The 50718-nt window shown below is 39.7% G+C and carries 47 protein-coding genes and 1 other annotated feature; of the genes, 12 read left to right on the top strand and 35 right to left on the bottom strand.

All coding sequences use genetic code 11. The features are described from left to right. Window position 1: 1 nt before the first annotated feature. The 6 genes from ESP02_RS05205 to infC form a co-directional block, all read right to left on the bottom strand. Window positions 2-691, bottom strand: coding sequence for a hypothetical protein (locus tag ESP02_RS05205; protein WP_002374305.1), 690 nt, complete (start codon window positions 689-691; stop codon window positions 2-4). Continuing rightward, the gene (locus tag ESP02_RS05210) at window positions 666-2795 is read right to left on the bottom strand and encodes a hydantoinase/oxoprolinase family protein (RefSeq protein ID WP_025478482.1); all 2130 of its coding nucleotides are present in this window, start codon (window positions 2793-2795) and stop codon (window positions 666-668) included. The genes ESP02_RS05205 and ESP02_RS05210 overlap by 26 nt, the downstream gene beginning before the upstream one ends. 47 nt (window positions 2796-2842) lie before the next feature. Continuing rightward, window positions 2843-4180, bottom strand: coding sequence for a hypothetical protein (locus tag ESP02_RS05215; RefSeq protein WP_002374292.1), 1338 nt, complete (start codon window positions 4178-4180; stop codon window positions 2843-2845). 251 nt (window positions 4181-4431) lie between these two features. Next, entirely contained in the window at window positions 4432-4791 is a 360-nt protein-coding gene (rplT, locus tag ESP02_RS05220; protein ID WP_002293355.1) for a 50S ribosomal protein L20, read from the bottom strand. 52 nt (window positions 4792-4843) lie between these two features. After that, the gene (rpmI, locus tag ESP02_RS05225; protein WP_002289309.1) at window positions 4844-5044 is read right to left on the bottom strand and encodes a 50S ribosomal protein L35; all 201 of its coding nucleotides are present in this window, start codon (window positions 5042-5044) and stop codon (window positions 4844-4846) included. Between the two features lie 71 nt (window positions 5045-5115). Next, on the bottom strand, window positions 5116-5640 hold the full coding sequence (gene infC / locus ESP02_RS05230; protein WP_002293357.1) for a translation initiation factor IF-3: 525 nt from the start codon (window positions 5638-5640) through the stop codon (window positions 5116-5118). Window positions 5641-5683: 43 nt separating this feature from the next. Beyond that, window positions 5684-5809: a sequence feature (ribosomal protein L20 leader region), on the bottom strand. Window positions 5810-5959: 150 nt separating this feature from the next. On the opposite strand from infC, the gene ESP02_RS05235 reads away from it, so the two are divergent. Then, window positions 5960-6592, top strand: a complete 633-nt coding sequence (locus ESP02_RS05235) for a pentapeptide repeat-containing protein (protein ID WP_002374289.1) — start codon at window positions 5960-5962, stop codon at window positions 6590-6592. 1 nt (window position 6593) lies between these two features. Here the strand turns inward: ESP02_RS05235 and ESP02_RS05240 are convergent, their stop codons facing one another. Continuing rightward, window positions 6594-7499 carry a magnesium transporter CorA family protein gene (locus tag ESP02_RS05240; protein ID WP_002313988.1) on the bottom strand — a complete coding sequence of 302 codons (906 nt, stop codon included), beginning with the start codon at window positions 7497-7499 and terminating at the stop codon, window positions 6594-6596. An 84-nt stretch (window positions 7500-7583) separates the two neighbouring features. After that, window positions 7584-8243, bottom strand: a complete 660-nt coding sequence (locus ESP02_RS05245; RefSeq protein ID WP_002293362.1) for a deoxynucleoside kinase — start codon at window positions 8241-8243, stop codon at window positions 7584-7586. Window positions 8244-8558: 315 nt separating this feature from the next. Here ESP02_RS05245 and mvk point away from each other — a divergent pair, with 315 nt between their 5' ends. Genes mvk through fni form a run of 4 tightly spaced genes read left to right on the top strand, consistent with a single transcriptional unit; the run spans window position 8559 to window position 12623 of the window. Next, on the top strand, window positions 8559-9503 hold the full coding sequence (gene mvk / locus ESP02_RS05250) for a mevalonate kinase (protein ID WP_002374286.1): 945 nt from the start codon (window positions 8559-8561) through the stop codon (window positions 9501-9503). Continuing rightward, window positions 9496-10473, top strand: a complete 978-nt coding sequence (gene mvaD, locus ESP02_RS05255) for a diphosphomevalonate decarboxylase (RefSeq protein WP_002374283.1) — start codon at window positions 9496-9498, stop codon at window positions 10471-10473. The genes mvk and mvaD overlap by 8 nt, the downstream gene beginning before the upstream one ends. 12 nt (window positions 10474-10485) lie before the next feature. After that, on the top strand, window positions 10486-11571 hold the full coding sequence (locus ESP02_RS05260) for a phosphomevalonate kinase (RefSeq protein WP_002374276.1): 1086 nt from the start codon (window positions 10486-10488) through the stop codon (window positions 11569-11571). Next, on the top strand, window positions 11568-12623 hold the full coding sequence (gene fni / locus ESP02_RS05265) for a type 2 isopentenyl-diphosphate Delta-isomerase (RefSeq protein WP_002374275.1): 1056 nt from the start codon (window positions 11568-11570) through the stop codon (window positions 12621-12623). The genes ESP02_RS05260 and fni overlap by 4 nt, the downstream gene beginning before the upstream one ends. Before the next feature lie 116 nt (window positions 12624-12739). On the opposite strand, the gene ESP02_RS05270 is transcribed toward fni, so the two are convergent. The 10 genes from ESP02_RS05270 to rhaB all read right to left on the bottom strand — a co-directional run bounded on the left by ESP02_RS05270 (window position 12740) and on the right by rhaB (window position 22182). Further along, window positions 12740-13543, bottom strand: a complete 804-nt coding sequence (locus ESP02_RS05270; protein ID WP_025478481.1) for a gluconate 5-dehydrogenase — start codon at window positions 13541-13543, stop codon at window positions 12740-12742. A gap of 19 nt (window positions 13544-13562) precedes the next feature. Beyond that, complete coding sequence (kduI, locus tag ESP02_RS05275) at window positions 13563-14405, bottom strand: 5-dehydro-4-deoxy-D-glucuronate isomerase (RefSeq protein ID WP_002288239.1); 843 nt, start codon at window positions 14403-14405, stop codon at window positions 13563-13565. Window positions 14406-14420: 15 nt separating this feature from the next. Beyond that, window positions 14421-15428: a sugar kinase gene (locus tag ESP02_RS05280; protein ID WP_002374266.1), complete on the bottom strand. Its 1008-nt coding sequence runs from the start codon at window positions 15426-15428 to the stop codon at window positions 14421-14423. Between the two features lie 6 nt (window positions 15429-15434). Continuing rightward, window positions 15435-16079 carry a bifunctional 4-hydroxy-2-oxoglutarate aldolase/2-dehydro-3-deoxy-phosphogluconate aldolase gene (locus tag ESP02_RS05285; protein ID WP_002288242.1) on the bottom strand — a complete coding sequence of 215 codons (645 nt, stop codon included), beginning with the start codon at window positions 16077-16079 and terminating at the stop codon, window positions 15435-15437. 99 nt (window positions 16080-16178) lie between these two features. Continuing rightward, complete coding sequence (locus tag ESP02_RS05290) at window positions 16179-16937, bottom strand: IclR family transcriptional regulator (protein WP_002374264.1); 759 nt, start codon at window positions 16935-16937, stop codon at window positions 16179-16181. A gap of 126 nt (window positions 16938-17063) precedes the next feature. After that, complete coding sequence (gene fucO, locus ESP02_RS05295; protein ID WP_002374262.1) at window positions 17064-18215, bottom strand: lactaldehyde reductase; 1152 nt, start codon at window positions 18213-18215, stop codon at window positions 17064-17066. 81 nt (window positions 18216-18296) lie between these two features. Next, the gene (rhaM, locus tag ESP02_RS05300; protein WP_002293379.1) at window positions 18297-18608 is read right to left on the bottom strand and encodes an L-rhamnose mutarotase; all 312 of its coding nucleotides are present in this window, start codon (window positions 18606-18608) and stop codon (window positions 18297-18299) included. 1 nt (window position 18609) lies between these two features. Further along, window positions 18610-19455 (bottom strand): rhamnulose-1-phosphate aldolase, encoded by an 846-nt coding sequence (rhaD, locus tag ESP02_RS05305; RefSeq protein ID WP_002293380.1) that lies wholly within the window; start codon window positions 19453-19455, stop codon window positions 18610-18612. A gap of 13 nt (window positions 19456-19468) precedes the next feature. Continuing rightward, complete coding sequence (gene rhaA, locus ESP02_RS05310) at window positions 19469-20725, bottom strand: L-rhamnose isomerase (RefSeq protein WP_002374257.1); 1257 nt, start codon at window positions 20723-20725, stop codon at window positions 19469-19471. Continuing rightward, complete coding sequence (rhaB, locus tag ESP02_RS05315) at window positions 20722-22182, bottom strand: rhamnulokinase (RefSeq protein ID WP_002374256.1); 1461 nt, start codon at window positions 22180-22182, stop codon at window positions 20722-20724. Before rhaB ends, rhaA begins: the two co-directional genes overlap by 4 nt. Window positions 22183-22334: 152 nt before the next feature. On the opposite strand from rhaB, the gene ESP02_RS05320 reads away from it, so the two are divergent. Next, window positions 22335-23204 carry an AraC family transcriptional regulator gene (locus ESP02_RS05320; protein ID WP_002293387.1) on the top strand — a complete coding sequence of 290 codons (870 nt, stop codon included), beginning with the start codon at window positions 22335-22337 and terminating at the stop codon, window positions 23202-23204. A gap of 118 nt (window positions 23205-23322) precedes the next feature. Here ESP02_RS05320 and ESP02_RS05325 read toward each other — a convergent pair whose 3' ends face one another. From ESP02_RS05325 to tgt, 9 genes are all read right to left on the bottom strand, one after another. After that, the gene (locus ESP02_RS05325; protein WP_002374255.1) at window positions 23323-24222 is read right to left on the bottom strand and encodes an AraC family transcriptional regulator; all 900 of its coding nucleotides are present in this window, start codon (window positions 24220-24222) and stop codon (window positions 23323-23325) included. 163 nt (window positions 24223-24385) lie between these two features. Continuing rightward, window positions 24386-25210, bottom strand: coding sequence for a sugar phosphate isomerase/epimerase (locus ESP02_RS05330; RefSeq protein ID WP_002374253.1), 825 nt, complete (start codon window positions 25208-25210; stop codon window positions 24386-24388). Window positions 25211-25220: 10 nt separating this feature from the next. Beyond that, a complete protein-coding gene (locus ESP02_RS05335) occupies window positions 25221-26516 on the bottom strand; it encodes a TRAP transporter large permease (RefSeq protein WP_002329715.1) in 1296 nt (431 codons plus the stop codon). 15 nt (window positions 26517-26531) lie between these two features. Beyond that, window positions 26532-27011 carry a TRAP transporter small permease gene (locus ESP02_RS05340; RefSeq protein ID WP_002328053.1) on the bottom strand — a complete coding sequence of 160 codons (480 nt, stop codon included), beginning with the start codon at window positions 27009-27011 and terminating at the stop codon, window positions 26532-26534. 5 nt (window positions 27012-27016) lie between these two features. Beyond that, a complete protein-coding gene (locus ESP02_RS05345) occupies window positions 27017-28045 on the bottom strand; it encodes a TRAP transporter substrate-binding protein (protein WP_002374251.1) in 1029 nt (342 codons plus the stop codon). A gap of 16 nt (window positions 28046-28061) precedes the next feature. Beyond that, entirely contained in the window at window positions 28062-29168 is a 1107-nt protein-coding gene (locus ESP02_RS05350) for a glycoside hydrolase family 105 protein (RefSeq protein WP_010731789.1), read from the bottom strand. A 228-nt stretch (window positions 29169-29396) separates the two neighbouring features. After that, window positions 29397-31994, bottom strand: a complete 2598-nt coding sequence (adhE, locus tag ESP02_RS05355) for a bifunctional acetaldehyde-CoA/alcohol dehydrogenase (RefSeq protein ID WP_025478480.1) — start codon at window positions 31992-31994, stop codon at window positions 29397-29399. A gap of 304 nt (window positions 31995-32298) precedes the next feature. Then, window positions 32299-32679, bottom strand: coding sequence for a preprotein translocase subunit YajC (gene yajC, locus ESP02_RS05365; protein ID WP_002374246.1), 381 nt, complete (start codon window positions 32677-32679; stop codon window positions 32299-32301). A gap of 96 nt (window positions 32680-32775) precedes the next feature. Then, a complete protein-coding gene (gene tgt / locus ESP02_RS05370; RefSeq protein ID WP_002374245.1) occupies window positions 32776-33921 on the bottom strand; it encodes a tRNA guanosine(34) transglycosylase Tgt in 1146 nt (381 codons plus the stop codon). A gap of 215 nt (window positions 33922-34136) precedes the next feature. Between tgt and ESP02_RS05375 the strand changes: the two genes are divergently transcribed. Further along, window positions 34137-34835 carry a DUF975 family protein gene (locus ESP02_RS05375; protein WP_010731786.1) on the top strand — a complete coding sequence of 233 codons (699 nt, stop codon included), beginning with the start codon at window positions 34137-34139 and terminating at the stop codon, window positions 34833-34835. Between the two features lie 227 nt (window positions 34836-35062). Here ESP02_RS05375 and ESP02_RS05380 read toward each other — a convergent pair whose 3' ends face one another. The 7 genes from ESP02_RS05380 to ESP02_RS05410 form a co-directional block, all read right to left on the bottom strand. Next, window positions 35063-37705, bottom strand: coding sequence for a cation-translocating P-type ATPase (locus ESP02_RS05380; RefSeq protein WP_002374241.1), 2643 nt, complete (start codon window positions 37703-37705; stop codon window positions 35063-35065). Window positions 37706-38341: 636 nt separating this feature from the next. After that, window positions 38342-39373: a tRNA preQ1(34) S-adenosylmethionine ribosyltransferase-isomerase QueA gene (gene queA / locus ESP02_RS05385; RefSeq protein ID WP_025478479.1), complete on the bottom strand. Its 1032-nt coding sequence runs from the start codon at window positions 39371-39373 to the stop codon at window positions 38342-38344. A 173-nt stretch (window positions 39374-39546) separates the two neighbouring features. Then, complete coding sequence (locus ESP02_RS05390) at window positions 39547-40362, bottom strand: PTS system mannose/fructose/sorbose family transporter subunit IID (protein WP_002374239.1); 816 nt, start codon at window positions 40360-40362, stop codon at window positions 39547-39549. A gap of 12 nt (window positions 40363-40374) precedes the next feature. Beyond that, complete coding sequence (locus ESP02_RS05395; protein WP_002325219.1) at window positions 40375-41226, bottom strand: PTS sugar transporter subunit IIC; 852 nt, start codon at window positions 41224-41226, stop codon at window positions 40375-40377. A 50-nt stretch (window positions 41227-41276) separates the two neighbouring features. Beyond that, window positions 41277-41762, bottom strand: coding sequence for a PTS sugar transporter subunit IIB (locus ESP02_RS05400; protein ID WP_002374238.1), 486 nt, complete (start codon window positions 41760-41762; stop codon window positions 41277-41279). Window positions 41763-41779: 17 nt separating this feature from the next. Then, a complete protein-coding gene (locus tag ESP02_RS05405) occupies window positions 41780-42226 on the bottom strand; it encodes a PTS sugar transporter subunit IIA (protein ID WP_038398368.1) in 447 nt (148 codons plus the stop codon). Window positions 42227-42242: 16 nt separating this feature from the next. Next, entirely contained in the window at window positions 42243-43979 is a 1737-nt protein-coding gene (locus tag ESP02_RS05410; RefSeq protein ID WP_025478477.1) for a class I mannose-6-phosphate isomerase, read from the bottom strand. A 202-nt stretch (window positions 43980-44181) separates the two neighbouring features. On the opposite strand from ESP02_RS05410, the gene ESP02_RS05415 reads away from it, so the two are divergent. The 5 genes from ESP02_RS05415 to ESP02_RS05435 all read left to right on the top strand — a co-directional run bounded on the left by ESP02_RS05415 (window position 44182) and on the right by ESP02_RS05435 (window position 48438). After that, on the top strand, window positions 44182-44910 hold the full coding sequence (locus ESP02_RS05415) for a GntR family transcriptional regulator (RefSeq protein WP_002325215.1): 729 nt from the start codon (window positions 44182-44184) through the stop codon (window positions 44908-44910). 119 nt (window positions 44911-45029) lie between these two features. Next, window positions 45030-46205, top strand: a complete 1176-nt coding sequence (locus ESP02_RS05420) for a betaine/proline/choline family ABC transporter ATP-binding protein (protein ID WP_002294192.1) — start codon at window positions 45030-45032, stop codon at window positions 46203-46205. Window positions 46206-46208: 3 nt separating this feature from the next. After that, window positions 46209-46850, top strand: coding sequence for an ABC transporter permease (locus ESP02_RS05425; RefSeq protein WP_002293405.1), 642 nt, complete (start codon window positions 46209-46211; stop codon window positions 46848-46850). Continuing rightward, window positions 46847-47764, top strand: a complete 918-nt coding sequence (locus ESP02_RS05430; protein WP_002374232.1) for an osmoprotectant ABC transporter substrate-binding protein — start codon at window positions 46847-46849, stop codon at window positions 47762-47764. The genes ESP02_RS05425 and ESP02_RS05430 overlap by 4 nt, the downstream gene beginning before the upstream one ends. Next, entirely contained in the window at window positions 47761-48438 is a 678-nt protein-coding gene (locus ESP02_RS05435) for an ABC transporter permease (protein ID WP_002329722.1), read from the top strand. Before ESP02_RS05430 ends, ESP02_RS05435 begins: the two co-directional genes overlap by 4 nt. A 96-nt stretch (window positions 48439-48534) precedes the next feature. Here the strand turns inward: ESP02_RS05435 and ESP02_RS05440 are convergent, their stop codons facing one another. Then, on the bottom strand, window positions 48535-50358 hold the full coding sequence (locus tag ESP02_RS05440; RefSeq protein WP_002294202.1) for an APC family permease: 1824 nt from the start codon (window positions 50356-50358) through the stop codon (window positions 48535-48537). Between the last annotated feature and the right edge of the window lie 360 nt (window positions 50359-50718).

Consider the following 50718-nt stretch of genomic DNA (forward strand, 5'->3'; position numbering starts at 1 on the left):
TTTATTTGTGAGCAAAATCATACTCCGCACATCTTTTTTCTATTTCTTTTATTTCTTCAAAAATCCCTTGGCTACGCGTTTCATTATATGGCCAAAGCAAGACTGCCTCTAATACATAAGGCGAAAAACGGCTTTGATTCATCTCTTTTGAAAAACTCATCGCTGCTATCTCGCTCAACGCACGAATGTTTGATTGGTGTGTATAAAAAGGCAGCCGCCATAGCACAATTTTTTCGTTTTGAGTATAAATCCCCTTAAAAGAAGCTTCAATGTGGTGAAATAGTTCATGTCCAATAATCAAAGCTTGCGCTGTTTCTTTAGAGATCAAAGTAAGTCCTGAACATTTTAATTTTTCTAACGGCTCTGTCATCAATCGGATCCCTTCATCTTCTGCATAAGTTGCAAAAGTGATTCGTTCGTTTATTTGCTCTGATTCACAGGAAACGATTGGAACAGCCATTTGTTCACAAATTTCTCCTACATCGGCAAAAGGGTACTTTTTTTTGATGCTACATGCCGTTTCGATACCACAATCGATTGATTGTTGTATGAGGATTTTCTGCTTGGACAAAGGGATCTTTTTCCAAAACAAATCTCTCCGAAACTGGTAGAATCCCCAAATTTCTTCGGGGATCTGTTGTAATTCGTTTAGTAACTCTTCTAACTTATGTTTGTTTGATGTTTCCGGCAACGACGATCACTTCTTCCTCTGGTTCCATAGTAGATACTTCCAGATCCATCAAAAGCTGTAGTTGTTCCAGATCCGTCGCTGTAAAATCAGAGACTCTTGCTCCTAAACAGAGATAAAATTCTGGTCGGGCGATCAACTCCGTTTGATAAACTGCCATATCTTCCCAAAGTTGTTCGACTGCTGCCATATAATTAGCTGCAGTTGTTTTCAGACAAGAAGCATGTCCACGTTGGACCTTGATAAATCCTTTTTGGTCGATGATCCGAAGACTTCCAGCATTTTTTGAACGATTCTGTTCGCCGCATACATAAAAGAAAGGTGTATTTTCCAATAAGCAAACTTCATTTTTATTTAATCGCATATCCTCTGCAGCAAGCTCTAGTGCTTCTTCTGTTGTGATCTCCTTGGTTAGATCGGTTGCTTTCACTTCCGTAGAACCAGTAGCGATAGCCGTTACTTTTGAAGTCTGTGGATCGATTTCTACGTGGACTTCGATCGATTCTGGCGTAGCACCTGATTCAATCGCCTTATTCATCGCTTCATTTTTCAATGATCGGATATCTTCTTTACTTGGTGAAGGAATGATACGTTCTACAACATCTCGGACCATTGCAAGTGCTACACCAATAGAAGAGATCACTTCAGCATTTTCAGGGATGGAATATTTCAGACCCATTTTATTGCTGAAGTAAGTAATCAAAGAGGCAGCGCCACCCCCTACACCTACAAGAGAAATCTGATCTTTCTCCAAATGATACTTGTCTGCCAATTCTAAAATCACTGGTTCAATCTTAGCATAGGATTTTTCCATGATCTGCTCTGCGATGTCTTCAACCGTCGTATGACAATAGTCTGCTAATGCCTGTATGGCTTTTCGTGCAGATGGGACATTTCCATAAGAAAAATGTTCTTCTTGCACTAATCCAAGGACATTGGCTGCACATGTATTTGTAATAGTCACTTCTTCTCCGTCTTCCATCACTACCTTGACGTAATCAGCAGGGTCTCCTTCTTTAGGAGAGAAAAATTCAACCTTAGGACCTTTGATTTTTTCTGTCTCCGTAAATACTGCATAATCTAAACCGGCAATATGTGCAGAACGTGGACCGACATCGATAATTCCTGACTGATTGGCCCGTACCATCGAACCGCCTGCCACACCTAGAACCCGAACATCTAATGAAGAGATATATGTTGGGTGACCACCTACAATTGAATAATCGATTGCTGGACGTCCATTTTTAATGACCCCGATATTGGTTGTTGTTCCGCCTACTTCAAAATAAACACCATTAGACGCTCTCAAGTACATCAAAGAGCCCATGACTGATGCTGCTGGACCGGAAAGCATGGTTAAAACAGGTCGTTTTTTCATTTCATTGATTTCCATTACTCCGCCGTCTCCGCGCATGATCATCAAAGAGACATTGACCCCTGCTTCTCGTACAGAGTCTTCTGTCGATGTTGCCGTATCTAACATTTTTGGTAAAATAGACGCATTGATTGCTGCTGTCCGAGTTCTTCTTGTCAATCCATATAATTTTGTGATGTCAGAAGCCATCGTTGTAGGGATCGATTTTACCGATGCTGCTTCATAAACGACCCGTTCTGGTTCCCCATTATCTACTCCAAATGCCATAGAAGAAACCAAGACTTCCGCTCTTTCTCTTTCTAGAGAAGAAATCGTTTCTGAAACACGGTCTACATTTAAGTGTTTGACAGGTAAGAATGCATTGACGATCTCTATTTTTTTCTTATTCCCTAAATCGATATCGTTCAATCTAGTTTGTCGTTTTGCTAAAAAACCTTCTAATCCACCTTTTGCCATTCCGATTACACCGACTTTTGCTACGTCCCCTTCAATCAGCGCATTCGTCGCTTGCGTAGTAGAATGTGCAACAAAAACAACGTCTTCTGGACTAATATTATTTTCCCGCAAACAATTTTGAAAAGATTGAACGACTCCTGCAGCTACCCCACGAACGTCATCGTGGGTCGTTTTCACTGAAGACTTTCCGATGATTTCATGTGTCGCATTATCAATTGCCACTGCTTTCGTATGCGTACCACCGACATCAATTCCCATTCGCACAAAACGTTTCATTTTCTTTTCCTCCATTCATCTAATCATTTCTATCGACGTTTTGTTTACTAGGCATTCCCGTACAAGAAGAATGTAATCAAACATAAGATCACACCGATGATCCAACCAGTTGGGATGGATTTCTTCATGTATTCTCGAGACGTTACTTTTGTATACCCTAATCCCCAAGCGACCCAAGATTGTGTAATATCTAAATGCTGAGGGGCAATCGTTGTGATTGCAAACAATGGGAACAAAAAGGCTGGCGACATTGTTGGGTTCACAGCTAATACAACAGCTAAAATAGCTGATCCTGAACCGACTAGATTCATTGGACCGCGGAAAAATCCTAGTGGTGTCAATATAGCAAATACGATTGCCAAGACTAATGGTGATTGCGGTATCAAATCTCCGAAAATAGCTGAAAAATAAGGAGAAGCGTACGCAGCTGAGTTATTGAACATCGCTAAGGTCATCAAGAAACCAACCATTGGTGCGACATCGACTGCGCCATCTGTAAATAGTTTTGCAAATTGACGACAGATTTCTTTATAACCTCCGCGCAATTTTCCAGTAAACAGCAATGCCCAAATACCTGCTAGAATAAAACCTAAGATGATTGGAAGATCTAACAAAACGACCCCTAAAACTGGTAATAATACGGCTAACCATGAGATCATTGGTGCGTCGCCGCCTTCAGCCGGTACGTTTGCTGCCATTGCATAGCGTTTCTTTTTATTCATTGATATATTAGCCACCGTTAGTACAACAACTAAACTTACAACCATCCCAATCATACCGATTTGGAAATAGTCGTTATAAGTGTAGCTTTCAGCTGCTGGGTTGAAACCAGCGTAAATCGTTTGATACTGTTTGAAGTTGACGATATTAGCAAAGATCCCAGCCATGATCGAGCCCATAAATGAGAACAACGCAACCGGTACTGAGATTCCTAAAGACATCAAGATCGGTAAAACAATGACTGCGATAGAAATCACTGGTCCAATTCCTGTCATCGACATGAATATAACAGCGGTTACAACACACAGCAAACTCATCGAGATTCTTGGTTTGTCCCCTCCAAGTTCGACTACTTTACGAATCAGTGTGGCTGCTATCCCGCTATCTACTAGAACACGCCCGAAAAAGGCACCAAAGAAGACATTTACCAAGATCGATTTGGCGTACTCAGCAGGTCCAGTCGTATAGATATGCGTCAATACATCAATTACTCCTTGCCCTTCCATCGCTGGGTTCGGCGAAAACGTGTTTCCGACTAGCGCTAATCCCATCCATACAGTCGCCATGATGGCAAAACCGACCATCAAATTGTAGCCCTTTACACAGTACCAGACCATGAAAAAGAATGAGATAACTAACAAAATACCAATAATAATATCACTCATGTTATTCCTCCGTCCATTTTATTTTTCTGATAAGCAAACTAATATATCAGTCAAGTTCATTCTAACTTATTCAGTTAGCGCTTTCATTAGAGGATGACCATAAATGTTCGGATTTCAATTAAAAAACCTTAATTATGCTATTTTAGACTTATACGTTGTTATCCCGTTTTATATGGTGAAGAATTGTAAACAAAAAAAGAGGAAAGAACATAACTTTTCGTTATCTTCTTTCCTCTTTATAATTGTTTAGCTTATTTAGCCAAAGCGTCTTTTGCTTGGTCAGCCAATGCAGTAAATGCTGCTGCATCGTTTACAGCCAAGTCAGCTAACATTTTGCGGTTGATGTCGATTTCAGCAACTTTCAAACCGTGCATTAATTTTGAGTAGCTCAAGCCATTCATACGAGCTGCTGCGTTGATACGAGCAATCCACAATTTACGGAAGTCGCGTTTCTTTTGACGACGATCGCGATATGCGTAGTTGTATGAATTCATTACTTGTTCTTTTGCTGTTTTAAATAAAGTGTGTTTTGAACCGTAGTAACCTTTTGCTAATTTTAGCACTCTTTTACGACGTTTACGAGTTACTGTTCCACCTTTAACACGTGCCATGTATAATTCCTCCTAATAAAAATAAATCTTCAGATTCTGTTATTTGTACTTCTTATTTCATTTTTGCTAGTTGTTGGCGAATACGCTTGAAGTCGCCACTAGAAACCATGCTTGCTTTACGCAATTGACGGCGTTGTTTTTTTGTTTTGCCGTGGAAACGGTGACTTGTAAACGCGCGGAAGCGTTTCAATCCGCCTTTACCAGTACGTTTGAAACGTTTTGCTGATCCGCGGTGTGTTTTTTGTTTTGGCATGACTATATTTCCTCCTCAAAATCTTTCGTTATCCGACTATCGGCTGTCCAACAGCCAGTTAGTCATTCAAATTACTTACTGTCGTTTTTCGGTGCCAGCGTCAAGAACATGCTGCGTCCGTCCATTTTCGCTTTTTGTTCCACTGTTGCAATATCAGCAGTTTCTTCAGCTAAGCGATTCAAGACTTTTTGACCAATTTCTTTATGGGTAATGGCACGGCCTTTGAAACGGATAGAAGCTTTCACTTTATCGCCCTTTTCCAAGAACTTACGTGCATTACGAAGTTTTGTATTGAAGTCATTCAAGTCGATCGTAGGACTTAAGCGAACTTCTTTTACATTGATCACTTTTTGTTTTTTACGCGCTTCGCGGTCTTTCTTTTGTTGTTCGAAACGGTATTTACCGTAGTCCATGATTCGCGCAACTGGTGGTTTCGCACCAGGGGCAACTAACACAAGATCCAAGTTTGCTTGTTCTGCAATATTCAATGCTTCTGCTTTTGTCTTAACTCCTAATTGCTCACCATCTGAACCGATCAATCGTAACTCTCGTGCACGAATGCCGTCGTTAACCATCATATCCTTTGCTATGGTCATTCACCTCCAAATATTATGAGAGAAAGAAAAGCTTACCGAATAAACGGCAATAAAAAAACGAGTTCTCTTACAGAACCCGCGCGTACTTCACCTAATAGAACCAGTGAAAACTATCTAGCCCAGTGACATTATCAACTAAGGCGAGAAGCGGGTGCTTCTGCTTTTATTTCTCAACCATCATAGTATAGCAAAAACCAATCCTTCTGTCAATGTTTTTCATACAGTTTTTCTTCCTTTTCTGAAAATGATTGGTCTAGCAGACTTTCTAGCAGTGATTCCCGCTTCTTTGCTATACTAAAGAAAAACGAGGTGAATCCAAATGAAAAAAATCGAACCTATCCCACCTTCTCTTCCTCCTCTGACAAAAGGAGATTTTTATTTAGAAGATGAAGAAATCCTCTCTGGTCTTCTGATCAATGGAGGTGATCAAAGCTATCTTGATGCCAAAAATATGGTATTAAGAGAGAGTCATGTCCAAAAACTGACCATGCAAAAAACAGCTTTACGTCATTTTGAATGCAGTAATGTCATTTTTGAAAAGTGTGATTTGTCCAATCTGGAGTGGATTGGTGGCAGTTTCCACCAAGTCGTGTTTCATCAATGTAAATTAACAGGTACGAATTTTGCCGAAAGTTATCTTAGAGACTGCACTTTCACTGACTGCATTGCTTCGATGGCTTCCTTTAGCAGCACAAACTTGAAAGCCGTATCCTTCGATCATTGCCAGTTAGAAGACAGCGAATTTTATGAGGTCACTTGGAAAAATCTTTTTTTGTCTGACAATCAGTTAACTGGTTCGAATTGGTTCCGAACTTCTCTGAAGAGATTAGACTTTACGACTAATTTCTTCACTGCCATTGCTTTATCTCAAGATTATTTGGCAGGACTGATCGTCAATCAGGAGCAAGCACTTGTGATTGCTCAAGCCCTTGGTTTGCAGATCAAAGACTAGATCAACGAATCCGCCGCCATAGTGCAATGAGCATCCAAACAGATAAAACCAGACTGATGATCAAGGCGATTCCCCATCCGAAAACGGAATGGGTAAATGGTAGCTTAAGATTCATCCCGAAAAATCCTGTCACAATAGTCGGTACAGTCAAGATCAGCGACCAGACAGTCAAAAACTTCATCGTGTCATTTAAATTGTTATTCAGTAAATTATTATAAGTGCCAGAAAGCTGATCTAAAATCTGCGAAGCTAAGTTCGTCATTTCAACTGCTTGTCGTGCTTCGATCAGTGCATCGTCCAACTCTTCCTTTTCCTTTTCTGACAACTTGCGATAAATGGCTAATGCCTTGATTTGTTCCAAAAGTACTACATTTTGTTTTGTTCCTGTAACTAAGTAAACCAAACCGATCTCTAAATCTGAAAGTTGCAGTAGATTCTTGTTTGTTGTTTTTTCCCTTAACTTTAGGTTGAGCCGTTGACGTTCGCTATTTACTTCCTCGATTAAAGGAAAAAAGGAATCAGAAATTAAAAATAATGTACGAAACAATAAACTGTATACACTCATGTCTGGCATTCGCTCCAAAAGTGATCGAATCAGTCGAATCACATACTCGGTATTCGGCGTGGTAAATGTAAACAAACCATCTTCTTTTAAAATAAAAGCGATAGGACTAGTTTCGTAATGATTATCGACTTTTTGTTGGTGCGGGACATTTGATACAAGTAGTAACGCTTCATCAAAAGAGTCATACTCTACGCGTGCCCGCTCATTTTTATCTAGAGAATAAGTCAGCATCTCATCGCTGATGCCATATTCTTCTTTTAAATTTTTAACAGCTAGCACATCATCTTGCTGTATATTGATCCAAAAATTACGTTCTTGATTAAAATAGTGTTTTTCCCGCATACTCCATCCTCCTGATATTTGTTTCTAGTATAAAGAAAAAAGCTACTCAAATAAAGGAGCATCCTTTTTTTGAGTAGCTTTAAATCAAATGGCTAATTCAGTTTGGCGGATTTCTGCTAATTTTTCTTCGATCATTTTCAAGACTTCTTCTTTTGCTTGAGGATCTTCCACAAAATTATAGCGATCTCCATCGATTTGGATTTTTGGACTTTCTTTGTATTCTTCATACCATTGATCATACCGTCTGTTCAATTCTTTGTAATAATCGTACAGACTTGGGTCAAAGGACAATTGTTCATACGAACGACCACGTTTCTCGATCCGTTCTAGCATCGTATCAAAAGATACACGAATATGAACTAATAAATCCGGGTGTTTTTTATGGGCAGCATAGGGCAGTTCTTCCATCATGTTTTCCAGCAGTTCATCATACACACGAACTTCCGTTTCCGTCGCTCTTCCTAGATCTGCATTTAGATGGAAAAGCAGCGAATCTTCATAAATCGAACGGTCCAATACATTATTGTCATCTTTCATTGCTTGTTTGATGCTTGCAAAACGTTTATTCAAAAAATAAATTTGCAGCAAAAAAGCATACTGTTCAGGGTTTGCATAAAATAAGGGCAAGACTTCATTATCATCAATTGATTCATAAAATGCCTGACTATCAAAGTGTTCAGCCATCATTTCTGTCAAACTTGATTTTCCGGCACCAATTGTACCTGCTAAAACGATCACGCTCATTTACCTCCAGCTCACTTCATCACTAAATATTGTGTTTAACTCCAACCTTTTTAAATATACCCCCAATATCTAGTAGTGTCAATTGTATTTTTTTCTAGTCAAAAAAGAAAAAAGGTCAAAAAATTCTTAAGAAAAAAGGGTTTTTCCTTTAGAAAACGTATTCTTAGTTTTACTTCTGGGATGATTTTAGTAAAATAAAGAAGGAATGTTTTTTGAGACCCTTAGCGGACAAAAAATTTCGTGAAGCAGCGCAACTCGTTTTGGGCGCTTTATTTTTTGCTTAAAAATCACTTTTACGTGAGAAGGAGTTAGATTATGGCAAACTATGGCCAAGGAGAATCAAGCGGAAAGATTATCTTGATGGGCGAGCACGCGGTTGTTTATGGAGAACCGGCGATTGCCTTTCCTTTTTATGCAACAAAAGTCACCGCATTCCTTGAAGAGCTGGATGCAATGGACGATCAATTGGTTTCTTCCTACTATTCAGGAAATTTAGCCGAAGCTCCTCATACATTAAAAAATATCAAAAAATTATTCATCCATTTAAAAAAAGAGCATGATATCCATAAAAACTTGCAACTAACCATCGAAAGCACGATTCCTGCTGAACGTGGAATGGGGTCAAGTGCTGCGGTCGCCACAGCAGTTACTCGTGCTTTTTATGATTACTTAGCACTCCCTTTGTCTCGTGAAATACTATTAGAGAATGTACAACTTTCGGAAAAAATCGCACATGGCAATCCTAGTGGGATCGATGCAGCCGCTACTAGCAGCTTGCAACCAATTTATTTTACAAAAGGGCATCCTTTTGATTATTTTTCTTTGAATATCGATGCTTTTTTGATTGTCGCTGATACAGGAATCAAAGGACAAACAAGAGAAGCCGTCAAAGATGTCGCTCACCTGTTTGAAAGACAACCACATGAAACTGGACAAATGATCCAAAAATTAGGATACTTGACAAAGCAAGCGAAGCAAGCAATCATTGAAAATTCACCAGAAATGTTAGCTCAAACAATGGATGAATCACAATCACTTCTGGAAAAACTGACGATCAGCAACGATTTCCTTGATTTACTGATCCAAACAGCTAAAGATACCGGCGCATTAGGTGCCAAATTAACTGGCGGTGGACGCGGTGGCTGCATGATTGCATTAGCACAAACAAAAACAAAAGCCCAAGAAATCAGTCAAGCACTTGAAGATGCGGGTGCGGCTGAAACTTGGATACAAGGATTAGGAGTACATACCTATGTTTAAAGGCAAAGCACGCGCATATACCAACATTGCCCTAATCAAATATTGGGGTAAGAAAAATGAAGCACTCATCCTTCCGATGAACAACAGTCTTTCGTTGACATTGGATGCATTTTATACCGAAACAGAAGTCATCTTTTCTGATAGCTATATAGCAGATGAATTTTATCTAGATGACACCTTGCAAGACGAAAAAGCAACAAAAAAAGTTAGTCAGTTTCTTGACCTTTTTCGTAAAGAAGCCGGCATCTCACTAAAAGCTTCAGTAATCAGTCAGAATTTCGTTCCTACCGCAGCCGGATTAGCATCCTCTGCTAGCGGGCTAGCTGCTTTAGCAGGAGCTTGTAATACTGCTCTTAAGCTTGGATTAGACGATCTTTCTCTTTCAAGATTTTCTCGACGCGGGTCTGGTTCAGCTTGCCGAAGTATTTTTGGTGGTTTCGTCGAATGGGAAAAAGGTCATGATGACTTAAGCTCTTATGCCAAGCCAGTCCCTTCTGATTCTTTCGAAGACGAGCTAGCAATGGTTTTCATTTTGATCAACGACCAGAAAAAAGAAGTGTCTAGCAGAAATGGCATGCGTCGGACAGTCGAAACATCCAGTTTTTATCAAGGCTGGTTAGATTCCGTTGAAGGGGATCTATATCAATTGAAACAAGCAATCAAAACAAAAGATTTCCAACTTCTCGGAGAAACGATGGAAAGAAACGGACTAAAAATGCACGGAACGACTTTAGCTGCCCAACCACCTTTCACTTACTGGTCTCCTGACAGCTTAAAAGCGATGGATGCGGTGCGACAATTGAGAAAGCAAGGTATTCCATGCTACTTTACGATGGATGCTGGCCCTAATGTCAAAGTTTTAGTGGAAAACAGCCATTTATCTGAGGTACAAGAAACATTTACCAAATTATTTAGCAAAGAACAAGTAATTACTGCCCACGCTGGTCCAGGAATTGCGATTATTGAATAAAGGGAGATTTTTATGATTGAAGTATCTGCACCAGGCAAACTCTATATTGCCGGAGAATATGCAGTTGTTGAAACAGGTCATCCGGCAGTTATCGCTGCAGTCGATCAATTCGTGACAGTCACTGTAGAGTCCGCACGAAAAGTCGGAAGTATCCAATCTGCACAATATAGTGGGATGCCTGTACGTTGGACAAGACGTAATGGGGAATTAGTTTTAGATATTCGGGAAAATCCTTTTCATTATATCCTTGCCGCTATTCGATTGACTGAAAAGTATGCACAAGAAAAAAACATTCTTTTATCCTTTTATGATCTGAAAGTAACAAGCGAGCTAGACAGTTCAAATGGTCGGAAATACGGATTAGGTTCTAGCGGCGCCGTTACTGTTGCAACGGTCAAAGCCTTGAATGTTTTTTACGCATTGAATTTATCTCAGCTAGAGATTTTCAAGATTGCAGCACTAGCCAATTTAGCAGTTCAAGATAATGGTTCTTGCGGCGACATCGCTGCTAGCTGTTATGGTGGCTGGATCGCCTTCTCGACCTTCGACCATCCTTGGCTTCAAGAACAAGAAACTCAGCATTCCATCAGTGAGTTACTTGCCATGGATTGGCCAGGTCTCTCAATTGAGCCATTGATTGCTCCTGAAGATCTACGTTTATTGATTGGTTGGACGGGTAGCCCTGCCTCTACTTCTGATTTGGTTGATCAAGTTCACCGTTCGAGAGAAGATAAAATGGTGGCTTATCAGCTTTTCTTAAAAAACAGTACAGAATGCGTCAACGAAATGATCAAAGGGTTTAAAGAAGATAATGTTACGTTGATCCAACAGATGATTCGAAAAAACCGACAATTACTGCATGATTTATCGGCTATCACCGGGGTTGTTATCGAAACGCCTGCTTTGAATAAATTATGTAATTTAGCTGAACAGTATGAAGGGGCTGCAAAGTCTTCTGGTGCAGGTGGTGGGGATTGCGGCATCGTGATCGTTGATCAGAAATCTGGCATCCTTCCTTTAATGAGTGCATGGGAAAAAGCAGAGATCACCCCCCTACCGTTACATGTCTATAGCGATCAAAGAAAGGAAAACCGATGAATCGAAAAGATGAACATGTTTCACTAGCTAAAGCCTTTCATGATAAGCAAAAAAATGAATTTGATTTCGTACGGGTCATTCATAACCCTTTGCCGCAAACAGCAGTTGCTGATGTCGATCTAAGTACACAGGCAGCTGGGTTTACACTAAGCAGCCCGTTTTATATCAATGCGATGACTGGCGGAAGCGAAAAAACAAAAAAAATCAATCAAGACCTTGCAATCGTCGCAAGAGAAGCAGATTTGATGATTGCCACTGGTTCAGTCAGCGCTGCCTTGAAGGACCCTTCTTTAGCCGATACTTATACAATTATGCGACAAGAATATCCTCACGGGAAAATCATTGCCAACATCGGTGCAGGAACTTCTGTCGAAAGAGCCCAAGAAGCTATTCGATTGTTTCACGCAGATGCCCTACAGATTCATTTGAATGCACCTCAAGAGTTGGTCATGCCTGAGGGAGACCGTGATTTTACTAACTGGAAAGCACTTATCCAAGAGATTCAAACAGCCATTGACGTTCCCCTTATCGTAAAAGAAGTCGGGTTTGGCATGACAAGAGAAACGATCAATGATTTAGCTTCTTTAGGGGTTCATACAGTTGATATCAGCGGTCGAAGTGGGACAAGTTTCACCCAGATTGAAAACGCCCGTCGCTCCAAGCGAGAACTGAATTATCTAGCTGATTGGGGGCAATCGACAGTCGCCTCATTGCTTGAAGCAAATGAAGCAGACACTTCTATGGAAATCCTAGCCTCCGGAGGTATCCGCAATGCCTATGACATATTTAAAGCCCTTTGTCTCGGCGCAAAGGCAGTGGGCACTTCAGGAACTGTATTGACTCATCTGATGAATCATGGCGTGGAAGAAACTATTATGCTGATGAAACAATGGCAAGAGGAACTTCGTCTGCTTTATACCATGGTCGGCGCAACGAATACCGCGACCCTCCACCAACAATCTCTCATCTTTTCCGGTCCAGTGAAGGATTGGTGTGAAGCAAGAGGGATCGACTTAGTGAAGTATGGAAGACGCACAGAAAAAGGAGTATGACTGATTTACGTCATACTCCTTTTTTTGGATAAATGATATTTAATCAGCTGTCCTTCGGTATTCGTTCAAGCTGCTGATTTCATAACCTCTCCACTAAACAGTGTACTAAACCTCGTTTAAGGTTGTTTTCCGATATAGGCAAGTATGCCTCCGTCTACATACAAGACATGGCCGTTAACGAAATCCGATGCGCTAGAAGCCAAGAAGACAGATGGTCCAGCCAAATCGATTGGCTCGCCCCAACGTGCTGCTGGCGTACGTCCAACGATAAATTGATCGAATGGATGACGTTCACCGTTTTCTTGTGTTTCGCGTAATGGAGCAGTTTGCGGTGTAGCAATATAACCTGGTCCAATTCCATTACATTGGATATTGTATTGACCGTATTCAGAAGCGATGTTTTTCGTCAGCATTTTTAATCCGCCTTTTGCCGCAGCATAAGCACTGACTGTTTCGCGTCCTAATTCACTCATCATGGAACAGATATTGATGATTTTACCGCCGCCTTTTTCGATCATATCTGGAATAACTGCTTTTGAAACGATAAATGGAGCATTTAAATCCACGTCAATTACTTGACGGAAGTCAGCCGCATCCATTTCGATCATCGGTGTCCGTTTGATGATCCCTGCATTATTGACTAAAATATCAACTGAACCTACATCTTCTTTGATTTGCTGAACCATTGCTTGAACCGCTTTTTCATCGGTTACATCACAGACATAACCTTTTGCATCGATGCCCGCTTCTTTATAATGCGCTATACCTTCATCAACTGATTCTTGATTCAAGTTATTAAATACGATTTTTGCTCCTGCTGTAGCTAAAGAGCGTGCAATCTCAAATCCAATACCATAGACAGCACCGGTGACTAATGCTACTTTCCCATCTAAACGAAACATATCCATATTAAATTCCATCATTTTCTCTCCCTTATGCTTATTTTAATTGATCCATTTGCACCATATCCATGTCTGTATAGGTGATGTTTTCTCCGCACATTGCCCAGATGAATGAGTAATTGCTTGTACCTACACCTGAATGGATCGACCAGCTTGGTGAAATAATGGCTTGTTCATTGTCTACGACTAAATGTTTTGTTTCATCTGGTTTGCCCATCATGTGGAACACACGTGTATCTTCATTGGCATAATCAAAGTAGACATAAGCTTCCATACGACGTTCATGTGTATGACAAGGCATCGTATTCCAAGCACTTCCTGGTTCTAAAATCGTATAACCCATTTGTAATTGACAGCTTTCGCATACATTTGGATGGATGTATTGATAGATTTTACGTTCATTCAATGTCAGACCTTCACCAGTTTCCATTGGTTTTACTTGGTCGATACTGATTTTTACATTTGGATATTTATGATGAGCTGGAACAGAACTAATATAGAATTTAGCTGGGTTTTCAGCATCTTGAGAAGAAAATACGACATGTCGTGTTTCTTTTCCGATATAATAGCCGTCTTGTTTTTTCATTTCTTCTTTTTGCCCATCGATCTCGATGAATCCTGGTCCACCGATATTGATCACACCTAGTTCACGGCGTTCTAAGAAGTAATCAACACCTAGTTCTTTGTCTAATGTGATTTCTAATTCTTTTTCAGTAGGTGTCACGCCACCAAAGATCATTCGATCGTTGTGTGTATAAGTCAAACTGATTTTTCCTGGTTCAAATACCTTTTCTACTAAAAACTCTTTTCTCAATTGTTCCGTTGAATAATGACGGATATCTTCTGGACTGTGTGTATAACGTGTTTCCATTTCTTGCATTTTCTTCTACTCCTTCTATCGAATGATTTTTCCAGAGCCGCATGCTAAAAATTGTGCGACTTCTTCTTGACTGAATCGGTTGCAGTCCCCATGGATCGTATGCTTCAAGGCAGAAGCTGCCGTAGCAAAATCAATGATTTCTTGCGGGGGCATATTGGATAAAATCCCATGGAGCACACCACCTGCAAAAGCATCCCCGCCACCTACTCGATCCACGATCGGGGTGATTCTATGGACTTGGGATTCCACATATTCATGGTTCATCCACAATGTCCCCTTCAATTCATTTTCACTTGCTGAATGAACGGTACGTTTGGTCGAATAAAACACCTGAATATTCGGGAACTTTTCCTGCATTTTTTGATAATAATAAATCAGCGGTTGTTCTTCTGCTTCTGGCGCTTTCTCGATACCTAACAAATAAAGAGCATCCATTTTTCCAGCTGAACAGATATCTACTAAAGGTAAAAGCTGATGGATCACTTCGCTGGCTTCTTGCTGTGTCCATAATTTCCCGCGATAGTTGATATCGAAGCTAATCAGGCAGCCGGCTTTTTTTGCAGCTTCTATCACTTGTTTCGTCATTTTTTGCCATTTTTTAGACAAAGCTGGGGTGATTCCTGAAACATGAAATATATCTATTCCTTGGAATAACTCCTCTAGCGACCATTCCAAATGATCCATTTCAGCAAAGCTTGATCCGGCACGATCATAGATCACTGAGGCGGCGCGTTCGCCACTACCAGTTTCCATATAATAAGTACCTAGTCTTGGCCCGCCAGATAATACCTGTTTCGTATCTACTCCATAACATTGCAAGTGCTTTTTGACTGCTTTTCCCAATGCGTTATCAGGTACTTTGGTAGCAAAAACCGCGTCATGTCCGTAATTAGCTAAAGAAATTGCTACGTTTGCTTCCCCTCCGCCATAATGGGCAGCGAATCGTTCACTTGAATCGATGCGGGTTCCCTGTTCTGTGGACAATCGCAACATGATTTCTCCGAGTGTCACTACTTTTCCCATAAGCAGTTACCTCTTGATTTCTTTCATTTTTGCTGCATACTGTTGCGCGACTTCCGTTACTTTGTCAAAATCTCCTGTAGCTGCAGGTGCTAAAAGGTTCCCACCTACTCCGACTGTTACGACACCAGCATCGAACCACTCTTTCATATTGTCCAGACTCACACCACCAGTTGGCATGATATTGACTTGAGGCATCGGTGCCTTGAAGGCAGAAATGATACTTGGTCCATAAGCGCTTCCAGGAAATAGTTTGACGATATCTACCCCGCTTTTCAGCGCTGTTTTGATCTCGGTAATAGTCATACATCCTGGTAAGTAAGGAATTTGATACAGATTGCACATCTCCGCCGTTTCTTGATCAAAGGAAGGGCTAACAATATACTCTGCGCCAGCTAAGATAGCCAAGCGAGCTGTGACAGCGTCTAATACTGTGCCTGCGCCAATCACTATTTCTGGTTGGTCTTTGTAGAATGACAAAAGTTCTTTGATTACTTGATCCGCTTGAGGGACTGTAAAAGTCAACTCAATACCAGTTAGACCACCTTTGATGATTGCGTGGCAAGCATTCAAAGCTTCTTCTTTACTTTTTCCGCGTACGACCGCAATCACTCCGGCATTTTTCAATCGAGATAAAATATCAATTTTTTTCATCTTCTCCACCTATTTCCTATTTAGAAATTTTATTTTATAACTTGGAAATCTATACCCATATTATACGGCAGAAAAGAAAAAATGCAAACGCTTTTTTCATTATTTTTGAATTCTTTGCTCGATTTCGCTTTTTGTTTGCTTGAGGGCACTGATTATTTGTTCTTTTGTCTCATCCGTTAAACGATATTTCGGCATACTTACACTAAATGCACCAATGATTTGTTCGTTTTTCACGATTGAGGCTCCTATACAAAAAATATCACGTTCGATTTCTTCATCGTCAAATGCGACGTGGGTTTCTTTTACCGTTTGGATTTCCTTTTTCAAACGCAAGGCATTGGTAATCGTGTACTCCGTGTAAGGGATCAACGGATGTTTTTCAAGATAATCAGTGTACTGCTCTTCACTGAATTCTGCTAATACGGCTTTACCCATCGCAGAATTGTATAATGGTCGGGTGATTCCGATTTTTGAAGACATACGGATCGTTTGATGTTTTGGATCTAGTTTGTTCACGTACAAAATCTCATTGTTGTCCAATACCCCTAAGTGGATAGTCTCATCGATTTTTTGCTGCAACTGTTCTAAAAACGGTAAAGTCAGTTCTACCAAATCGATTTGTTCAATGTTTTTATTCGCGTAGCGAATAAGCTTTGCACCTAAACGATAATTTTTCTCTGAATTTTTATTTACGTAGCCGATCATCAGTAAAGTATCTAGTATTTTCAAGACTGTAGAAGAAGTCATTTCCACACCCTTTGCGATCGTCTGCAAAGAGATGTCTGGATTTTCTGCTAAATAGTCTAGTATTTTAGAAGCTTTGATCAATACAGTTCCATAAGGTTTTTTATTTTCCATATAATATTCTCCTATTTCTTTATAAGAAAAATTATAGCGGAAATACCATCAATTTAAAAGAGATAACCGGATACAAACTGCTATTTCTCTTTATAGGCAACTCAAAGTTAAAGATCCGCTTCGTTTTTACATCAAGCTTTGATATAAGGCAATGATTTCTTCTACTGTCGTTTCTCTTGGATTTCCTGGTGTGCATACATCTCGCAAAGCATCTTCTGCAATTGCTGGGATATCCGCTTCTTTTACACCTAACTCAGAAATGGTAGCTGGGATTCCAACCGCTTTGCTTAACCGATCAATCTCACCGCAAGCCGCATCTCTTACATCTTCTAAAGACATTTCAGATGCACCTTTGAGCCCTAGTACAAGAGCGATCTCACGGTATTTTTCTCCAGTATATTCTTTGTTATATTTCATGATCGTTGGCAAGAGCGCTGCACACGCTACACCATGTGGGATGTTGTACCATGCACTTAACGGATGAGCCATCCCATGTACCAGTCCTAAACCTACATTTGAGAAGCCCATTCCTGCAATATACTGTCCTAACGCCATTTTTTCTCGTCCATTTTGATCACCCTCTACAGAAGCTTCCAAAGAATGACCAATGATTTCAATTGCTTTCAAATGCAGCATATCAGTCATTTCCCAAGCGCCTTTCGTAATCAACCCTTCGATAGCATGCGTCATAGCATCCATCCCTGTTGACGCAGCCAATTTTTTTGGCATTCCCATCATCATGTCACTGTCGATGAACGCAACGATTGGGATATCATGAGGATCGACACAGACGAATTTCCGGTGATTTGCTTCATCTGTGATGACGTAGTTGATCGTTACCTCAGCTGCTGTCCCAGAAGTCGTTGGTACAGCTAAGATAGGTAAACATGGATTTTTTGTATCAGCAACACCTTCTAAGCTGATGACATCTGAAAACTCTGGATTCGTCAAAATAATCCCAATGGCTTTTGCCGTATCGATTGGCGACCCCCCACCGATTGCGATCAAACAGTCTGCCTCTGCCTCTTTAACAAAAGCCACTCCGTCTTTTACGTTTTGGATCGTTGGGTTAGGTACGATCCCGTCGTATAAAACATAATCGATTGCTGCATTATCCAAAAGCTCTGTTACTTTTGTCGCTATGCCATGTTCGATCAATCCTTTATCAGTAATGACAGCTGCTTTGCTGAATCCTCGCTGCTGAAATTCGGGAACGATTGACTCAATCGCTCCTTTTCCAAAATACGATGTTTCATTTAAAATCATTCGATTACTCATTTTCTATTCCTCCTAATTTGTATTATTTTTCACAATAAAAACGAAAGAACTTCAAGCAACCGGTTGCCCAGTTGCTTGTTGCTACAGTTCAAAGACTGGGGTCAATTCACGGCTGACTGGGGAGGCATCTGGATTTGTTTCCATGATATCTTCCATGTATTTCCACCATTTTTGATTGATCGGTGTATTTGCCATTTTTCCCCATAACTCTTCATCTTCGACCACTAAGTAACCAAATAATAAACTTGTACTCGGATCAAGATAGATCGAATAGTCAATGACCCCATGTTCACGAAGCGCTGTGCGCATCTCTGGCCAAAGTTCATCATGTCTTTTTTTGTATTCTTCTTGTTTTTCTGGGTAAACTTTCATGCAAAAGGCTTTTTTCACCATGTCAGACACCTGCTTTCGTATGAACTTCCTCCAAATAACCTGCTTTCGGAGTAACACCAAACGCATCTGCTAAGCGCCACAAATTCTCATCTGTGATTGTTTGCAAGATTGGTCCTTGCGCTTTGACGTACGTATAGACTTCTGCTGCCTTTTCTGCTGTCTCGATCAAACCAAAGACTTCATCCATGTCTTTTCCTGACCCGTAGATTCCATGTTGCGGCCATAAAACCAATCGAGTTTCTTTCATTTTTTCAGCTGTTGCTTCCCCAATCTCATTTGTTCCCGGAACCATCCACGGAATGATGGAAATCCCTTCTGGAAAAACAACTAGGCATTCCGTGCACATTTGCCACAGCGTACGACTAAAGGAACGCTCGTCTAATTCATGCGTAAAGCTCATCGCTAATAAATGGCTAGCATGGCAATGCATAACGATCCGATTATCTGGGTCTACTTCTAAACGGGCGATATGACTCATGAAATGACTTGGCAACTCGCTTGTAGGAAGGCAGTCATTTTCTAGCCCCCACAAAAGCTCTAAAGTTTTTCCATCTTCGGCAACTCGAACGATTCCAAGGTTTTCGGCAGGTTCGCTCGCTACATTTTTAAAATATCTTCCTGAACCAGTTACAATAAAATAGCATCCTGCTAAACGGCTGGCATCAAAAATCATCGAGATGCGGCGGGTCACTTTTTCAGGATCCAAGAACGGTGTGATTTCTTCTTCTTTGAGTAAATAAGAAATATTCCCGCCATTTCGTTCATCCCATCCCAAGCGATAAAGATTCGATGTCGTTTCAATCATTTCTTTCACATAAGGCGCTTGTAAAATATCTATTTTTTTCAATATAGCCACACTCCTATTTTCTTAATCCCAACACGTCTTTTTGATATTCTTGGACTTCTTCCAGCCAATCCAAACCAACTGGAACTTGATTTTTGTAACAGAAATAATTCCATACATCGGCATACGGGAAATCTTTCAATTCTTCCGTGTAAGCCATTCTTGAAGTAAAGTCAAAAGCCAGCTCCATTTCTTTCAATCGCTCAACTGGTTCCAGCATAGCTTTCATCAATGCTTTTTGTGTATTTCTCGTACCAATGACCCAAGCAGCGATACGATTGATCGTTGCATCAAAGAAATCCAGACCGATATTCGTTTTTTCCAGTAATTCGTTACGGACTAATTCTTTAGCAATTTCCTGCAATTCATCATCCATCAAAACGACATGATCTGAATCCCAACGAACTGGACGAGAAACGTGCAACATGATTCCTTTGCTGAATAACGCTAAGGAAGACAATTTATTGGAAATCACTTCTGTTGGATGAAAATGTCCAGCATCTAGACAAACAAGTTTGTCACGAGTCAACCCGTAACCCATATAAAATTCATGGGAACCGACTGTATAAGCTTCAGCGCCTAAACCAAATAGTTTGCTTTCTACTGCATCTTGTACATACCGTTCATCTAGCTCTTCTGTAAAAATTTCATCGAGCGATTCCATCAAACGTTTCCGTGGGGTAAAACGGTCGATTGGATTGTCTTTCATCCCATCAGGTACCCAAAAGTTATTGATACATGTTTGTCCAATTTCTTTTCCAAAGTATTCTGCGATTTTGCGGCTTCTTTTTCCGTGTTCGATCCAGTATTCACGAACTTCTTTATCTGGGTGAGCTAATGTAAAGCCGTCTTTCATCATTGGATGCGAAAAGAAAGTCGGGTTGAAATCAAGACCGATTTCTTCTTTTTTTGCCCACTCTACCCATTTCTCAAAATGCTTCGGCTCAATCTCATTGAGATCGACCGCTTCTTCTGTGTCCAAATAGATAGCATGAAGATTCAACTTATGTTTGCCCGGTATCAACGAATATGCCTTCTCCAAATCTTGTCTAAGCTCTTCGGGTGTCCGTGCAGCTCCTGGGAAATTTCCTGTTGCCATGATTCCACCAGTCAATTCGCCATCCGGTGTCAAGAAACCTTTGACATCGTCTCCTTGCCAGCAATGCATAGAAATTTTGATGTCCTGCATCTTTTCTAGTACAGCATCTGTATCTACACCGATAGTTGCATATTTTTCTTTTGCTTGTTCGTAATTTCTTTCAATCGTGTTCATACGATTACTCCTTTGATTTTATTCACGTACCATTCCATCGTGTTTTGCTTATTTTCATCTGGGTAAAAAGTTTCACATGGAAACGACTGTTTGATTACATTTCTTGCTTGTTCTATATTCGAAAACTGACCTGTACTGAGCATTTGCATGGCAACATTCCCGATTGCTGTGGCTTCACTAGGACCTGCTTCTACAATGATTCCGGCATAATCTGCTGTCAATTGATTCAGTAAGCGATTATTCGATCCGCCCCCTACGATGTGCAGTTTTTCCAATTTCGTTCCAGTCAAGTGTTCTACTTTGATCAGCTCTTGTGCGTAACAAAGAGCAAGATTATCATACACACAACGAGCGATAGCTCCCGATGAGACAGGGACTGGCTGCTCTGTTTCAAAACAGTATTGCTGAATCTCTTCTATCATATTTTTAGGATTCAAAAATCGAGGGGCATTGATTTCCATCACTTGTTGCAGCGGCTTTTCTTTTGCAGCAAGTTCTGCCAATTCCGCGTAACTGTATTCGTACTCCTGCATTCGAGCAACTTCCTGGATCAACCACATCCCCATGATGTTTTTCAAAAAACGCACCGTATTATGAGCGCCCCATTCATTCGTGTAATTCTCAGAAAAAGCGGCGCGAGAAACATTGGCGATCTTTGTTTCCATCCCTAAAAGCGACCATGTTCCGCTGCTGATATAGCCCCAATGTTCTCCTTGCCCTGGTGTTCCTAATATAGCTGACGCCGTATCATGACTTGCTACTGTGATAAAGGTCACATCTGGCAAATCATGTTTTGAGAATTTTTCTTTTTGCAAATCTCCTAGTATCGTTCCCGGCTCTGTCAATGGAGGAAATAATTCTTTCGAGACACCAACTTTTTCAAGAAGTTCTGTTTCCCACTCTTTTGTTCCTGCATTCAGCAGCTGCATAGTAGACGCATTGGTTTTCTCCGTCACCATATTGCCAGTAAAGACGTAGCCTAAATAATCAGGAATCAATAATAATTTATGTGCTTTTGCCAAATGGTCTTTTTCTTCGACAAACAATTGGAATAAGGTATTGAAAGGCTGGATCTGAATCCCTGTTTGCTCATACAACTTATCTAGAGAATAGCTTTCAGAAAACTGTTTTACTGCTTCATCGGTACGATCGTCCCGATAAGCGATCGGATCATTCATCCGTTCCCCTTGTTCGTCAATCAAACAGTAATCGACTGCCCATGTATCGATCCCTGCAAAACAGTGATCGATCCCTGTTTTCTTTAATTTTTCAAATCCAATCAAAATCTCTTCGATAAGATAATCGATCTTCCAGCGGTCATGACCGTCTTTGTTCCGAAAGCCGTTCTTGAATCGGTGTACTTCTTCCAAGACTAAAGAACCTTCATCATTCCTCGTACTTTTCATTAGTCGTCCGCTTGACGCACCGATATCGATGGCAACAAATGTCGGATTCATTTCTCCACCTCTTTTACTTTATTGTTGATTAACGCTTCATTAATAAAGCGTCATCATTTATTAACAATGCTATCATATTACATAAACTTATATTTTGCTTCACACTATTTTGGTATATAATTGCATTATCTTGACAAGTTGGGAGTGTTTACATGGATTACTGGGAAAAAGCCAATCACTCATGGTCGGAAGACTCAAAAAGAGTGATCTTGACACCTACGCAAAGAAGTAGGAATTTATTTTTTTATATCCAAGAAATCGGTTACTTTAAAGCGCCGGTCCCTTACTATACTGAACGAGCACATTTACCTTCTTATTTGATAAAATTTACTTTGTCTGGCGAAGGTTTGCTTACATATAAAGATAATCAGCACCAGCTAAAAGCTGGAGACCTCTTTTTTATTGACTGCCAAGAATATCAGCGTTATCAAACGATTAGCGAAGAACCATGGGAAATGGATTGGATCCATTTGAATGGTCAGAGCGTCCAATCATTTTATCAAGAATTCACAAAAGATGGCCATAACACCTTCCATTCGACAGGTGATCCATCAGAAAACAAGATCCATCATCTGATCACAGAATTGATCCACATGCAGCAAGGTGCGAATGCCCGTACCGATTTCCAGTCCTCTGTAGCTATCCACGAGCTGTTGAATGAACTGATTTTGCAGAAGTATCAGCTGGATTTCGAAGAAGAAGATATCCCACCTTACGTTTATAAGCTTAAGCAATACTTGGACGAACACTTCAAAGAAACGATCACACTTGATCAATTAGAACAGCAATTTTTACTGAATAAATATCAGCTGAGCAAAGATTTTTCCAAATTCATCGGTTCTCCGCCAATTGATTATTTAATCAGCAAAAAACTCTCTTACGCTAAAGACCTTCTTCGGTATACAGAATTTACTATTCGAATGATTTCCGAAGAAATCGGAATTGAGAATTTTGCTTACTTTAGTCGCTTGTTCAAAGCAAAAACTGGATTATCACCGAGAGATTTTCGTAAATTTAGCTGATTCATATAATATGTATGCACTTTTTTTAAATATTTATAGTAGAAAAATAAAATAACCGCAGTTTCTGCTTCTATATAAACAACAGCAGCTACTTCGGTTATTTTTTGAGCAATCATTCTCATTGTTCATCTTCAAAATGTTCATAATGAACAAGCTGGTTTTGTGTATCGCGTTTCAAAAATTCTTTAGGCGTTATACCAAACTCTCTCTTGAATGCTTTCAGAAAATGTGGATAAGACGAAAAACCACTTTTACTATATACAGCACTAGAACTACGGTACTCTCGCAACAAGTGCTTGGCATAGATCAGCTTTTTCTTCATTACATACTGATGAAACGTAAATCCAGTGTACTTTTTGAATTCTCGGGTGATATGGTATTTGCTGACAAAAAATTGCTTCTCCATTTCCTCTAAAGAAAGCGGATGAGATAAATTTTTTGAGATATATTGCAACATTTGTTCCACACGCTCATTTGGAACTACAGCATTCTGTTCTTGCGCACTCTCTTCTTTTTGTACTACTTGATTGAGAAAAATCAAGTATTCTACCAGAGCTTGTTCATATTTTATATCTTCACCGTAAATTTTTTTATCAGGAGGATGGTCGATAAATGATAATTTTTGCTTCAATACTTCCTGTTCGACTTGCAATACACGACTCCTTTTCTCTCCCATTGGTTGAAAACAAGCCGATAGATTAGACCACGGCGTGGAACGACTTTCCAGAAAAGAAGGGGTAACAAAGATATAGACACGCTCGAATACATCTGAAGACTGGCGGACAATACGATGCAAATCGTTGGAATGGATGAGCAGCACACTTCCTGCTTTGATCGTAAATTGCCGTCCGTTCAAATAAAAAGTCGCTTCACCCTTTAATGTAGCATGGATCTCATAGAAATCATGGTGATGGTAGATTGTTTTATTTTGGCTGACGACATCTTTGACATGATAGATTTCATACTGATCAGAAACCATCGTATTGACTTGTTCACCGCTTATTTTCTTTTGGAGCATGTGCTGCACCTCCTTTGTTCAGTTGTGCACAATTATATTATATCACGTTTTTTGTAATCAAAAAGAGCTGCTTTTATAGACTCTTATAAAAAAGAAGAGACGTGACCTCTTCTAGCCCCGCCCCCTCCATTCTAAATATTAGTTAATCAATGTCTTCTTTACATTATTCAAGAAGACTTCTTCCATAACGAATCCCATCATCTTTTGTTTCTTCAAGAACCACATACAGATACGGACGGTTCTTCTTGATGATTTCTTTGATTTTTGTGTACTCGATCACACCGTCTCCCAAATTTACCGGCACGATTTTTTCCTGTTCGACACGAAAATCTTTCAAATGAACCGCACATATCTTTTCACCAAAACGCTCAAAAGCTTCTTCTACCAATTGGACTTGTTCTTGATAATTAGTACTTGTGATCAAATTTGTCGGATCTAAAATGATTCCTAGATAGTCCGAATCCACTGCTTGGATCAGCTGCTCTACTCTTGCTAAAGAATACACCGGATGATTCAAACCTGGTTCTATCCCCACCATCATTTGGTATTTTTCTCCAGATTTTACCAAGCGACGGATAACGGACACTGCTTCAGCAAATGCTTCATCTGTGAAATTTTCTTCCGTATATTGGATTTCCGGCAAGACACATCCAGTTTCCGAAGCAACCATCGACGCACCAAAGGAAGAAGCATAGTGAAGATACTGCTCGAACTTTGTCAGCAACTCTTCTCGTATCGTTAAATCTGGATGAATCATATTGATATAGCAACTTAAAATTCCTACGGACACTTCTTGCTTTTCTAAGACTCGTTTGACATAATTTCCCATCCCAGAATTGATTTCATTTGCGCCAGAAGATATTTCAGGAAACGAAAGACCTAAGGCGAGCTGCAGTGTATGGATCCCTTGTTCTTTTGTTTTTTCTGCAAGCTCTTCTATCGTTTGGACTTGGGAAAGATCATGTCCTCTAATTGTAATGTTCAACATAATTATTCTCCTAACTCAGCATATTGGGTAGCCACATGACGATTTGCGGGAAATAGGTAATCAAAAACAAGACGACTAGGATAATCCCATAAAACGGAAGAAGCGGTTTCAGCATTGCCTCTGCTTTTACGCCTCCTACACTTGCACCGACATACAGCCCTGTACCTACAGGCGGCGTGATGGATCCTACACACAGATTCATGATTGAAAACAACCCGTAATGTACAGGATCAACCCCTACACTTGTGACGATCGGTAAAAATATTGGTGTAAAAATCAAAATAGCAGGCGCTACATCCATAAACATGCCCACAAGTAATAACACAAGATTGACTAATAACAGAATCACTAGCTTATTATCCGTTACGCCCATAATCAACGAACTAATTGCCTGAGGAATACCGGTAAACGCCATGGCGAAAGACATCATGGAAGAAGTAGCTAATAAGAACATGATCGTCCCTGACATTGCTACTGATTGAAACAACATATTAGGTATATCTTTTAGTTTTACCGTTTTATAGTAAAACATAGCAATCAGCAGGGAGTAAATGACAGCTATCGCTGAAGCTTCTACTGCTGTAAATATCCCCGTCAAGATACCACCGATAATGATGACAATCAATAGAAGGCTAGGAATCGCCTCTTTTATTATTTTTCCAGCATGAGCCATCTGTCCTTTTTCGACAACAGGGTATTTATTCTTTTTAGCAACGATGAATGCTACTAGCATGATTCCTAGTGCCCACAAAGCCCCTACGAGATAACCTCCCATAAATAAAGCCGAAATCGAAGCACCACCAGCAACAAGTGAATACATGATAAAAGCAGTACTTGGAGGAATGACCATACCTGTCGGAGCTGACGCGATATTGACCGCTGTCGCAAACTTCCGGTCATATCCTTCTTCCACTTGCTGAGGAATCAAGACTCCGCCAATCGCGGTAGAAGCGGCAATGGCTGAGCTAGAGATGGAACCAAATAAAGCATTCCCTAACACATTCGTATGAGCCAAAGCCCCCGGTACGCGTCCGACGAACAACATCGCAAAATCCACTAGTTTCTTGGCTATCCCTCCATTATTCATGATAATACCTGAAAGAACAAAAAACGGAATAGCGATGAGCGAAAAACTGTTGATACTTCCCACCATTTTTTGAGCTGAACTAAAAGCAGAAACATCAAACGGTATAACTAACAATAAAGTCATCATTGATGAGAACGCAATACTTATAGCAATCGGCATCCCTAATACAAGCAACACGACAAATACAAAAAATAACACTAATCCGGCTTCTATTGCCATTTTATTCCTCCATTTTTATATTTTTTCTTGAATTGCTGGCTTGTTGCTTAATGTATCGATTAGATTGATCAGACTATAGATAATGATGAGTATACCTGAGACAGGTATTGACAAATAGACGTACCCCATCGGAATGCTTAAAGAAGGTGAGATCTGCCCCATTGTCAATGTGACAGCATTCCATCCGCCATACACCATGATCATCGCAGCAAATACCAGAAATAAACTTTGAACAACGACTTCTAAAATCTTACTTTTTTTACCAGATAATTTTTCACTTAAAACCGTTACGGCTAAATGTGCTTTTTGTCCCACAACATACGCGGAAGATAACATGGCAAACCAGACAAGACCGAATCGGACAAGCTCTTCTGTGACCGTATTTGGATTTCCTAAAACCGTTCTGGAAAATACTTGCCATAAAACGACAGCGACCATCCCAACAAGCAAAACAGCTCCTAGGATCTCTAACACCTTATTTAAAATCATTTTCATCACAGCTACGCTCCTTGCTCTTGGATCTTTTGATAAAGGTCTTTGTAGGCAGGATCGTTTTTGAATGTATCATGAATCGGCGCGACTGCCTCTCGAAACGGTGTATTATCTACATCATTGAATTGAACTCCATGTTCTTCTTGTGCTAAAGCTTTTTCTTCTTCAATTGCTCTGGCAAAAGCTTCGATTTCAAAAACCGTCGATTCTTTTGCTGCTTCTTCAATCGCTTTTTCCTGTTCAGCAGTCAGCTGTTCTTTGATAGCATCATTCATGATGATGATATCGGGCACACGTGTATGCTCATCATAAGAATAGTATTTAGCTACCCCGCCATGTCCAGCTGTATACAAGACAAATTCATTGTTTTCTGATCCGTTGATCAAATTGGATTGAAGAGAAGTGTATACTTCATCACTTCCCATGGGGACTGGCGAACCGCCTAAAAGCTCTACCATTTTAATAGCTGTTTCGCTTTGCATCACACGGATTTTCTTTCCCTTCAAATCTTCCGGTGTATGGATTGGTCCATCTACCATATAAAAACTGCGTTGACCAGAATCATAATAGGTCAATCCGGTAAACCCTAAATCTTTGGTAGATTGGTAGATTGGTTCCATTATTTCTTCATTATCCATCACCTTAAAGAAATGTTCTTCATCATTGAATAGATAGGGAACTGAAAAAATCGAATAATCTTTAGAAAAACTTTCCAATGCTGAGGCACTTACTTTTGTGAAATCTACTGCTCCTGACTGTGTCAACTCGATCAGTTCACGTTCTCCACCCAGTTGTCCATCTGGAAAATACTGGATCTGTACGAAACCATCTGTTTTTTCTTTTACTAAACGCCCAAATTCATTCATTGCATCAATTACCGGCTGGCTGTTGCTTGCATAAGCAAAGCGCAAGGTAACTGTCTCATTTACGTCTGCATCTGCGACAGTTGCCACACTAGAATTATTTCCGCAGCCGCTTAGACCTAGCAGACCTAGGCTAAGCGAACTTGCTGCAAACAGCAGTGATGTTTTTTTCATATGGGTTTCCTTTCTTTTAACAATAAGAGACTAGCAATTCTGTCAAACAAAGCACCGTTAACGACTGTCCATAAGGCATTGCTGTGATTCCGATATTCCGATAAAAATCTAAACTATCCCCCATTCCTGTCCCGATTGAAACGTTTTGGACTTCTCCTTTTTCATCGATTTGTTCAAGCAATCCTTGGATAGCACGATAAGCGACTTCTTTATATTCTTGCGGCAAATAACGTTTATGGACCGCTTTCAAAATACCGTAAGCAAATCCTGCAGTTGCAGAAGATTCCACATAAGAAGAAGGATCATCTAACAACGTATGCCATAAACCGCTTTCAGATTGATAAGTTTTTAATGCGCGCACTTGTGCTTCAAGTGTTTCAATCAATAATTTGCGCAATGCATCTTCTTTCGATAGTTCTAAGATCTCGATGATTTCTGGAATAGCAATCGTCAACCAGCAGTTTCCACGAGCCCAAAATGCTTCGGCGTAGTTATGATTTCCTTCAAACGTCCAGCCGTGATACCACAACCCTGTCCGCTTATCCATCAAGTATTTGATGTGGATCATAAACTGGTAACGTGCTTCTTCTAAATATTCAGGGCGATTCAACAGTTTCCCGATTTTTGCCAAAGGAAGCACTGTCATCATCAATGTATCATCCCACAGCTGATTCTTATTTTCCGGTCCATATGTGGCATGTTGCAACCCCTCTTCATTTGTCCGAGGCATGTCATTCATGACCCATTCTGCCCATTGTTCTAAATAAGGCAAATAGCGTGAATCTTTCGTGTCTTCATACAAGTAAGCCATCGTCAACAATGGGGCCATCGTATTGACGTTTTTTGGCGGAGCGCCTTCTTCCATCCGATCTTCAAACCATTCATTGACTACTTGATAAGCGCGAGGATTTTTTGTCATCTGGTAATTTTTATAAATACCGTATAATCCGACACCTTGTGGCCAATTCCATACTGTCCAGCTTTTGTCATCTACTTTCAATCCATCAAAGTCCAATAAAAAATCACCGTTATCGTCTTTGATCGTTGTCAGGTTTTCAACGAGTAGGTCAATTTTTTCTTTCACTAATTCTTTAGGTACAAAAATCTCTTCTTTAATAATCATCTTTACGCCACCTTTTTTAAACGCTTTCATTTTATATCCTTAATATAGCAGTAATACTGTTCACTATAAATATCGCTTTTTGAACAAAAACTGTCTAAAATTGACCTAAACGTTAAATAACAAAAGTAACTTTCAAATACTTAGAAAACAAAAAAAGAACTTGGAGAAACAACGTTTTCCAAGTTCTTTTCATCTATTTTTTTATCTCTTTTCTACGCTTTCTTTTGCTTATCCATTGTAAGCATCAATGATGATTTGTTTCAATTCAGAGATCAATGGTTCTTTCGGATTAGCTGTCGTACATTGGTCTTCGTAAGCTAATTCAGCCATACGGTCTACGGTTGTATCTAGTGTTTCTTGTGTGACTCCTTGAGCTTTCAGACTCATGTTGATGCCGACAGATTTTCCTAATTCATAAACAGCAGTTGCTAAAGCTTCGACTAATTCCTCTGTTGTTTCGCCTTTCAGACCTAAGAATTTTGCAATATCTGCGTAATCTGTATCTGCACGGAAATAGTCATATTTAGGGAACATCGCATGTTTTTGTGGATCTTTTGCATTATAGCGGATAATATGCGGTAAAAGAATCGCATTTGTCCGTCCATGAGGGATCCCGTATTCCCCGCCGATTTTATGTGCGACTGAGTGACAAATACCTAGGAATGCGTTAGCAAACGCCATACCAGCCATTGTAGAAGCGTTGTGCATTTTTTCACGTGATTCCATATCAGGTGTTTTCACTGATTTTTCTAAATAGTCAAAGACTAATTTGATCGCTTGCAGACTCAACCCGCGTGTATAATCTGAAGCCATGACTGAAACATAAGATTCAATGGCATGCGTCAACACATCCATTCCTGTATCTGCTGTGACAGATGCTGGAACTGACATGACGAATTGAGGATCGACGATTGCGACATCCGGTGTCAATGCATAATCTGCCAACGGATATTTCACATGTGTTTCACTGTCAGTGATGACCGCAAATGGTGTTACTTCAGAACCAGTCCCTGATGTTGTCGGGATACATACGAATTGTGTCTTTTCTGGTTTATCGATCTTGTATGTCCGTTTACGGATATCCAAGAATTTTTGTTTTGCACCGAAGAAAGATGTGTCTGGGTGTTCGTAGAACATCCACATTCCCTTAGCCGCGTCCATTGCAGAACCGCCTCCAAGAGCAATTACTGTATCCGGCTTGAAGTCTGCCATCAATTTCGTTCCTGCGTATACGGTATTTGTCGATGGGTTCGGTTCAACCTCTGAGAAGACTTCGATTTTCACATCATTTTTGCGTCGTGCCAATACTTCACGAACTGTATCGCAGTAACCAAATTGGACCATACCTGGGTCACAAACGATCATGACACGTTCAACATTTTCCATTTTCTCTAAGTACAATAGAGAATTCTTTTCAAAGAAGATTTTTGGCGGTAATTTGAACCATTGCATGTTATTTCTCCGTTTCGCTACAGTTTTGACATTGATTAAGTTTACAGCAGAGACGTTACGAGAAACAGAGTTCTTACCATAAGAACCGCATCCCAAAGTCAATGACGGAATCATTTCGTTATAGATATCACCGATGCCGCCTTCTGCAGATGGTGTATTCACTAAAATACGACAAGCTTTCATTCGAAGACCGAATTTGACATGCAACTCTTCGTTTTCTGAATGAATAACTGCTGTATGTCCTAATCCTCCAAGATTCAACATACCTTCACACAAATCAAACGCATGGTCCGTGTTGTTAGCTTTGATCATGGCAAGAACTGGAGAAAGTTTTTCTCTTGATAGCGGATAATCTGGTCCTACGCCTTCCAATTCAGCAATCAGCATTTTCGTTCCTTTTGGTACACTGATTCCTGCCAATTTAGCGATTTCCATCGCAGAATGTCCAACGATTGATGGATTGACCGCATATTTTCCTTCGTTCATCACTGCATCTTCCAATTTTTGCAATTCATCTGGTTTTACGATATAAACTTGGTGTGCTTGGAATTCCGCTTTTACTGCTGCGTAGATTTCTTTGTCCACGATCACAGCTTGTTCAGAAGCACAGATCATCCCATTATCAAATGTTTTCGAAACGATCAAATCGTTCACTGCACGTTTGATTTTTGCTGTTTTTTCAATATAAGCTGGTACGTTACCTGGACCTACACCTAAAGCTGGTTTTCCTGTAGAGTAAGCAGACTTGACCATCCCAGCTCCACCTGTCGCTAAGACGATCGCGATACCTGGATGGTTCATTAGCATAGAAGTCGCTTCGATCGATGGATGTTCGATCCATTGGATACAATTTTCAGGAGCTCCGGCAGCGATAGCAGCATCACGTACCACTCGTGCTGCTTCTGCAGAAGATTTTTGGGCACTTGGATGGAAAGCAAAAACGATTGGATTTCTTGTTTTCAACGCGATCATTGATTTGAAAATCGTTGTGGAAGTCGGATTCGTTGTTGGAGTTACTCCGCAAACCACACCGACTGGTTCAGCAATTTCAATCAATCCTTTTTGGACATCTTCATTGATTACACCAACTGTTTTATCATGTTTGATATTATGCCAAATATATTCGGACGCATACATATTTTTGATTGCTTTATCTTCGTAAACACCGCGACCTGTTTCTTCCACAGCCATCTTTGCTAATGGCATATGTTGATCTAAAGCTGCCATTGCCATTTCATGCACGATATGGTCCACTTTTTCTTGATCAAAGCTTTCCATTTCTTTCAATGCTGCATTTGCTTTTTCTGCCAAACCATCAATCATTGCTTGTACGTCAATTGTCTTCGTTTTTTCTTTTTCCATTACTTTAGCCATCATTATCCTCCTAATGGGTCATGGTTATTTGTTAAATCATTCACATGTATATGATACAATATTTATTTTTCTATGTAAACACTTTTTTGTGATTTTTTTCACAGTTATTTTAAAATACAAAATTGCTTTATTTACAGGGATTTGTATAGAAAAATATATAAAGTTATTTATTATTATTTATATGACACACCCAATTATTCAATGTTGAGCAATGTATCCCATGCTCTTATCTCTTTCTTTTTTGAATAAAAAAGGAGGTAGGACATCTTTCTGCCCTACCTCGTCTTTAAATAAGCTTTGATACTTATTTTTCTTTCTTCTCTTCTGTCTCTTCCAACGTTTCTGTTGTTTCAGTTTTTACTTCAACTGTCTCAGCTGGTTCTTCTGTTGTTTCAACAGTCGTTGTTGCATCATTTGTTACGACAGTCCCTGGTTTGACCGTTTTGATTGCTGCACGATCGTACTCAAGGAAGATCCCTTCGCAGTCTAAAACGACTGTCCGTTTATCATTGTCGATTTCTGAAACAACTCCGTGTAATCCGCCGATCGTTACGACTGAATCACCTGGTTTCATGCTATCTAACAAGTTTTGACGTTCTTGCTGTTGTTTCTTTTGCGAACGTGACATAAAAAACCACATTGCTAATAGCGCGATAAACATCACAAGCATTGGTAATGATCCCATTTTTTTCACCTCACTAATTCTGTATCTACAAAAAACACTTTAGCAGAAAAATGCTGCTAACACTAGTTTTTTACTTAATTTTTAAAAGATTTTCCTTTAGAAGCTTTTTGCGTTTTCTTTATTGAACCCGTATTCTTCAAAAAAGGCTTCTCTAAATTCAAGCAAATTATCATCCATGATCGCTTGACGTACTTGTTTCATTAAATTCAACAAGAAGTATAAATTATGGTAAGAAGTCAAACGAATGCCAAATGTTTCATCACATTTGATCAAATGGCGGATATAGGCACGTGTATAGTTTTTACATGTGTAACAATCACATTTCTCATCAATTGGACGGAAATCATGGGCATATTTCGCATTTTTCACTACTAGACGGCCTTGAGAAGTCATACATGTGCCATTTCGAGCGATTCGAGTAGGCAAGACACAGTCAAACATGTCTACTCCACGGATAACACCATCGATCAATGAATCAGCAGCACCGACACCCATCAAGTAACGTGGTTTGTTTTCGGGGATCAACGGTGTAGTGAATTCTAATACACGATTCATTTCTGATTTAGGTTCCCCCACAGATAACCCGCCGATTGAGTAACCAGGGAAATCCATGCCGACTAGATCTTTCGCGCTTTGACGACGAAGATCTTCAAATCCTGATCCTTGGATGATTCCAAATAATCCTTGACGGTCTGGGTTCGCATGAGCTTTCAATCCTCGTTCTGCCCATCGAGACGTACGTTCTACTGATTTTTTCACGTAGTCGTAACTTTCATCGAATGGGGGACATTCGTCAAAACTCATCATGATATCAGAACCCAATTTATTTTGGATGTTGATTGCTTTTTCTGGTGATAAAAACATACGCGAACCGTTCAAGTGGTTTTTGAAATGCACGCCTTCTTCTTCGATATTCCGCATATCACTTAATGAAAAAACTTGAAAGCCGCCTGAATCTGTTAAAATCGGTTGATCCCAGTTCATAAATTTATGCAGTCCGCCAGCTTCTTCTACTAAGTCTTCACCAGGGCGTAGCCATAAATGATATGTATTACTTAAAATAACGCCAGCACCCATTTCTTTCAACTCTTCTGGGGACATTGTTTTTACTGTAGCTAATGTTCCTACTGGCATGAACATTGGTGTGGGAAAAGTTCCGTGCGGCGTGATCAATTCCCCTAAACGCGCGCCAGTATGTTTTTCTTTCTTGATTAAACGATAGCGAATGGCAGGTTGCGTCATTCATTTCCCTACTTTCTATATAAAATATCTTGACAACTCCCACCATCATAATCGTTTCAAGTGCTTTTTGCAAGTTCCCTCGGCTTCCTTCTACTTTATTTAATATTCTTTTTTTTATCTTTTTTTCATGAATAACAAAAAGAAAAAAACATTATGACAGAAATTTTTTTTGATACATGGTATATTGGTTTTATGAAAGAAAGGAGGGGAAAATCATGCAATCTTCTGCAGAATTAAAACGCCAAGCAAAAGAGAGTTTAAAAGGTCGGTGGGGTCAAGCTGTTTTATTAAATCTAATCCCTACATTGATTGGTATTGCTGCTATTCTTCTTATTATGATTCCTATTATCTTGTTTGCTATTGCCACATATGATGGATCAGCGAACGTCTCAGATGCGATGGCATCAGGAAGCGGTAGTTCAGGAGGCGGCGGTGGAATTATTTCTAGCATTATCAGCGCTTTGTTCATGAGTGGTATTTCTTGGACTTATCTTGATGTTTTACGCGGTCAAAAAGATCAGATTGAACCATTCAAAGATGCATTTCGTGGATTCAAAGGTTTGTTTATCGGCGGAGTGATCGGCTTAGCTGTACTGATTTCAATCTTTACAACATTATGGGGTTTGTTATTAGTTATTCCTGGAATCATTAAAAGCTATTCTTATTCTCAAAGCTATTTTATCTATTATGATATCGTCCAAGAAACAGGTCAAACGCCTAAAGTACTGGATACGATCACCGCAAGTCGAAAATTGATGGATGGTTACAAAGGAAAACTTTTCTGGTTAGATCTTTCATTTATCGGCTGGCATATCTTAGCATTAGCAACTGCTGGTATCGGTTATCTATGGCTCAGCCCATACATTTCCGCAACAAAAGCAGCATTTTATGAACAATTGCCGAAAGATATTTAAAAGAGAGTGTGAGCCTGCCGTTTAATTCCGAGTCACAAAAAACAGTTTCTCATGTTTGATGAATATCGTGACTTGTGACCGAGGGGTTGGCAGGAGAACACCGTTTATCGAGAGGCAGTAAAAGAAACATTCAGCCTATTAGCAAAAAAGGAGGTGTGACAACATTCATGTCACATCTCCTTTTTGTATAGTTCCAGTAAAAAGAAAATCAACTTAGAAACAGTTAATTATTCCTCTTCTTCTTCTGCTTCCGGTAATCGATGGAACTTGATCAGTTCATTGACCGCGATTGGTACGATAGACAAAATCCCTACCAAGAACCAGTGATTCAAACTGATGTGTACTAGGCCGAATAGTTCTTGCGTAAACGGCAGCAAAGCAACAGCCGTTGTAATAGCTAATGCCAGTAACGCCATTTCTACCAAAGCTTTATTGGTTGCTAAATTGACTTTGAAGATCGATTGACTGCTGCGTACATTGAATACATGCAAAATCGATGAATAAGCTAAGATCAAGAATGCAACTGTTTGACCAACATGCTGACTTGCGTCTACCCATGGGCTGATAGTATCGACATAACTACCTAAATAATAACCAAACAAGGTTACGATGGTGAAGACCCCTGCGTTTATGGCGATTTTTTGCAATAAGCCTCGAGCAAAGATCCCTTCATTTTTCGGAATAGGTGGCTGATCCATGATGCCGTGTTCTGCTGGTTCTCTTCCTAAAGCAAATCCTGGAAGCCCATCGGCAACTACATTGACAAACAGTAACTGTACAGCTGTGAATGGCGCTCCCCAGCCTAACAGCATCGCAATCAAAACAATAAAGATTTCCGAAATGTTGCAACTTAGCAAAAAGTTGATTGCTTTACGAATATTCTGATAAACCGAGCGTCCTTGACTGACAGCATCGACGATCGTCGCAAAGTTGTCATCCGTCAGAATCATATCTGCGGCACTTTGCGCCACGTCTGTCCCTGTGATCCCCATAGCACATCCGACATTACTTGCTTTCAACGCTGGTGCATCATTCACACCATCACCAGTCATCGCTACGACTGCACCTGTACGTTGCCAAGATTTGACGATCCGGATCTTGTCTTCTGGCGTTACCCGAGCATAGACAGAGAGAGCTTTGACACGCGCATCTAATTCTTCGTCTGATAATTGATGCAGTTCTGATCCTGAGAGTGCTTCTGACGGATCATTCAAGATACCTAATTCTTTCGCTATGGCACTGGCAGTTACCACATGATCTCCAGTGATCATGACTGTTTTGATGCCGGCCTTTTTCGCTCGCTTGATTGCTCCTTTACTTTCTGGACGTGGCGGATCGATCATTCCGATCAGGCCAATCAAACGTAAGTCTTTTTCCAACGCTTCAGAAGAAATATCTTGCGGTTCTTCGTCATAAGTAGCATAACCAACAGCAATCACTCTCAGTGCCCGTTTACCAAAGCGATCATTAACGATTGCTGCTTGTTCTACATCGCCTGAACTAAAGCGCGGAGCCAGAACATCGAATGCTCCTTTGGTGATTGAGATGTATTTTTCGCCCATTTGATGAACCGTTGTCATCATTTTTCGTTCGGAATCAAAAGGAAGCTCGTTTACTCGTGGATATTTTTCTTCTAATTCTGCTTTTGTATGATAATTCTCTTCAACAGCCCTAACGATGGCTGCCTCTGTTGGATTACCTTTGATAACAAGCTCATCGTCTTCTTGTTCGACCGTCACATCTGTACATAGTGCAGCCATTTTCAATATTTCCATCGCGCTGTTCGTCATTGAGTCTTCGATATTCGTTACTTCATCTTCTTTACTCCAGACTCGGCGGACGCGCATTTCATTTTGTGTCAGCGTTCCTGTTTTGTCTGAGCAGATAACATTAGCGGTTCCTAGCGTCTCTACTGCTGGTAGCTGCCGGATAATCGCATGTTTCCTGGCCATCTTCTGCACACCGTATGCAAGTGTTAACGTAACAATAACAGTCAAGGTTTCCGGTACAGCTGCAACAGCCAAGGAAATCGAAGTCATGAACATCTCAAGGAGTGGTTCTCCTTGCAGTTCGCCAATCACAAATACTAAAGCCGCAGCCGCTAAAGCGATCATACTGATTCGTTTGCCTAGCTGATTCAATCGGACCTGTAAAGGTGTTTTTTGCATGGTGTTTTCGTTCAAAAGATCCGCGATCTTACCCATTTCTGTAGCCATACCAATAGCAGTGACGATGGCTTTCCCACGACCTGCAGCAACCGTACATCCTTTAAATACCATATTAAGTTGGTCACCTAATGACTCATCTTCTTTTGCGACGAATGCTGCATCTTTTTCGACTGCTTCACTTTCTCCAGTCAACGCCGATTCTTCTACACGCAATTGTGATGCTTCGATCAAACGGGCATCGGCAGAAATAGCATCACCGGACTCTAAAACAAGAATATCCCCAACCACCAGTTGCTCTGACTCAACAGTGGTCACTTTGCCGTCTCGTATGACAGTTGCCGTTTGTTTATTCATATCTTGCAAGGATTCCAGTGCTTTTTCTGCGTTTCCTTCTTGGACGATCGCCAATACCGAGTTGATCACAACGATAGCGATGATCAGCAGTCCTTCAAATAAATCTCCATGCTCTGTAGCAAATGCAGTATAAAAGGAAATCACCGCTGCTATAAGAAGGATGATCGTTGTAAAATCCGACAAGCTTCGAAAGAATTTTTTGATCATCGATTCTTTCGGCGCCTCATCGAATTTATTCAATCCCTGCTTTTTTCGACGTTCATCCACTTCTTGTGAAGACAACCCAGTATCTGGATCTGCTTCTGTTACCTTCTTTACTTCTTCTATTGTCTGCTTGTATTCTTCCATCCTATTCCTCCTTCAAAATCTTCGCACAAAAAAAGGTACTTATTTTACTATAACATCCTTCATTTACTATAACACCCTTTTTTTAATTACTTCAAACAAAGGGCTTATTGATTATTTGTTAAGAAAGCATAAAATCCAAAGCGCTTATATTTGCAAACGCTGCCAAAAGATGCTATTATATAGTTGTAAGGAAGGAGGATACCATCAAATAAACAGAAGAATTTCTCGATAGAACAATGTAAGCAAACAAAGTTGTTAGAAGTACAGGTTTCACCCAGACATGCGTGTAGAGTACAAACCTATAAATAGTGAATGCGTATGGATGTTTGGATCACGAAGTATCCGAAACAAGAAGTAATGCGATACGTAACAATTGAATAACGTAAACGTCTGAAAATTGAATAGGAACAAGAGATGTTTCAAATGTTGAAGATGTAACGAAAACAAAATTTTTGTTTAACATGAAGAAATTCAACACCGTGCTTTGCATGTATGATGGAAAGTTACAATCATTTCTGTTTATTTGAATCCTTCCGAGATACAAGAAAGCCGAGCTTATCGAGAGCTCGGCTTTTTCTTTGTCATTAAATCTTTGTAAAACTTTTTGATATTCAAAAATCAGTGCTTTTCATAACCTTATTTCACGAACATCGCATCTCCGAAACTAAAGAAACGATAGCGTTCGTCAATTGCATGCTGATAAGCAGATAATGTCAATTCTCTTCCGGCAAAAGCACTTACTAACATGACTAAAGTTGATTTTGGCAAATGAAAATTGGTTGAGAAAGCTTCCACCACTTTGAATTCATAGCCAGGCGTGATGAAAATATCGGTCCATCCACTGTCTGCTTTGATTTCTCCATTGAATTTCGTTCCAATCGTTTCTAACGTTCGAATCGAAGTTGTTCCGACAGCCACGATTTTCCCGCCGTTTTTACGTACTTGATTCAATCGTTCAGCTGCTTCTTCCGTCAAACGGTAGAATTCACTATGCATATGGTGTTCTTCGATCTTATCTACGCTGACAGGACGGAATGTACCTAACCCTACGTGTAGTGTCAGATAGACTAATTCAACACCCTTTGCTTCGATCTCATCAAGCAGTTCTTTCGTAAAATGCAATCCCGCTGTTGGCGCTGCAGCAGAACCATTTTCTTTCGCATAGACAGTTTGATAGCGATCTGGGTCTTCCAGACGTTCTTTGATATATGGAGGCAATGGCATTTCTCCCAATGATTCAAGAATCTCTAGAAAAATTCCTTCATACTCAAAGTCAATGATCCGTCCGCCGTGTTCCAATTCTTCTTTCACTACTGCTTGCAATCTGCCATCACCAAAAGAGATTCTTGTCCCAACTTTGGCACGTTTCGCAGGTTTGATCAATGTCTCCCACGTATCTCCTTCTGTATTCGTTAGAAGAAGGACTTCTAAATGAGCACCAGTATCTGGTTTTTCTCCATATAAACGAGCGGGCAGAACTCGTGTATTATTCATGACTAGCGCATCACCAGGGTGTAATTCTTCAATGATTTCATGGAAATGCTTGTCTTCCATTTCTCCAGTTTTCCGATCCAAAACAAGTAAACGAGAATGATCGCGGTCTTTTAATGGTGTTTGTGCGATCAACTCTTCCGGCAAGTCAAAATCAAAATCTTCTGTTGTTAACATATCGTCACTCACTTTCTATCATGTGCTTCATCATTCTATCATGTTTTTCGTTCTGTTGGCAAAAAACGAATTCTTACAAGTATATTGTGTACTAACTAAAAACGGATAGAGGCGATTGCTTCTATCCGTTCATTCCATTCTATATATTTATTATTTCATTAGCCTGACTCTTCTTAAAATATTCCGACCAATACTCCAATTGTTGTAATACCCGTTAAAATAAGAATCACTTTTACGGCACTCAAATGTTTTTGAGAAATAAGATACCAAGCTAGTAAAACCATGAGCAAAGGTAAAATTTTTGGAAAAACACCATCTAAAACAGATTGAAGCTTGACGCTTTCATCGCCACTCATGTATTTTATTTTCGTTGATAAAGCTACATAATTAGCAGATAGGCCTCCTACAACCATGATTCCCAAAATATTAAATGCATTTGTGATGTGTCTTGAATTTTCTCCAACAATCACATCAATTGCATCTACTCCAAGTTTATAGCCTTTCATAAAGCAAAAATAACTAATAAATAATCCAATCATGAAATAAGCTATCATATAAAAAATCGGACCCATGGGACTTCCATCTTTAGCCATTCCCATAGCAATCGACAATAAAATCGGGATGACGATACCTTGAATAATCGAATCACCAATCCCAGCAATCGGGCCCATCAAAGTAGCCTTGATGGCAGTCGGCATTTCCTCGTCAACACCACTCTTATTAGCGATAGATTCTTCTAGTGAAGTCACGATCCCATTAATCAACTGTCCAGTTTGCGGTTCAGTATTATAGAACATAGAGTGACGGACCAAAAGTCTCTTTTGTGCCTCCAGATCATCTGAATAATACCGCTTGGCAAATGGCAAAAATGAATAAGCTTCCGCATGTGCTTGTAATTTTTCGTAAGACGAGGAGGATAAGGATGTCATAGCAAATCTTATCCATATTTGACGTAATTCTTTTTTGCTTAACTTTATTTTCTCAGTCATTATTTCTTCCTCCTAGAACATATCTTCATCTTCATAAGCTGCGTCATCTTTAGATGTATCGATTTCAGCCCCTAGATTTGTAGCTGCCAATGGTTGTTTTTGTTGGTTACTTGTTGCGATGTAAACCAAATAGGCAATCAGAGCGGCGATAAAAACTAATGCGAGTGTGCTGAGATTCGCAAATGCAATCAACACAAAACCGGCAAAGAAGAAAATAAGCTGTATTTTTTGTTTGATTACGATACTCATCAACATAGCAACACCAAGCGCTGGCAATACACCGCCTAAGACAGCGATGATATCTGTGATTTGATGAGGAACACTATTCAATAACCAATTGACCATCCCTTTACCGAAATAAATAGCCAGAGTTACAGGAAGAAATCGAATGATGAAAATAACTAATTGCGGATAGATAACGTGATTATAAACAATTCCTTTACCGTCTGCATTTTCTGCTGCTTTCTGTGCACGATTATTGAAGAAAGAGAAAAACGCCTGTTTTGAGTTGTGGAAAATCAATCCGAATGTTTGCCCTATAAGAATAGCTAAAGTGACCGCTACTGCTGGATCCTTTGTAGTTGCCAAAGCGAGTCCCAGTCCACCATATGATGCATAAGTAATCTCACTATTTGTCGCACCGCCAGTAGATAAGTTCGCTATAAAAACTGCCTGTACGGCTAGTCCACATAACACACCTGCTTTCACATCTCCAAAGGCTAGCCCTGTCAAAAAACCTGCAACTAATGGCCGGCCAACAACGTAAAAACCACCTGTCACACCAAGAAGGGGTGCAGAATCAACTGCTCCTAAATAACAAAATATACCAGTTAAAGCAGCGGAAAGTAGTAAATTAATATCCATTTTTATCCCCCATTTAAAAAATATAATCCTTCGCCTACATCAAAATTATTCTAATTGTATTTTTTCTTGACAACTTCCCATGATTTTTTTTCATCATCTGGCAACAATTGGAAAGTTACCCGATACCCACTAGTTTCTAATTTTTCAAATGCATCATATTCGTTTTGAGTTAACGCAACATTACGCGCCACATTGATAGCACCTGTGCCGCCAGAAATAGGTCCTACATTTACTACTTTTCCAAAATCGATTCCTGCTTCTGCTAGTTGCGCAAAATAAGCTGGAGAATCAGTGATAAGAAAGAAATTTTTATTTGATTTTACTGCTTTTGGGATACTTTCCTTTGCTTGTTCAACTGTATAAATACCTAGCTTTAATTCTGCCGCTGCTGCTTTTAAAACCTTTTTTCTTAACTCATCCTTGGCCACTTCGTCGCTCACTACAAGTATTCCTTGAACAGCGTATTGCTTCGTCCAACGTGTCATTGTTTGCCCGTGTATAACCCGGTCATCTATTCTTGCTAATGTGATTGTCATTTTATTTCCCTCCGTTATTAAAAAAAGTCATCCAAATCATTATTTTCTACTTCCGAATCAAGCAGACGTTCGATTGAACTTTGTGCTGTTTCAACAGCCTTTCGAGCGTACAAAGTGAATGTATCCTTGTCTACGTTTTCCTCAAACGAAAGCATCGTACCTATATCTAAAAGCATGGGAAGATTTAATCCAGAAATCACTTCAATATTCTCTGGATATTTCAATTTCAAACGATAACTCTCGTTATATGGTGTTCCCCCTTTGATGTCTGTGAATAAAAATAGATAATTATTTTTGATTTTTTCCTCGACTAAAGAATGGAATTGCTTAGAGAAAGTTTCGATTCCTTCTTCTGTCAGAGGTAATGCAAAAATATGCTCCGCCTTACCAGCAATCATTTGATAGGCATTTTTTAATTCGATGCTGAGTTGTCCATGGGAAACTAATAGAATGACTGCATTCATAAACGATCCCTCCTTGTCAAATTTTTACAAACGCTTGTATCACTGCGAATTTGCCTTTTTCTTTTGCCTTTAGCGTGTATTCCTTCACACTTTCTGGCACAATAAATGTTTCGCCATAATGGACTTCCATCGGTTGGAAAGTGTTATCATTCGAGCAAACAAGAATTTCGCTTCCTTCAACTAGACATAACATATTGACGCTTTCATTTGTTTGTAGCTGAACCTCATCTGTGAACCAATGCCGGATACTATCTATAAATTCAATCTCTGCTAGACCTGTACGCTCACTCGTTACTCCTATTTGTTGGTTTTCAAGCTTTTCACAATTTTCCAGTCTAGTAAAAAGGTGTTCATTAATGTATTCTTCATTTCGATCCATTTGTATATTTTCAATCCCATGTTCTAAATGAATCGGACGAGGCAGTCCATTTAGTCCCACACGCCCCCAGTCCCAAAGCTTAAAGGTAAAGATATACGGTGTGGCACTGATTTCAAGTACAACTGTATTTTTCCCTGAACAGTGTATGGTACCTGCTGGGATCGAAAAATGATCGTGCTTTTTGACAGTGATTTCATTGACATATTTTTCAGCTTCGAAATTTTCTCCAGTTTGATTGGCTTTTTTCAAGTCATTAAACAGGGTGTCTTTGGTTATTCCTGTTTTTGTCCCTAAATAGACCTTTGCTCCTTCTTTACAATCCAAAATGTAATAGGATTCATCTTGTGTAAAAGGCATCCCAAATTTATCAAAAGCGTATTCCGTTAAAGGATGGACTTGCAAACTCAAGTTTCCTCCGTCCATCGTGTCCAAATAATCAAAACGGATCGGGAACTTTCTTCCAAATCTTGCTCGTACTTTCTCTCCCAGCAAATTAGTTGTCTCTTCCTCCACCACAACTTGTGAAGGTATCTCAACAATGTCATTCTCGAATTGTAAAAGCAATGAGTTCTCTTCAGGAACACCGTCAAAAGCCCAACCATAATTTTCCTTGTCTTCTGGTAAATGAAAATTCTTTTTCATCCATTGACCGCCCCAAACACTTTCATCAAAATACGGTACTGTACGAAAGGGCTGTTTCGCTATTTGAGCAGTTGCCTGACGGTATTGACTGCCAGTGATCATTTTGGGCTGGTTAGTTTTGACCGTATCGATATAGTAATCGATTATTGGATATATACCATGCTGTAAACGATCTGCCATTGGCCATTCAAAAAAGAATCCTCTTTTAAATTTACCGATTCCTTCTTCATCAGGATTATTGGTTTTCCAATTGGTCATTTGTTCATTTCGGTAACGTAGCTGTATCTCCCAACGTGATACCCCTATAGAAATAAGAACATCTGCTTTTGTAAGAAGACTTGCACCAAATCCATAGATGACTTTTAATCCTTTACCTGCTAATCGTTCTCGTGCTGCTTCCAATTGTTCAGGTGGATAAAAATCTTGGATATTATAATGGGAATAGACACCAAATACTCGATCTTCTGTGATATGATCTCGAATTTTTTTCTGAACTTCCTCTACTGTCAATCCGTATTCGTCTATAAAGATTTTTTCTTTGATTTCTGGAAACTCACCAAGGAAATCGTTTTCAATTTCTTCTTTTCTTACTCCAGGATAGCATTCCAAAACGATGACTGCGTCTTCTCTATTACCTAGATAGCTTTTTATTTCTTCAATAATTGCTCTGTACCCTACAATCGCTTTTCCTTTATTTCTGACGTCTACAGTTGGCTTCAAATTATATTTCATTTCTAACAACCTTTCTATTGTCATTACATTATGATTATATAGCTAAGATACCATGATAACAATGGGTATTGATGTATGAAATTTCATTACAATAGCGTTAAATCAAGTATATATTCTCATTATTTCTTAGCTTGTTATAATTATAAAAATAACCAAACTATGTTATAACAATAGTATGATGATTTATTTTAGGAGGGTAAAAATGAAAAAAACAGCGAGTAATATTCCTTTATATGCACAAATTGCTGATGAACTGCGAACAAAGATTTTTATGGAAGAATGGGTAACAGGTATGAAAATCCCTACAGAAGAAAATCTTTGTGAATCCTACCATGTAAGCCGCATTACCGTACGAACTGCTATCGACAGTTTAGTAAATGAAGGGCTAGTAGAAAGAAAAAGAGCAAAAGGAACGTTTGTGACGGATTGGAAAACAGAAAAAGATGAACATTTTACGCTTGTACGCTCTTTTACAGATGAAATGAGAGAATTAGGTAAAGAAATAAAAACGATTCATGCAAGTATTTCAATTGAGAAAGCCAATCGAAAAATAGCAAAACTCCTTAACGTGAGTCCTGACGAAAAAGTAATGGTCATGAGACGTACTCGTGCAACTACAGCTGATGAAAAGCCATTCGTTTATTTCATTACCTACTTTAAATATCGAGCAGATTTTCCTACAGAGGATTCGGCTTATTATGATTCCTTTTACGAACTATTGAACCGATATCATATTCAAGTAAACCAATCGAAAGAATATATTGAAGCCATATTACCAGACAAAGAAATACAGGAAGTATTGAATATTACAGAACATGAACCAATTTTAAAAAGAGTACGAATCACCAAACAACTCGAAACAGATTTCAGAGAATATAGCGAATGCTATTACATTGGAAACAAATATCGCTATTATATTGATTTTTCTTAAAAAGAAACGATCATGTCTCTAATTAAAATAAAAAAACTACCCTATTTGTATTTTTTCATTGTTTTAGGCATACTAGTAATAGATAGTTCTTCATTGAAAATAGAAAAAGAGGTGGCACCATGATTGAATTTCAAAATGTGTCAAAGATTTATAAAGGTGGGAAAGTTGCTGTAGAGGACGTCAATCTTTCATTTGAAAAGGGTGAGTTCATTTGTTTTATCGGTACGAGCGGGAGCGGAAAAACGACGACGATGCGGATGATCAACCGAATGACTGATCCAACACAAGGGAAAATTTTGATTGATGGAAAATCCATCCAAGAAATTGATCCAGTGGAATTGCGACGTCAGATAGGCTATGTTATCCAAAGTATTGGATTGATGCCTCACATGACGATCCGTGAAAATATCACTCTTGTCCAAAAATTGTTGAAAGTCAGTCAAGAAGAACGGAATAAAACAGCTGAAAAAATGATTGATCTTGTGGAATTGCCCCGTGAGATGTTAGATCGCTACCCACATGAATTATCTGGTGGTCAGCAGCAGCGTATTGGAGTCGTTCGTGCCCTTGCAGCGAATCAAGATATCATCTTGATGGACGAGCCATTCGGTGCGCTTGATCCCATCACTCGCGATTCTTTGCAAGACCTTGTCAAAGATTTACAAGAGCGCTTGGGAAAAACGATCGTATTTGTAACCCATGACATGGATGAAGCGATTAAACTAGCAAGCCGTATCGCCATCATGAGTGAAGGTCGTGTGATCCAATTCGATACACCAGAAAATATTTTACGTCATCCTGCAAACGATTTCGTAGAAGAGTTGATTGGAGAAGATCGCTTACTACAAGCAAAACCAAATGCGACAAGAGTCGGAGAAGTTATGCTAAATACAGCAATCACGATTACACCGGAAAAATCATTACAAGAAGCAATCAAACTGATGAGGGAAAAACGTGTAGATACGTTGTTAGTTACCGATAATTCGAATGTATTAAAAGGATTTATCGATGTAGAAACGTTGAATAAAAAACGAGGAAAAGTATCCAGCGTAGGCGACATTTTGAATAAACATGTTTTTTACGTAAAAGAATCCGCCTATCTTCGTGATACCTTGCAACGCATTTTAAAACGCGGGCTGAAATATGTGCCGGTCGTTGATGAACAGAACAAAGTCGTAGGTATCTTGACTCGCGCATCATTAGTGGATATTGTCTACGATGTGATTTGGGGAGAAGACCCCGCAACTACTGATGTTGCAGAGTCAGCTACTCCTGAAGAATCTAAGGAGGTCTGACCTATGCAGCAGTTTTTTCATCAGCACGGTTCAGAAATTCTCTCAAAAGGTTTTGAACATCTTTATATTTCAGGACTTGCTTTGATCATTGGTATCATCATTGCTGTACCGCTTGGTGTCTTACTGACACGTTTTCCGAAAGCTGCTACGATTGTGATTGGCTTAACCAGCGCCTTACAGACAATCCCTTCTCTTGCTTTATTGGCATTGATGATCCCGCTATTTGGCGTAGGTAAATTACCTGCGATCATCGCTCTCTTTATTTATTCATTATTGCCAATTCTACGAAATACGTATATCGGGATGAAAAATGTCGATTGGAATTATCGGGATGTGGCAAAAGGGATGGGAATGACTGAGTTCCAATCCATTTTTTCCGTCGAACTGCCTATTGCTATGCCAACGATCATGGCCGGCATTCGTTTAGCTGCCGTTTACGTGATTGCATGGGCTACCCTTGCCTCTTATATCGGGGCTGGTGGTTTAGGTGATTTGATTTTTAGTGGACTGAATAATTACCAACCAGATCTCATTTTGGCAGGTACGATCCCTGTAACGATTTTAGCACTGTTGGCTGATTGGCTTCTAGGTCTCTTGGAACACCGGCTGACACCGATCGCGCTTAGAGAGGAGAATGAAGAATGAAACGTATACTAAAAATGACCATGGTTCTTTTCTCTCTTCTTATACTTGCGAGTTGTTCCTTCCCTGGACTTGCCAGCAATACAGATGAAGACACCATCTCGATCACAGGTGGGATCACTTCTGAAGCTCAGATCTTAGCAAGCCTAGTTGCCGGGATGGTTGAACATTATACAGATAAAAACACAGCGATCATCAACAATCTGGCTACTACAACTATCAACCACCAAGCGATGATGAACGGAGATGCTTCGATTTCAGCAGCTCGCTACACAGGAACAGATTTAACCACTACATTGAATCTTCCTCCTGAAAAAGATCCGAAAAAAGCTTTTGAAATCGTGAAAGATGAATTTGAGAAAAGATATGACCAAACGTGGTTCCCATCCTATGGTTTTGAAAATACGTATGTCTTTCTTGTTCGAAAAGACACCGCAAAAAAATACCATCTATCTAAAGTCAGCGATCTGAAAAATGTAGCGGATGAATTAGTAGCTGGTGTAGATACTTCTTGGATCAATCGTAAAGGAGACGGTTACGACGGCTTCCAGGAAACTTATGGCTTCTCTTTTAATTCGATATTACCCATGCAGATTGGACTTGTTTACGATGCAGTCGAAGCAGGTAAAATGGATATTGTTCTTGGCTACTCTACGGATGGACGGATTGCCAGTTATGATCTAGTCATGTTGGAAGATGATCGTCAATTCTTCCCACCATATGATGCTGCTCCAGTTGTAGACAACAAGGTATTAGCTGATACGCCTCATTTAAAAGAAGCCTTAAATAAGTTAGGTCATACCATCAGTACGGAAAAAATGCAGGAATTGAACTACGAAGCAGATAATAATCTAGTGGAACCATCAGTAGTAGCACAACGTTTCTTACAAGAAAACCACTATTTTGAAGGGAAGTGAAGCAATTGGATAAAATGAATGTCTTTCAACAATTTTTCTATTATTTCCAGGAAAATGGCTCCTATATCTTTGCACAATTTATCCGTCACTTCCTGATTTCTATCTATGGTGTCCTCTTTGCAGCAGTTGTCGGGATTCCGGTCGGGATCATGATTTCTAGGAGACGTAAATTAGCAAACTGGGTGATTCGTTTGGCGAATATCATCCAGACGATTCCTTCCTTAGCCATGATCTCCATTCTGATCATTGGATTAGGTCTAGGAGTCAATGTCGTGATTGTTACTGTATTTTTATATTCCTTGTTACCCATTATCAAGAATACGTATACCGGGATGATCCAAGTAGACAAAAATATCCTTGATGTCGGCAAAGGCATGGGGATGACTGCTAGACAACGACTATTCATGGTAGAGTTACCACTCTCTGTTTCTGTTATCATGGCAGGCATAAGAAACGCGTTAGTTGTTGCCATCGGGATAACCGCGATCGGTGCATTCGTCGGTGCTGGTGGTCTTGGAGATATCATTATCCGAGGAACCAATGCAACAGATGGCACATCGATTATTTTAGCCGGTGCATTGCCAACTGCATTAATGGCGATCATCACAGACTGGCTTTTAGGTATTTTGGAAAGACGGCTAGATCCTGCTTCAAAAAAATCGCAGACAGAATGAATCAAGACAAAAAAAGGTCGTGGCGCTTGAGCGCTACGACCTTTTTTATTTAAATGATATTCAATAAACTACTTTGTGTCCAGATTCTTGATGGACTTATTTCTTCAAATGGTAGCTATAGGTGCTGACAACGATATTTTCACGCCAAGACAATCGCAATCTTAACCGCAAACTTGTTTGGTTATGGAGAATATTCTGCCAACGTCTATTTGGTACAAATTGAGGAATCAGCACAGTAGTTGTATAGTTTTGTTTCGCTGCATTTTTACTTACGATATCTACATACCGGATAATTGGGTTTTCAATCGAGCGATAAGAAGAATGGACGATTGAGAAACGGACATCTGGGAAATGCTTTTTAAATTCTGCTTCGATTTCTTTTTCTTTTTCGACATCTTCGTCTAGCGAAACATGCATCGCAACGACATAATCACCGATCGAACGCGCGTAATTCAATGCACCGATATTCACCCGTGTCACATTCCCAACTAATACAAGAACGGTATTTCCGTCATAGTCATGTAGTTTTGCATCATTTTCTAAACGAAGCTGTTCTGCCACTTTTTTATAATGATCATGAATCTTATAAAAAATGAACATAACGATTGGCATGATGATGAAGAAAGGCCAAATGTCCCCTAACCGATAGACGAACAAAATCGCAATGATTGCATATGAGATGAACGCCCCTGTAATATTAGCAATCGATTTGCTTAACCATCTTTTTCCTTCTTTTTTCCATTTGACGACCATCCCTGTTTGAGATAAAGCAAATGGAATGAACACGCCGATAGAGTATAAAGGAATCAAGCGTTCTGTTGAGCCATGGAAAATAAACAGCAACACGATCGAACCTAGCGCTAGTGTGATAATCCCATTGGAATAGCCTAGTCGATCCCCACGATCTTGATACATGTGGGGCATGAATTTATCTTTTGCCAAATTGTATGCAAGAACTGGAAAAGCAGAAAAACCGGTATTGGCAGCAACGGCTAAAATCAGCGCTGTAGCAAATTGAAGGACGTAATACAAAATACCATGTCCAAAGACAGCTTTACCGATTTGAGACAAAACAGTGACTTCTTTTTCTGGAACGATTCCATACCAATAATTGATAAATGTGATTCCAACGAAGAAGAAACCTAAGATCAATGCCATCATCGTCAATGTGGCAGCGGCATTTTTGGCTCTTGGCTTTTTGAAGAATGGTACGGCATTACTGATAGCCTCAACCCCAGTCAAAGAGGAGGAACCAGAAGAAAATGCTCGTAAAATCAAGGCGATAGAAACCCCTGGAACAGCCGCCCCTGGAAGCGCAGTAGCTTGCAATGGCACAGCACCTGTCACGATATTATATAACCCAACAACGATTAGCAACGAGATCACAAGGATAAATGTGTACACCGGAAATAACAGGAACGATGCAGATTCTCTCAGACCACGAAGATTCAGCATCATCAGTAGTAAAACGATTGTCACAGAAATAGCAACTTGATGCCCGTATAATGCTGGCACCGCTGATGTGATTGCTTCAGCACCTGCTGAGACAGATACTGCTACCGTCAACATGTAGTCGATCAATAAAGAGCCACCGGAAATCAAGCCCGCATTCTTCCCAAGATTCTCACTGCTAACGACATATGCTCCACCGCCATGAGGATAAGCATGGATGATTTGACGATATGATAGCGTTAAGGAAATCAATAAAATAATAACAAAAGCGGCAATGGGCAGCGAATACCAGATAGCTGCAGCAGACAAAGCGACTAAAACAACAACGATTTGTTCCGTACCATATGCAATAGATGATAACGCATCAGACGACAATAATGCCAAAGCAGCAAAACGGGTTAATTTGTGCTCATCATTTTCAGCAGATTTTAAAGGCTTACCTACTAACAACCTTTTTAAGTAATCCAATTTTTAAACTCCTTTACACGCAATTTTACTTCAAGTATTATAGTCGAAAATTTATAGTAAACAAGATGTTATAGTACGCTCACTGGCCTTAAAAGTCAATAAACTTTAAGAAAATAATTGGAAAAAAACAGAAAAATATCAAGCGCTTTTTCAAACGCTTTAATACAGCAAAAATCTAACATTTTTTTATGGGCTTTTTCTTTGAATTCTATAATAAAAGGATAGAACTTGACTTAGAAAATCAGGTTCTATCCTTTTTTATATCTTAACTTTTGAAAGAGAAATGTGAAGCTGTTTTTTTGTTTGGTCATTCTTATTACTGCAGAACAGCTTTTTCACAACCTCTTGGTACACGGTGTT

Origin of the sequence: Enterococcus sp. NBRC 3427, assembly GCF_007996925.1 — a bacterium.
Taxonomy (GTDB): domain Bacteria; phylum Bacillota; class Bacilli; order Lactobacillales; family Enterococcaceae; genus Enterococcus_B; species Enterococcus_B lactis.

Bases quoted from the DNA above. Each gene is read 5' to 3' on its own strand.
- ESP02_RS05210 (WP_025478482.1), bottom strand. From the start codon at position 2,795: ATGAAACGTTTTGTGCGAATGGGAATTGATGTCGGTGGTACGCATACG.
- ESP02_RS05215 (WP_002374292.1), bottom strand. From the start codon at position 4,180: ATGAGTGATATTATTATTGGTATTTTGTTAGTTATCTCATTCTTTTTC.
- rplT (WP_002293355.1), bottom strand. From the start codon at position 4,791: ATGGCACGTGTTAAAGGTGGAACAGTAACTCGTAAACGTCGTAAAAGA.
- rpmI (WP_002289309.1), bottom strand. From the start codon at position 5,044: ATGCCAAAACAAAAAACACACCGCGGATCAGCAAAACGTTTCAAACGT.
- infC (WP_002293357.1), bottom strand. From the start codon at position 5,640: ATGACCATAGCAAAGGATATGATGGTTAACGACGGCATTCGTGCACGA.
- ESP02_RS05235 (WP_002374289.1), top strand. From the start codon at position 5,960: ATGAAAAAAATCGAACCTATCCCACCTTCTCTTCCTCCTCTGACAAAA.
- ESP02_RS05240 (WP_002313988.1), bottom strand. From the start codon at position 7,499: ATGCGGGAAAAACACTATTTTAATCAAGAACGTAATTTTTGGATCAAT.
- ESP02_RS05245 (WP_002293362.1), bottom strand. From the start codon at position 8,243: ATGAGCGTGATCGTTTTAGCAGGTACAATTGGTGCCGGAAAATCAAGT.
- mvk (WP_002374286.1), top strand. From the start codon at position 8,559: ATGGCAAACTATGGCCAAGGAGAATCAAGCGGAAAGATTATCTTGATG.
- mvaD (WP_002374283.1), top strand. From the start codon at position 9,496: ATGTTTAAAGGCAAAGCACGCGCATATACCAACATTGCCCTAATCAAA.
- ESP02_RS05260 (WP_002374276.1), top strand. From the start codon at position 10,486: ATGATTGAAGTATCTGCACCAGGCAAACTCTATATTGCCGGAGAATAT.
- fni (WP_002374275.1), top strand. From the start codon at position 11,568: ATGAATCGAAAAGATGAACATGTTTCACTAGCTAAAGCCTTTCATGAT.
- ESP02_RS05270 (WP_025478481.1), bottom strand. From the start codon at position 13,543: ATGGAATTTAATATGGATATGTTTCGTTTAGATGGGAAAGTAGCATTA.
- kduI (WP_002288239.1), bottom strand. From the start codon at position 14,405: ATGCAAGAAATGGAAACACGTTATACACACAGTCCAGAAGATATCCGT.
- ESP02_RS05280 (WP_002374266.1), bottom strand. From the start codon at position 15,428: ATGGGAAAAGTAGTGACACTCGGAGAAATCATGTTGCGATTGTCCACA.
- ESP02_RS05285 (WP_002288242.1), bottom strand. From the start codon at position 16,079: ATGAAAAAAATTGATATTTTATCTCGATTGAAAAATGCCGGAGTGATT.
- ESP02_RS05290 (WP_002374264.1), bottom strand. From the start codon at position 16,937: ATGGAAAATAAAAAACCTTATGGAACTGTATTGATCAAAGCTTCTAAA.
- fucO (WP_002374262.1), bottom strand. From the start codon at position 18,215: ATGAGTAATCGAATGATTTTAAATGAAACATCGTATTTTGGAAAAGGA.
- rhaM (WP_002293379.1), bottom strand. From the start codon at position 18,608: ATGGTGAAAAAAGCCTTTTGCATGAAAGTTTACCCAGAAAAACAAGAA.
- rhaA (WP_002374257.1), bottom strand. From the start codon at position 20,725: ATGAACACGATTGAAAGAAATTACGAACAAGCAAAAGAAAAATATGCA.
- rhaB (WP_002374256.1), bottom strand. From the start codon at position 22,182: ATGAATCCGACATTTGTTGCCATCGATATCGGTGCGTCAAGCGGACGA.
- ESP02_RS05320 (WP_002293387.1), top strand. From the start codon at position 22,335: ATGGATTACTGGGAAAAAGCCAATCACTCATGGTCGGAAGACTCAAAA.
- ESP02_RS05325 (WP_002374255.1), bottom strand. From the start codon at position 24,222: ATGCTCCAAAAGAAAATAAGCGGTGAACAAGTCAATACGATGGTTTCT.
- ESP02_RS05330 (WP_002374253.1), bottom strand. From the start codon at position 25,210: ATGTTGAACATTACAATTAGAGGACATGATCTTTCCCAAGTCCAAACG.
- ESP02_RS05335 (WP_002329715.1), bottom strand. From the start codon at position 26,516: ATGGCAATAGAAGCCGGATTAGTGTTATTTTTTGTATTTGTCGTGTTG.
- ESP02_RS05340 (WP_002328053.1), bottom strand. From the start codon at position 27,011: ATGAAAATGATTTTAAATAAGGTGTTAGAGATCCTAGGAGCTGTTTTG.
- ESP02_RS05345 (WP_002374251.1), bottom strand. From the start codon at position 28,045: ATGAAAAAAACATCACTGCTGTTTGCAGCAAGTTCGCTTAGCCTAGGT.
- ESP02_RS05350 (WP_010731789.1), bottom strand. From the start codon at position 29,168: ATGATTATTAAAGAAGAGATTTTTGTACCTAAAGAATTAGTGAAAGAA.
- adhE (WP_025478480.1), bottom strand. From the start codon at position 31,994: ATGGCTAAAGTAATGGAAAAAGAAAAAACGAAGACAATTGACGTACAA.
- yajC (WP_002374246.1), bottom strand. From the start codon at position 32,679: ATGGGATCATTACCAATGCTTGTGATGTTTATCGCGCTATTAGCAATG.
- tgt (WP_002374245.1), bottom strand. From the start codon at position 33,921: ATGACGCAACCTGCCATTCGCTATCGTTTAATCAAGAAAGAAAAACAT.
- ESP02_RS05375 (WP_010731786.1), top strand. From the start codon at position 34,137: ATGCAATCTTCTGCAGAATTAAAACGCCAAGCAAAAGAGAGTTTAAAA.
- ESP02_RS05380 (WP_002374241.1), bottom strand. From the start codon at position 37,705: ATGGAAGAATACAAGCAGACAATAGAAGAAGTAAAGAAGGTAACAGAA.
- queA (WP_025478479.1), bottom strand. From the start codon at position 39,373: ATGTTAACAACAGAAGATTTTGATTTTGACTTGCCGGAAGAGTTGATC.
- ESP02_RS05390 (WP_002374239.1), bottom strand. From the start codon at position 40,362: ATGACTGAGAAAATAAAGTTAAGCAAAAAAGAATTACGTCAAATATGG.
- ESP02_RS05395 (WP_002325219.1), bottom strand. From the start codon at position 41,226: ATGGATATTAATTTACTACTTTCCGCTGCTTTAACTGGTATATTTTGT.
- ESP02_RS05400 (WP_002374238.1), bottom strand. From the start codon at position 41,762: ATGACAATCACATTAGCAAGAATAGATGACCGGGTTATACACGGGCAA.
- ESP02_RS05405 (WP_038398368.1), bottom strand. From the start codon at position 42,226: ATGAATGCAGTCATTCTATTAGTTTCCCATGGACAACTCAGCATCGAA.
- ESP02_RS05410 (WP_025478477.1), bottom strand. From the start codon at position 43,979: ATGAAATATAATTTGAAGCCAACTGTAGACGTCAGAAATAAAGGAAAA.
- ESP02_RS05415 (WP_002325215.1), top strand. From the start codon at position 44,182: ATGAAAAAAACAGCGAGTAATATTCCTTTATATGCACAAATTGCTGAT.
- ESP02_RS05420 (WP_002294192.1), top strand. From the start codon at position 45,030: ATGATTGAATTTCAAAATGTGTCAAAGATTTATAAAGGTGGGAAAGTT.
- ESP02_RS05425 (WP_002293405.1), top strand. From the start codon at position 46,209: ATGCAGCAGTTTTTTCATCAGCACGGTTCAGAAATTCTCTCAAAAGGT.
- ESP02_RS05430 (WP_002374232.1), top strand. From the start codon at position 46,847: ATGAAACGTATACTAAAAATGACCATGGTTCTTTTCTCTCTTCTTATA.